General features: G+C 64.4%; 51 protein-coding genes (1 of these 51 running past the window's edge). 24 read left to right on the top strand and 27 right to left on the bottom strand.

The features are described 5' to 3' along the window. The 7 genes from B3361_RS08180 to B3361_RS08150 all read left to right on the top strand — a co-directional run. Positions 1 to 216 carry the final stretch of an NUDIX hydrolase gene (locus B3361_RS08180; RefSeq protein WP_054904219.1) on the top strand. The gene continues 225 nt to the left of window position 1, outside the view, so the window shows 216 of its 441 coding nt (coding positions 226-441); its start codon lies off the left edge, out of view; the stop codon is at positions 214 to 216. Positions 217 to 275: 59 nt separating this feature from the next. Further along, a complete protein-coding gene (gene mnmA / locus B3361_RS08175) occupies positions 276 to 1,400 on the top strand; it encodes a tRNA 2-thiouridine(34) synthase MnmA (RefSeq protein ID WP_029887826.1) in 1,125 nt (374 codons plus the stop codon). Continuing rightward, positions 1,397 to 2,017, top strand: a complete 621-nt coding sequence (gene hflD, locus B3361_RS08170; protein WP_029887825.1) for a high frequency lysogenization protein HflD — start codon at positions 1,397 to 1,399, stop codon at positions 2,015 to 2,017. The genes mnmA and hflD overlap by 4 nt, the downstream gene beginning before the upstream one ends. Positions 2,018 to 2,157: 140 nt before the next feature. Then, positions 2,158 to 3,528 carry an adenylosuccinate lyase gene (gene purB / locus B3361_RS08165; protein WP_154211427.1) on the top strand — a complete coding sequence of 457 codons (1,371 nt, stop codon included), beginning with the start codon at positions 2,158 to 2,160 and terminating at the stop codon, positions 3,526 to 3,528. 81 nt (positions 3,529 to 3,609) lie between these two features. After that, complete coding sequence (locus B3361_RS08160) at positions 3,610 to 4,776, top strand: cupin domain-containing protein (RefSeq protein ID WP_054904221.1); 1,167 nt, start codon at positions 3,610 to 3,612, stop codon at positions 4,774 to 4,776. After that, a complete protein-coding gene (locus B3361_RS08155) occupies positions 4,769 to 5,197 on the top strand; it encodes a GNAT family N-acetyltransferase (protein WP_009683126.1) in 429 nt (142 codons plus the stop codon). The genes B3361_RS08160 and B3361_RS08155 overlap by 8 nt, the downstream gene beginning before the upstream one ends. Before the next feature lie 167 nt (positions 5,198 to 5,364). Next, entirely contained in the window at positions 5,365 to 7,326 is a 1,962-nt protein-coding gene (locus B3361_RS08150; protein ID WP_054904222.1) for a DNA topoisomerase III, read from the top strand. 105 nt (positions 7,327 to 7,431) lie between these two features. Here the strand turns inward: B3361_RS08150 and B3361_RS08145 are convergent, their stop codons facing one another. From B3361_RS08145 to B3361_RS08135, 3 genes are all read right to left on the bottom strand, one after another. Continuing rightward, positions 7,432 to 8,529, bottom strand: a complete 1,098-nt coding sequence (locus tag B3361_RS08145) for an extracellular solute-binding protein (protein WP_054904223.1) — start codon at positions 8,527 to 8,529, stop codon at positions 7,432 to 7,434. Further along, the gene (aguA, locus tag B3361_RS08140) at positions 8,529 to 9,638 is read right to left on the bottom strand and encodes an agmatine deiminase (protein ID WP_054904224.1); all 1,110 of its coding nucleotides are present in this window, start codon (positions 9,636 to 9,638) and stop codon (positions 8,529 to 8,531) included. The genes B3361_RS08145 and aguA overlap by 1 nt, the downstream gene beginning before the upstream one ends. 93 nt (positions 9,639 to 9,731) lie before the next feature. Further along, positions 9,732 to 10,619 carry a LysR substrate-binding domain-containing protein gene (locus tag B3361_RS08135; RefSeq protein WP_054904225.1) on the bottom strand — a complete coding sequence of 296 codons (888 nt, stop codon included), beginning with the start codon at positions 10,617 to 10,619 and terminating at the stop codon, positions 9,732 to 9,734. A gap of 157 nt (positions 10,620 to 10,776) precedes the next feature. Between B3361_RS08135 and B3361_RS08130 the strand changes: the two genes are divergently transcribed. Together B3361_RS08130 and B3361_RS08125 are read left to right on the top strand one after the other, a co-directional pair. After that, a complete protein-coding gene (locus tag B3361_RS08130; protein WP_054904226.1) occupies positions 10,777 to 12,066 on the top strand; it encodes an NAD(P)/FAD-dependent oxidoreductase in 1,290 nt (429 codons plus the stop codon). Positions 12,067 to 12,171: 105 nt separating this feature from the next. Further along, positions 12,172 to 12,951, top strand: coding sequence for a TSUP family transporter (locus B3361_RS08125; protein WP_054904227.1), 780 nt, complete (start codon positions 12,172 to 12,174; stop codon positions 12,949 to 12,951). On the opposite strand, the gene nudC is transcribed toward B3361_RS08125, so the two are convergent. Together nudC and B3361_RS08115 are read right to left on the bottom strand one after the other, a co-directional pair. Continuing rightward, entirely contained in the window at positions 12,919 to 13,749 is an 831-nt protein-coding gene (gene nudC / locus B3361_RS08120; RefSeq protein WP_054904228.1) for an NAD(+) diphosphatase, read from the bottom strand. The genes B3361_RS08125 and nudC overlap by 33 nt on opposite strands. A 35-nt stretch (positions 13,750 to 13,784) precedes the next feature. Continuing rightward, positions 13,785 to 14,597 (bottom strand): crotonase/enoyl-CoA hydratase family protein, encoded by an 813-nt coding sequence (locus B3361_RS08115; RefSeq protein ID WP_047149924.1) that lies wholly within the window; start codon positions 14,595 to 14,597, stop codon positions 13,785 to 13,787. Between the two features lie 141 nt (positions 14,598 to 14,738). Between B3361_RS08115 and B3361_RS08110 the strand changes: the two genes are divergently transcribed. Then, on the top strand, positions 14,739 to 15,284 hold the full coding sequence (locus tag B3361_RS08110; protein ID WP_009683136.1) for a lipocalin family protein: 546 nt from the start codon (positions 14,739 to 14,741) through the stop codon (positions 15,282 to 15,284). 119 nt (positions 15,285 to 15,403) lie between these two features. After that, positions 15,404 to 16,363, top strand: coding sequence for a ribonuclease Z (locus tag B3361_RS08105; RefSeq protein WP_054904229.1), 960 nt, complete (start codon positions 15,404 to 15,406; stop codon positions 16,361 to 16,363). Positions 16,364 to 16,584: 221 nt separating this feature from the next. On the opposite strand, the gene B3361_RS08100 is transcribed toward B3361_RS08105, so the two are convergent. Beyond that, entirely contained in the window at positions 16,585 to 17,868 is a 1,284-nt protein-coding gene (locus B3361_RS08100; RefSeq protein WP_029887470.1) for a Zn-dependent hydrolase, read from the bottom strand. Positions 17,869 to 18,007: 139 nt separating this feature from the next. Further along, positions 18,008 to 19,498, bottom strand: a complete 1,491-nt coding sequence (locus B3361_RS08095) for an NCS1 family nucleobase:cation symporter-1 (RefSeq protein ID WP_009683140.1) — start codon at positions 19,496 to 19,498, stop codon at positions 18,008 to 18,010. Positions 19,499 to 19,836: 338 nt separating this feature from the next. Here B3361_RS08095 and hydA point away from each other — a divergent pair, with 338 nt between their 5' ends. From hydA to preA, 3 genes are all read left to right on the top strand, one after another. Continuing rightward, positions 19,837 to 21,276 (top strand): dihydropyrimidinase, encoded by a 1,440-nt coding sequence (gene hydA, locus B3361_RS08090; protein ID WP_009683141.1) that lies wholly within the window; start codon positions 19,837 to 19,839, stop codon positions 21,274 to 21,276. Positions 21,277 to 21,441: 165 nt separating this feature from the next. Further along, complete coding sequence (locus B3361_RS08085; protein ID WP_054904230.1) at positions 21,442 to 22,809, top strand: NAD(P)-dependent oxidoreductase; 1,368 nt, start codon at positions 21,442 to 21,444, stop codon at positions 22,807 to 22,809. Beyond that, positions 22,806 to 24,083, top strand: a complete 1,278-nt coding sequence (gene preA, locus B3361_RS08080; RefSeq protein WP_156357119.1) for an NAD-dependent dihydropyrimidine dehydrogenase subunit PreA — start codon at positions 22,806 to 22,808, stop codon at positions 24,081 to 24,083. The genes B3361_RS08085 and preA overlap by 4 nt, the downstream gene beginning before the upstream one ends. A 76-nt stretch (positions 24,084 to 24,159) precedes the next feature. Here the strand turns inward: preA and B3361_RS08075 are convergent, their stop codons facing one another. The 5 genes from B3361_RS08075 to gnd form a co-directional block, all read right to left on the bottom strand. Further along, positions 24,160 to 24,780 (bottom strand): TetR/AcrR family transcriptional regulator, encoded by a 621-nt coding sequence (locus tag B3361_RS08075; protein ID WP_009683144.1) that lies wholly within the window; start codon positions 24,778 to 24,780, stop codon positions 24,160 to 24,162. Beyond that, a complete protein-coding gene (locus B3361_RS08070; RefSeq protein ID WP_054904232.1) occupies positions 24,780 to 25,136 on the bottom strand; it encodes a VOC family protein in 357 nt (118 codons plus the stop codon). The genes B3361_RS08075 and B3361_RS08070 overlap by 1 nt, the downstream gene beginning before the upstream one ends. Before the next feature lie 80 nt (positions 25,137 to 25,216). Further along, positions 25,217 to 27,013 (bottom strand): glycoside hydrolase family 15 protein, encoded by a 1,797-nt coding sequence (locus B3361_RS08065; protein WP_054904233.1) that lies wholly within the window; start codon positions 27,011 to 27,013, stop codon positions 25,217 to 25,219. 142 nt (positions 27,014 to 27,155) lie between these two features. Next, entirely contained in the window at positions 27,156 to 28,661 is a 1,506-nt protein-coding gene (zwf, locus tag B3361_RS08060; protein ID WP_054904234.1) for a glucose-6-phosphate dehydrogenase, read from the bottom strand. Next, positions 28,658 to 29,641 carry a phosphogluconate dehydrogenase (NAD(+)-dependent, decarboxylating) gene (gene gnd / locus B3361_RS08055; protein WP_054904235.1) on the bottom strand — a complete coding sequence of 328 codons (984 nt, stop codon included), beginning with the start codon at positions 29,639 to 29,641 and terminating at the stop codon, positions 28,658 to 28,660. Before gnd ends, zwf begins: the two co-directional genes overlap by 4 nt. Before the next feature lie 201 nt (positions 29,642 to 29,842). On the opposite strand from gnd, the gene B3361_RS08050 reads away from it, so the two are divergent. From B3361_RS08050 to B3361_RS08030, 5 genes are all read left to right on the top strand, one after another. Beyond that, positions 29,843 to 30,010 (top strand): DUF6026 family protein, encoded by a 168-nt coding sequence (locus B3361_RS08050; protein WP_009683150.1) that lies wholly within the window; start codon positions 29,843 to 29,845, stop codon positions 30,008 to 30,010. 186 nt (positions 30,011 to 30,196) lie between these two features. Next, positions 30,197 to 31,102 (top strand): LysR family transcriptional regulator, encoded by a 906-nt coding sequence (locus B3361_RS08045; protein ID WP_054904236.1) that lies wholly within the window; start codon positions 30,197 to 30,199, stop codon positions 31,100 to 31,102. A gap of 164 nt (positions 31,103 to 31,266) precedes the next feature. After that, positions 31,267 to 32,226 carry a hypothetical protein gene (locus B3361_RS08040; RefSeq protein ID WP_054904237.1) on the top strand — a complete coding sequence of 320 codons (960 nt, stop codon included), beginning with the start codon at positions 31,267 to 31,269 and terminating at the stop codon, positions 32,224 to 32,226. Beyond that, on the top strand, positions 32,223 to 35,402 hold the full coding sequence (locus B3361_RS08035; RefSeq protein ID WP_286920160.1) for a T6SS effector BTH_I2691 family protein: 3,180 nt from the start codon (positions 32,223 to 32,225) through the stop codon (positions 35,400 to 35,402). The genes B3361_RS08040 and B3361_RS08035 overlap by 4 nt, the downstream gene beginning before the upstream one ends. A 164-nt stretch (positions 35,403 to 35,566) precedes the next feature. Further along, a complete protein-coding gene (locus B3361_RS08030; RefSeq protein ID WP_286920158.1) occupies positions 35,567 to 36,172 on the top strand; it encodes a DUF6708 domain-containing protein in 606 nt (201 codons plus the stop codon). Positions 36,173 to 36,274: 102 nt separating this feature from the next. On the opposite strand, the gene B3361_RS08025 is transcribed toward B3361_RS08030, so the two are convergent. The 14 genes from B3361_RS08025 to B3361_RS07960 form a co-directional block, all read right to left on the bottom strand. Then, complete coding sequence (locus tag B3361_RS08025) at positions 36,275 to 36,970, bottom strand: response regulator (RefSeq protein WP_009683157.1); 696 nt, start codon at positions 36,968 to 36,970, stop codon at positions 36,275 to 36,277. Continuing rightward, positions 36,967 to 39,621, bottom strand: coding sequence for a sensor histidine kinase (locus B3361_RS08020; RefSeq protein WP_054904239.1), 2,655 nt, complete (start codon positions 39,619 to 39,621; stop codon positions 36,967 to 36,969). The genes B3361_RS08025 and B3361_RS08020 overlap by 4 nt, the downstream gene beginning before the upstream one ends. 3 nt (positions 39,622 to 39,624) lie before the next feature. Then, the gene (kdpC, locus tag B3361_RS08015) at positions 39,625 to 40,188 is read right to left on the bottom strand and encodes a potassium-transporting ATPase subunit KdpC (RefSeq protein ID WP_047149930.1); all 564 of its coding nucleotides are present in this window, start codon (positions 40,186 to 40,188) and stop codon (positions 39,625 to 39,627) included. Positions 40,189 to 40,198: 10 nt separating this feature from the next. Then, positions 40,199 to 42,253, bottom strand: coding sequence for a potassium-transporting ATPase subunit KdpB (kdpB, locus tag B3361_RS08010; protein ID WP_054904240.1), 2,055 nt, complete (start codon positions 42,251 to 42,253; stop codon positions 40,199 to 40,201). A 9-nt stretch (positions 42,254 to 42,262) separates the two neighbouring features. Continuing rightward, positions 42,263 to 43,957 (bottom strand): potassium-transporting ATPase subunit KdpA, encoded by a 1,695-nt coding sequence (gene kdpA, locus B3361_RS08005; RefSeq protein ID WP_054904241.1) that lies wholly within the window; start codon positions 43,955 to 43,957, stop codon positions 42,263 to 42,265. A gap of 9 nt (positions 43,958 to 43,966) precedes the next feature. Then, entirely contained in the window at positions 43,967 to 44,056 is a 90-nt protein-coding gene (kdpF, locus tag B3361_RS08000) for a K(+)-transporting ATPase subunit F (protein WP_033690477.1), read from the bottom strand. A 175-nt stretch (positions 44,057 to 44,231) separates the two neighbouring features. After that, on the bottom strand, positions 44,232 to 45,284 hold the full coding sequence (locus tag B3361_RS07995) for an AI-2E family transporter (RefSeq protein WP_054904242.1): 1,053 nt from the start codon (positions 45,282 to 45,284) through the stop codon (positions 44,232 to 44,234). A gap of 12 nt (positions 45,285 to 45,296) precedes the next feature. After that, a complete protein-coding gene (locus B3361_RS07990) occupies positions 45,297 to 46,091 on the bottom strand; it encodes a DUF4892 domain-containing protein (RefSeq protein WP_047149932.1) in 795 nt (264 codons plus the stop codon). Between the two features lie 108 nt (positions 46,092 to 46,199). Then, positions 46,200 to 47,054, bottom strand: a complete 855-nt coding sequence (locus B3361_RS07985) for an alpha/beta hydrolase (RefSeq protein WP_009683168.1) — start codon at positions 47,052 to 47,054, stop codon at positions 46,200 to 46,202. Then, positions 47,051 to 47,839: an alpha/beta fold hydrolase gene (locus tag B3361_RS07980; RefSeq protein ID WP_054904243.1), complete on the bottom strand. Its 789-nt coding sequence runs from the start codon at positions 47,837 to 47,839 to the stop codon at positions 47,051 to 47,053. Before B3361_RS07980 ends, B3361_RS07985 begins: the two co-directional genes overlap by 4 nt. A 71-nt stretch (positions 47,840 to 47,910) precedes the next feature. Beyond that, positions 47,911 to 48,318, bottom strand: coding sequence for a hypothetical protein (locus B3361_RS07975; protein WP_371105749.1), 408 nt, complete (start codon positions 48,316 to 48,318; stop codon positions 47,911 to 47,913). 117 nt (positions 48,319 to 48,435) lie between these two features. Then, entirely contained in the window at positions 48,436 to 48,894 is a 459-nt protein-coding gene (sixA, locus tag B3361_RS07970) for a phosphohistidine phosphatase SixA (protein ID WP_054904245.1), read from the bottom strand. Next, the gene (locus B3361_RS07965) at positions 48,891 to 49,238 is read right to left on the bottom strand and encodes a DUF4389 domain-containing protein (RefSeq protein WP_029887739.1); all 348 of its coding nucleotides are present in this window, start codon (positions 49,236 to 49,238) and stop codon (positions 48,891 to 48,893) included. Before B3361_RS07965 ends, sixA begins: the two co-directional genes overlap by 4 nt. A 24-nt stretch (positions 49,239 to 49,262) precedes the next feature. Further along, the gene (locus tag B3361_RS07960; protein ID WP_009683173.1) at positions 49,263 to 50,288 is read right to left on the bottom strand and encodes an NAD(P)H-dependent glycerol-3-phosphate dehydrogenase; all 1,026 of its coding nucleotides are present in this window, start codon (positions 50,286 to 50,288) and stop codon (positions 49,263 to 49,265) included. A 157-nt stretch (positions 50,289 to 50,445) separates the two neighbouring features. Here B3361_RS07960 and B3361_RS07955 point away from each other — a divergent pair, with 157 nt between their 5' ends. The 5 genes from B3361_RS07955 to fabB all read left to right on the top strand — a co-directional run bounded on the left by B3361_RS07955 (position 50,446) and on the right by fabB (position 57,370). After that, a complete protein-coding gene (locus B3361_RS07955) occupies positions 50,446 to 52,593 on the top strand; it encodes a TonB-dependent receptor plug domain-containing protein (RefSeq protein WP_154211390.1) in 2,148 nt (715 codons plus the stop codon). After that, positions 52,593 to 53,483 (top strand): ABC transporter substrate-binding protein, encoded by an 891-nt coding sequence (locus B3361_RS07950; protein ID WP_009683175.1) that lies wholly within the window; start codon positions 52,593 to 52,595, stop codon positions 53,481 to 53,483. Before B3361_RS07955 ends, B3361_RS07950 begins: the two co-directional genes overlap by 1 nt. Further along, positions 53,480 to 55,414 (top strand): ATP-binding protein, encoded by a 1,935-nt coding sequence (locus B3361_RS07945; RefSeq protein WP_029887742.1) that lies wholly within the window; start codon positions 53,480 to 53,482, stop codon positions 55,412 to 55,414. The genes B3361_RS07950 and B3361_RS07945 overlap by 4 nt, the downstream gene beginning before the upstream one ends. Positions 55,415 to 55,622: 208 nt before the next feature. Beyond that, complete coding sequence (fabA, locus tag B3361_RS07940) at positions 55,623 to 56,138, top strand: 3-hydroxyacyl-[acyl-carrier-protein] dehydratase FabA (protein ID WP_008089108.1); 516 nt, start codon at positions 55,623 to 55,625, stop codon at positions 56,136 to 56,138. 11 nt (positions 56,139 to 56,149) lie between these two features. Then, entirely contained in the window at positions 56,150 to 57,370 is a 1,221-nt protein-coding gene (fabB, locus tag B3361_RS07935; RefSeq protein ID WP_029887743.1) for a beta-ketoacyl-ACP synthase I, read from the top strand. A gap of 94 nt (positions 57,371 to 57,464) precedes the next feature. Here fabB and B3361_RS07930 read toward each other — a convergent pair. Further along, the coding region (locus B3361_RS07930; RefSeq protein WP_286920157.1) for a hypothetical protein at positions 57,465 to 57,671 on the bottom strand (207 nt) is incomplete at its 5' end.

Genomic DNA, 57,671 nt, shown 5'->3' with positions numbered 1-57,671 from the left:
AGCAACGGCGTGACCTACCAGCGCATCTGCTTTGCCGCCCGCCCCGTGCGCCACCATGCCGACCTGGCCCTGGACAGCGACATCGTCCGCGCTGTCTGGCTGACCCGCGAAGAGCTGCTGGCCGACCCCACCCGCTGGCGCAGCGAGCTGGTGCCGCGCTGCCTGGACGACTACCTTGCAGGCCCGCTGCACAGCCTTGCGCTGCTGCGCGACTGACGTAGCGCCGCGGCTTTGATAGAATCGGCGTTTTTCCCCCTTGATACACACCGGTACCCATGACCAGCCCAGCACTCAAAGACCCCGCCAAGACCCGCGTCATCGTCGGCATGTCCGGCGGCGTGGACTCTTCCGTCTCCGCCCTTCTGCTCATCGAGCAGGGCTACCAGGTGGAAGGGCTGTTCATGAAGAACTGGGAAGAAGACGACGGCACCGAATACTGCACCGCCCGTGAAGACCTGGCCGACGCCCAGGCCGTGTGCGACCGCATCGGTATCAAGCTGCACACCGCCAACTTCGCCGCCGAGTACTGGGACAACGTGTTCGAGCACTTCCTCGAAGAGTACAAGGCCGGCCGTACGCCCAACCCGGACATCCTCTGCAACCGCGAAATCAAGTTCAAGGCGTTCCTCGACTATGCCCTGTCGCTGGGTGCAGACCTGATTGCCACCGGCCACTATGTACGCCGCCGCGACACCGGCGCCGTTACCGAACTGCTCAAAGGCCTGGACCCGAACAAGGACCAGAGCTATTTCCTGCACGCCGTTGGCGGCAAGGAAATCGCCCGCACGCTGTTCCCGGTGGGCGAACTGGAAAAACCCGAGGTCCGCGCCATTGCCGAAAAACACGGCCTGGCCACTGCCAAGAAAAAGGACTCCACCGGCATCTGCTTCATTGGTGAACGCCGCTTCAGCGACTTCCTCAAGCAGTACCTGCCCGCCCAGCCAGGTAATATCGAAACCACCGAAGGCGAGGTGATCGGCCGCCACCATGGCCTGATGTACCACACCATCGGCCAGCGCCAGGGCCTGGGTATCGGCGGCCTGAAGGACGCCGGTGACGAGCCCTGGTACGTGCTGCACAAAGACCTGACCCGCAACGTGCTGGTGGTCGGCCAGGGCAACGAACACCCATGGTTGTTCTCCCGCGCCCTGCTCGCGTCGGAAATCTTCTGGGTCAACCCGGTAGACCTGAGCAGCCCGCGCCAGCTCACCGCCAAGGTACGCTACCGGCAGAGCGACCAGCGCTGCACCCTGGCGCTGACCGACGGCGGCTACCGCGCCGTGTTCGACGAGCCCCAGCGCGCCGTGACGCCGGGCCAGTCGGTGGTGTTCTATGATGGCGAGGTGTGCCTGGGTGGCGGCGTGATCGAGGCGGCCGAGCCGTGGAGCCCGCGGGCATGAGCACACTGCGCGAGCAATTGATTGCCCTGGGCGGCGTCTTCCAGGCAGCCGTGCTGGTTGACCGCATCGCCCGCACCGGCCAGGCCAGCGAGGCCAACATCGGCTGCATGCTGGGCAGCTTGCTGGTACGCGACCCCAAAGACACCCTGGAAGTGTTCGGCGGCGACGACCTGAACCTGCGCGATGGCTATCGCGCGCTGGTCGGCGCCCTGGAGCGCGACCCCAGCAGCCTGCAGCGCGAGCCCCTGCGCTACGCCCTGTCGATGCTGGGCCTGGAGCGCCAGTTGAACAAGCGTGGCGACCTGCTCGACACCATCGGCAACCGCCTGCCACAAATCCAGTCGCAGGCCGATCATTTCGGCCTGGTTCACGAAAATGTCATCGCTTCCAGCGGAGCCTTGTACCAGGACACCTTGAGCACCCTGCGCCAGCGCATCCAGGTACACGGCGACATGCGCTTCCTGCAGCAGGCCAGCAACGCCTCGAAAATCCGCGCCCTGCTGCTCGCCGGCATTCGCGCCGCGCGCCTGTGGCGCCAGCTGGGCGGGCACCGCTGGCAACTGGTGTTCAGCCGGCGCAAACTGTTGAACGAGCTGTACGACATGATGCGAGGGTAAGCTGCAAGCTCTAAGCTACAAGCAGCAAGCAGAAGCAGCACGTCGGCTTTTACTTGCTACTTGCAGCTTGAAGCTCGCCGCCTGCCTTTTTCATGTATGATACGCGCCCTTCCAAAAGCCTGACTGTCCGAGAACACCCCATGCAGCTTTCTTCGCTCACTGCGGTTTCCCCTGTAGACGGCCGTTACGCCGGCAAAACCCAGGCCTTGCGCCCCATCTTCAGCGAATTCGGCCTGATCCGTTTCCGCGCCCTGGTCGAAGTGCGCTGGTTGCAGCGCCTGGCCGCCCACCCGCAAATTGGCGAAGTGCCGGCGTTCTCCGCCGAGGCCAACGCACTGCTGGACACCCTTGCCAGCGATTTCAAGCTTGAGCACGCCGAGCGCGTCAAGGAAATCGAGCGCACCACCAACCACGACGTCAAGGCGATCGAATACCTGCTCAAGGAGCAGGCCGCCCAGTTGCCTGAGTTGGCCAAGGTCAGCGAGTTCATCCACTTCGCCTGCACCAGCGAGGACATCAACAACCTGTCCCACGCCCTGATGCTGCGCGCTGGCCGTGACGACGTGCTGCTGCCGCTGATGCGCCAGATCGCCGAGGCCATTCGTACCCTCGCCCACGCCCACGCCGACGTGCCGATGCTGTCGCGCACCCACGGCCAGCCGGCTTCGCCGACCACCCTGGGCAAGGAACTGGCCAACGTCGTGTACCGCCTGGAGCGCCAGATCGCCCAGGTTGCCGCCGTACCGCTGCTGGGCAAGATCAACGGCGCCGTGGGCAACTACAACGCCCACCTGTCGGCCTACTCGCAGATCGACTGGGAGGCCAACGCCCGCGCCTTCATCGAAGACGAGCTGGGCCTGCAGTTCAACCCGTACACCACCCAGATCGAGCCGCACGACTACATCGCCGAACTGTTCGACGCCATCGCCCGCTTCAACACCATCCTGATCGACTTCGACCGTGACGTATGGGGTTACATTTCGCTGGGCTACTTCAAGCAGAAGACCGTCGCCGGCGAAATCGGCTCTTCGACCATGCCGCACAAGGTCAACCCGATCGACTTCGAAAACTCCGAAGGCAACCTGGGTATCGCCAACGCCCTGTTCCAGCACCTGGCCAGCAAACTGCCAATCTCGCGCTGGCAGCGTGACCTGACCGACTCCACCGTGCTGCGCAACCTGGGCGTGGGCTTCGCCCACAGCGTCATTGCCTACGAAGCCAGCCTCAAAGGCATCGGCAAGCTGGAAGTGAACGAAGCCCGCATCGCCGCCGACCTGGACGCCTGCTGGGAAGTGCTGGCCGAACCGATCCAGACCGTGATGCGCCGCTTCAACATCGAAAACCCCTACGAAAAGCTCAAAGAGCTGACCCGTGGCAAGGGCATCACCCCACAAGCGCTGCTGACCTTCATCGACGGCCTGGACATGCCAGCCGAAGCCAAGGCCGAGCTCAAGCTGCTGACCCCTGCTACCTACATCGGTAACGCGGCAGCCCAGGCCAAACGCGTCTAAGCAGACCGCCGCATACAACGCCCGGCCTGGCCGGGCGTTTTTATTCCCGTACGAAAATTACGTTTTTTCAATAGGTTGAACATGAATCCTGATACTCCACTGCAGCTGCTCGGCGGCATCTCGGCCCGCGAATTCATGCGCGACTACTGGCAGAAAAAGCCGCTGCTGGTGCGCCAGGCCTTCCCGGACTTCATCAGCCCAATCGACCCCGACGAGCTGGCTGGCCTGGCCCTGGAGGAAGAAGTCGAGTCGCGTATCGTGCTGGAGCATGGCGCCCACCCGTGGGAACTGCGCCGTGGCCCGTTCACCGAAGAGACCTTCGCCGAGCTGCCGGAAAAAGACTGGACCCTGCTGGTACAGGCCGTCGACCAGTTCGTTCCGGAAGTCGCCGAGCTGCTGGAGAACTTCCGCTTCCTGCCCAGCTGGCGCATCGATGATGTGATGATCAGCTTCGCTGCCCCTGGTGGCAGCGTTGGCCCGCACTTCGATAACTACGACGTGTTCCTGTTGCAGGGCCACGGCCAGCGCAACTGGAAGGTCGGCCAGGTGTGCAGCAGCGACAGTGCGCTGCTGGAGCATGCCGACCTGCGTATCCTGGCCGAGTTCGAGCAGGGCGAAGAATGGACCCTGGAGCCAGGTGACATGCTGTACCTGCCACCACGCCTGGCCCACTACGGCGTTGCCGTGGACGAGTGCCTGACCTACTCGGTTGGCTTCCGTGCCCCTAGCGCCGCCGAAGTACTCACCCACTTCACCGACTTCCTCGGCCAGTTCCTGCCCGACGAAGAACGCTACAGCGACGCCGACGCCCAGCCTGCCAGCGACCCGCACCAGATCCAGCATGACGCCCTCGACCGCCTCAAGGCGCTGCTCGACAAGCACATGAACGACAAAGACCTGCTGCTGACCTGGTTTGGCCAGTTCATGACCGAACCGCGCTACCCGGAACAGATCGTCGGTGAAGAGCTGAGCGAAGAGGAGCTGGTCGATGCGCTGGAGCAAGGCGCCATCCTGATCCGCAACCCGAGTGCCCGCCTGGCCTGGTCGGAATTCGAAGACGACCTGCTGCTGTTCGCCAGCGGCCGCAGCTGCCCATTGCCTGGCAAGCTGCGCGAGCTGCTGAAACTGGTGTGCGCGGCCGACGCACTGCACATCGACAACCTCGGCGAATGGCTGCAGGATGGAGATGGCCTTATGCTGGTACAGCAACTGGTGAAACAAGGAAGCCTGGGATTCGCCAATGAATAAGATTCGTGTGCGCCTCGCCGACTGGCACAAGGACAACGCCGACATCCGCCGTATCCGTGAAGCGGTGTTCATCGCCGAACAGCACGTGCCGCCGGAGCTGGAATGGGACTCGGAAGATCCGACCGCCGTGCACTTCCTGGCCCTGGAAGGGGACTATCCGATCGGCACCGCCCGCCTGCTGCCCGATGGCACCATCGGCCGGGTCTCGGTATTGAAGGACTGGCGTGGGCTGAAGGTGGGTGACGCACTGATGAATGCGGTGATCGTCGAAGCGCAGAACCGTGACCTGAAGCAGCAGATGCTCAGCGCCCAGGTCCACGCCACGCCGTTCTACGAGCGGCTGGGCTTCCGCGTAGTCAGCGAAGAGTTCCTCGAAGCCGGCATCCCGCACGTAGACATGGTGCGCGACTCGCGCCCCTGACCCATAGCTTTTACCGGCCTCTTCGCGGGAAACCCGCGAAGAGGCCGGTAAAGGCAGGTGACATGCTCACTCACAAAAAGCTGTACATCCATCCAGATAAAACTTGCCTCCGCGCCCCTGCTTGCGCATCCTAGTGCTCATCATTCCTCGATGAAGCGTTCCCGGCCATGCGCCTGTTCCTCTGCGAAAAACCCTCCCAGGCAAAAGACATCGCCAAAGTGCTCGGCGCCACCCGCAAGGGCGACGGCTGCTGGCAAGGCACCAACGTCTGCGTAACTTGGTGCATCGGCCACCTGCTGGAAACCGCCCCGCCCGACAGCTACGACGAACGCTACAAGCGCTGGAACCTGGCCGACCTGCCGATCATTCCAGACAAATGGAAGATGCTGGTCAAACCCAAGACCGCCAGCCAGTTCAAGGCGGTCAAGCGCCTGCTTGGCGAAGCGCGCGAGCTGGTAATTGCCACCGACGCCGACCGTGAAGGGGAAATGATCGCCCGCGAACTGGTCGAACATTGTCGCTACCGTGGCCCGGTGCAGCGCCTGTGGCTGTCGGCGCTGGACGACGCCTCCATCCGCAAGGCCCTGGCGCGCCTGCTGCCCGGCCACGAAACCTTCAACCTGTACCACTCGGCGCTGGGCCGTTCCCGCGCCGACTGGCTGATCGGCATGAACATGAGCCGGCTATTTACCCTGCTGGGCCGGCAATCCGGCTACCAGGGCGTGCTGCCCGTGGGCCGGGTGCAAACGCCCACCCTGCGCCTGGTGGTTGACCGCGACCGCAGCATCGCGAACTTCGTGCCGGTGCCGTTCTGGGCTATCGACGTGCAACTGGAACACGCCGGCCAGGGTTTCAACGCGCAATGGCGGGCGCCGGAAGACGCCTGTGACGACCAGGGGCGCTGCCTGAACCAGGCACTGGCGCAACGAGCGGCTGCCGATATCGGCCAGGCCGCCACCGCAACGGCCATGAAGGTGGCCACCGAGCGTGTGCGCGAAGCAGCACCATTGCCCTTCGATCTCGGTACCCTGCAAGAGCTGTGCTCGAAAAAATTCGGCCTCGGCGCCCAGGAAACCCTCGACATCGCCCAGGCGCTGTACGAAACCCACAAGCTGATCACCTACCCGCGCAGCGACTGTGGCTATCTGCCGCAAAGCCAGCACGCCGAGGCAGCAGCCATCCTCGCCGCGCTGCAACGGGCCGATGCCAGCCTGGCGCCCCTGCAGCCCTACCTCGAGCCGCAACGCCGCTCGCGGGCCTGGAACGACGCCAAGGTCAGTGCCCACCACGGCATCATCCCCACTGCCGCTGCCAGCGACCCGGCGCGCCTGCCAGCCAAGTACAAGGCGGTGTACACCCTGATCCGCGCCCGCTACCTGGCGCAGTTCCTGCCCAACCACGAGTTCGACCGCACCCAGGCCGACTTCGACTGCGCGGGCCATGCCCTGCGCGCGGTGGGCAAGCAGATCGTCGAGCCCGGCTGGCGCCGCGCCCTGCCCGAAGCCCTGACCCCGGGCAAAGGCCGCGAGGCGCCCCCCGCCCAGGTGCTGCCAGCATTACGCGAAGGCCAGGACTGCAGCGTGCAAGGCCTGCAACTCAAAGACCTGTGGACCCAGCCACCCAAGCCCTTCACCGAAGGCGACCTGATCAAGGCAATGAAGAACGTCGCCAAGCTGGTGGACGACCCGCGGCTGAAACAAAAGCTCAAGGAAACCACCGGCATCGGCACCGAGGCCACTCGGGCGAGCATCATCCAGGGGCTGCTAGACCGCGGCTACCTGGTGAAGAACGGCAAGGCATTGTCGGCCACGCCTGCCGCGTTCAGCCTGATCGACGCCGTGCCCCGTGCCATCGCGGACCCAGGCACGACGGCCATCTGGGAACAGGCCCTGGACATGGTGCAGAGTGGCGAGATGAGCCTGGAAGACTTCGTCGCCCGGCAGTCGGCATGGATGGGCAAGTTGGTGGAGCGTTGCCAGGGTATGCGCATGACCATCAGCGGGCCGGCAGCCGGGGCGGCGCCGCCGTGGAAGAAGAAGCGGCGTAGCGGTGCTGGAAAAAGCAAACCGACTGGGAGCAAGCCGGCGGCTGGCAAGCCGCGTCAGCCTCGGAGGAAGGCGGCAACCTGACACTTGTGCATTGCAAGTACCGGCCTCTTCGCGGCTTAAGCAGCTCTCACCTGTGGAAGCGGGTTCAATCGCGAAGAGGCGAGTACGGTCACTGCAAATCACCCATCAGGTACCGCTTTTCAACCGGCTGAACGCCCGGGTGAGCTCGCGGTTGAATGCCTTGCCATTGTCATTCTTGCTATACAACCGCGCCCTCACCTCAGCCGGTGGGTAGATTCCCGGGGCATTGCGAATATCTGCATCCACCAGGCCATCAGCCGCGGTGATCGCATTGGCGTAGTGAATGGTATCGGTAATCGGCGCGATCACTTCCGGGCGCATCAGGTAGTCCATCAGCTTCCAGGCCGCCTCGGGATGCGGCGCATCCTTGGGCACCACCAGCGCATCGAGCCAGATCAACGTGCCTTCCTGCGGAATGCTGTAATCCAGCACGAACGCCTTGCCCGCCTGCTGCGCCTGCCCTTGGGCGATAGCCACATTGCCGTTCCACGACATCGCCACGCAGGTTTCGCCATTGGCCAGGTCGTTGATGTTGCGATCGTTGTCGAAGTAACGAATGTACGGGCGGACCTTGCGCAACTGCGCTTCTGCCGCCTTCAGATCTTCAAGGCGCTGCTGGTTGATGTCCAGGCCCATGTAGCGCATCACCGCGGCGAACACTTCATTGGGGTCGTTGAGCAGGCTTACCCCGCAGTCGGCGAATTTCGCCACCACTTGCGGGTCGAACAGCATAGCCCAACTGCCCAGCGGTGCGTCGGCCATGCGCATGGTCACGGCCTGCTGCTGGTAACCCACGCCGGTGGTGCCCCAGGCATAGGTCCCGGCGTAGCGGTTGCCTGGGTCGAACACAGCCATGTGCTGGCGAAATTCCTCGCCGATACCCGCCAGGTGCGGCAACTTGGCTTTGTCCAGCGGCTCCAAGGCGCCGCTGGCGATCGCGCGGCTCAGGTGCTGGCCGGCACTGAGCACAACATCGTACCCGCTACCCCCGGTCAGCAGCTTGGTCTCAGCGGTTTCCAGCGAGTCGAAATGGTCGGCGACCACCCGGATGCCGGTTTCCTTCTCGAAATTGCGCAGGGTATCCGGGGCGAGGTATTCGCCCCAGATATACAGATTGACGCTGGGCTGTTGTGCGTCGGCCGCCAGGGCCACCGATGCCGTGCAGCCCAGGGCGACCGCAGCCGCCAGCGTGGTCAGTTTCATCAGCGGCGGCCTCCGGCGTATTGCGGCATGGTGATGCAGGCGACGTTGCCGCCACCGAGCAGGATTTCGCGGGAGTTGTCGATGCCGATGATGCGGTGCTCGGGGAACAGTTCGGCAAGGGTCGCCTGGGCGACGCTGTCGTTGCGGTCACCGAACAACGGCACGACGATAGCCGAGTTGCCGGCGTAGTAGTTGATGTACGACGCGCAGATGCGGGTCCCGGCCTCGCGCAGGTGAGTCCCTTCGACCTGGTCCAGGCCTGCCGCCTCCTCGGCAGTCCACTGCAATACATCGGGCTGGGGCAGCTTGTGCACCTTCAGCTCTCGACCGCGGGCATCGCGGGTGCTGCGCAGGATGTCGTAGGCCTCCTGATAGATCTCCCACTGCGGGTCATCGCGGTTATCGGTCCACTGCAGCACCACTTCGCCTGGGCGCACGAAGCACGCCAGGTCGTCGACATGGCCATCGGTCTCGTCGAACTTGCAGCCACGGGGCAACCAGATCACCTGGTCCGCGCCCAGGTAATCCTCCAGGCGGCGGGTGACCTCGGCTTTGCCCAGGTGCGCGTTGCGATTACGGTTGAGCAGGCACTGCTCGGTGGTCAACAGGCTGCCCTGGCCGTCACTCTGAATACCGCCAAGCTCGGCGATCAATGGGGCGCGGTAACGGTCCAGGCCTTCGATTTCGAGCATTTTCTGGGCGATCTGGTCGTCCTTGTCCCACGGGTAGTAGAGGCCACCGTCGAGCCCACCGTAGGCGTTGAACTCGAAGTCGACGCCGCGCACCTCACCGCTGCTGTCGTTGACCATGAAGCAAGCACCGCTGTCGCGAAACCAGGTGTCGTTGCAGGTCATTTCCACCACCCGCACCTGCGGCGGCAGCATGCGCCGGGCGTTGGCGTACTGGGCAGCAGAGGCGCAGACCGTGACGGGCTCACTGGACGCGATTGCGCTGACGATATCGACCCAGACTTTCTGCGCAGGCTTGGCACCATTGCGCCATACGTCCGGGCGCTCGGGCCAACCGAGCCAGCATCGCGCCTTGCGCTCGAATTCGCCAGGCAAGCGGAAACCATCGGCTTTGGGGGTGGTGGTGAGCGAACGTGCCATGGATCAACCTCGTGTCGGTGAGCGATGACTGCACGCTACGCCGCCCCGCGCTGGGCATCCAACGATGAAAACTCAGCGATAGCTGAATTCAATTCAACTGTCACCCAGCTGTTCAATGAACCAGTCGATGAATTCGGCCACCGGCGCCCGTTCCAGGCGCAGCCGCTCGCACACCAGCGCGTACTGCCCCTGTGCCGTCACACTGGCACTGAACGGACGTACCAGCCGGCCGCTCTGCAAATCAGCCTGACAGGTCAGGTTGTCCCCCATCGCAATGCCTTGCCCCAGCGATGCGGCCTCCAGGGCCAGGGCGGCATGGGGGAAATACAACTGGCGGATGGGCAAGGCGTCTTCGGCGTGGGTGGCCAACCAGGTGGTCCAGGTGCGGCCGTCCTGGTCATCATGCAGCAGGCAGTGGCGCACCAGATCGCGCGGGCGCTTGAGGCCGCCCTGGTTGAACAGCCCCGGGCTGCACACCGGGAAGAACTGCAGCAGCGGCAAGGGCCGGACGAAGTGCGTGCTGGCGTCCAGGGCGCTGGTACCGTAAGTGATGGCCAGGTCGACATCCAGTGCCGGAGCGCCGGCATCGATCGGCTGATCGTGCAGGTGCAAAGTGATGTGCGGGTAACGGCTGCTGAAGTCAGCCAGGCGCGTCACCAGCCATTTTTGTGCCAATTCAGCGGTCACCGCCACCCGCAACACCGCCTGGGAGCCAGGGTCACGCAGTTCGTCGCAGGCCTTGCCGATCAGTTCGAAGGCTTGTTGCAGGTGATGCAGCAGGCGCCCGGCTTCGGCACTGGGGCGTACCTGGCGGCCGACACGCCCGAACAGGACAACACCGAGTTGCTCCTCGAGTTGGCGAATCTGGTGACTGACAGCGCTGTCGGTGACACACAATTCGGCGGCGGCGCGGCCGAAGTGGCCGTGGCGGGCAGCACACTCGAAGGTGCGCAAGGCAGTCAATGAAGGCAGGCGGCGCATGGTGTTTTCATGATAGGGCCTTGTGTCGCGCAAGGGCCGCAAAGCGGCATCCGATCATATATCCAACCACGGTGGAAAAACGAACAGGTTGGCTTCATGAAAATACGATGCTAGATTTTCATGAAAATAATCATAATAAATTTCATAAGGCCCACGCATGTTCAAGCAATCCGCTCAGCACGTCGCCAGCTACTACGCCCAGACCTACCCCACCAGCATCCCTCTGCGCCCTACCCTGCAAGGTCGCCACGACACCGAGGTGCTGATCATCGGCGCCGGTTTCAGCGGCCTGCACACCGCCCTGCGCCTGACCCAGGCAGGCAAGCGCGTGACGCTGCTGGAAGCCAGCCGCGTGGCCTGGGCCGCGTCCGGTCGCAACGGTGGCCAGGCGCTACTGGGCTGGTCCTGCGATATGGCGCCGCTGGAAAAGGCCCTGGGCGTCGAACGCACCCGGCGGCTGTGGACCAGCATGTGCTGGGCCGCCGACGAAATGCGCGAACTGCCCGAACGCCATGGCTTCGACATCGATTACCGGCAGGGCAGCCTGTGGACCGCCGTGCTGCCGCGCCGTGTGAAGATACTCGCAGAAGCCCTGCACGACGCCGAGCACAAATGGGGCTACGACGCCCTGCGCCTGATCGGTCGCGACGAGCTGCCGCAATGGATCCACAGCTCACGCTACCAAGCCGCGCTGTACGACGCCAAAGGTGCTCACCTCAACCCGCTGAAGCTGGCCCAGGGCCTGGCCAGCACCATCGAGGCCGCTGGCGGGGGCATCTACGAGCAGAGCCAGGTGCTCGACTACCAGCAGGCCGGCAGCGGCTACGTCGCCCGTACCGAGCAAGGCGAAGTACGCTGCGACGTGCTGGTGCTGGCCTGCAACGCCTATATCGACCGCCTCGACCGCGGCCTGGCGCGCCGCCTGTTGCCGGTTGGTTCCTATCAGGTAGCCACGGCACCGCTGGACGCCGACCTCGCCCGCTCGCTGCTGCCGCGCAACAGCTGCGTGATCGACAACCAGTTCGTCCCCGACTACTTCCGCCTGACCCCGGACCGCCGCCTGCTGTTCGGCGGCGGCTGCACCTACCTGGGCGGTATTCCCAAGGATGTCGCCAGCGCCACCCGCCCACACCTGGAGCGTGTGTTCCCGCAACTGGCCGGGGTGGCCATCGATTATGCCTGGGGCGGCCACATCGACTGCAGCATCCAGCGCACCCCGGACGTCGGCCGCGCGGACCAACGCTACTGGCTGCAGGGTTTCTCCGGCCACGGCGTGCTGCCGACCCTGGCAGCGGCACGGGCAGTCAGCGACGCCATCCTTGGCGATGACGACCTGCTGACGCTGTACCAAGGCATCGACAATGGCCACTTCCCCGGCGGTAACCTGCTGGCGGCACCGCTGGAGGCCGCCGCCAAGGCCTGGTACCGGGTGCGGGACCGCGTCTGAAGGGCAAAACTGATGCTGGCAACCTTGGCCTGCGAGGATTACCATCCCGGACCTCGGAGCAGCCATTCCCGCTCCGGCCTTCTTTCCTGCACCTGCCAAAAACCCATGCCCTTCGAACTCACCGTAGAACCCCTCACCCTGCTGATCCTGGCCCTGGTCGCCTTCGTCGCCGGTTTCATCGATGCCATCGCCGGCGGCGGCGGCCTGCTCACCACCCCGGCGCTGCTCACCGCCGGCATGCCGCCGCACCTGGTACTGGGTACCAACAAGCTCAGTTCCACCTTCGGCTCGGCCACCGCCAGCTTCACCTACTACAAACGCAAGCTGTTCCACCCGGCGCAGTGGCGCCCGGCGCTGTTCGCCACGCTGGTGGGCGCGTTGATCGGGGCGATCGTGGCCCATTACATGCCAGCCGAATGGCTGAACAAGATGCTGCCGGTCATCGTCTTCGCCTGTGGCGTGTACCTGCTGTTCGGCGGCACGCCCAAGGCACCGCTGGACGCCGATGCCCCGATCAGAAAAAAATGGCAGGCCCCACAGGGCTTTACCCTGGGTTTCTATGACGGCGTGGCCGGTCCGGGCACCGGGGCGTTCTGGACGGTCAGCACCCTGCTGCTGTACCCCATCGACCTGGTTCGCGCCAGCGGCGTGGCGCGCAGCATGAACTTCGTCAGCAACATCGCGGCGCTGACGGTGTTCATCATTTCCGGGCAGGTCGACTATATCGTCGGCCTGTGCATGGGCTTGTCGGTGATGGTCGGTGCCTTCTTTGGCGCACGCACGGCGATCAGCGGCGGCAGCAAGTTCATCCGCCCGGTGTTCATCACCGTGGTGCTGGCATTGACCGTGCGCCTAGCGTGGCAGCACTGGTTCGGGCAGGCCTAAGCGGCGAGCGACATAGAGGTCGATCAGGTAGCGCGCAATAGAGCGCCCAGCCGGCAGCGGCGGCAAGTCGTGCACGCTGAACCACTGGGCGTCCTCGATCTCGTCCGGCTGCATGACGATCTCGCCACCCGCGTATTCGGCATGGAAGCCCAGCATCATCGAGTGCGGGAACGGCCAGCACTGGCTGCCGACGTACTGGATGTTCTGCACCTCCACCGCCACTTCTTCACGCACTTCGCGCACCAGGCAGTCCTCGGCCGACTCGCCCGGCTCGGCAAAGCCTGCCAGGGTGCTGTATACCCCCGTGACGAAGCGCGGCGAGCGTGCCAGCAGGATTTCGTCGCCACGGGTTACCAGCACGATCATGCTGGGGGAAATACGCGGGTAGCTGCGCAGGTCGCAAGGCTGGCAGTACATCGCCCGCTCCCAGCGGATTTGTGTCATCGCCTGCCCGCAGCTGCCGCAGAAACGGTGCTCGCGAGCCCAGGTGCCGATCTGCGCGGCATACCCCAGAACCTTGTAGGTGTCGAAGTCACCCTCCAGCATGAACGCGCGCAGGCCGCGCCAGTTGCAACCGGGCACGTCGCTGGCAGCGCGCAGTTCCAGCAGGAACACAGGCTGGCCGTCGAAGTGGCCAATGCCGTGTTCGCACAACACATCCAGGCCCTGGCGCTTGAGCCAGTCACGAGCGAACAACGCGCCGTTGGCGTCGTGCAGAAACCCTTCCGGGCTGCGCGCCACGGCCAGCCCGCCGGTGATCTGAGGGTCGAGTACTGCGGTAGTCCAGCGTGCTGACATCTCGGGTTTCCTTTACTGCGCGTGCGCCGGCCCGATCAGTCGGCGAACGTCGGTTTCTGTTTGCTCATGTGCGCGGCCACAGCCACGCGCAGGTCTTCGGACTGCAGCATCGCGGCGTTCCACGTGGCGATGTAGTCCAGGCCATCGTCGATGCGGTGGTCGCGCATGTAGCTGAGCATTTCCTTGGTGCCCGCCACCGCGATCGGCGATTTTGCAGCAATCTGGCGGGCGATGGCAAAAACCCCGTCCAGCAGCGCGGCGTGGTCATCATAGACCCGGTTCACCAGGCCGATGCGCAGCGCCTCGTCCGCCGCGACATTGCGCCCGGTGAACGCCAGCTCACGCATCATGCCGTCGCCGATGATACGTGGCAAACGTTGCAGCGTGCCGACATCGGCGGCCATGCCCATGTCGATTTCCTTGATCGAGAATTGCGCGTCACTGCTGCAGTAACGCATGTCACAGGCCGAGATCAGGTCGATGGCGCCACCGATGCAATAGCCCTGCACCGCCGCCAGCACCGGTTTACGGCAGCTGTCCACGGCGGTGAACGAGGCTTGCAGGCGCTGTATGGTCTTGCGCAGGAAGCGCGCATTGCGGCCCACGTCCTTGCCCATCTCCCCGGCCAGCGAGGCCAGCATCATCAAGTCGATTCCGGCCGAGAAGTGCTTGCCGGCACCGCTGATGACCACCGCACGCACGGCGTCGGTGTCGTCGATCCACTGGAAGATATCGACAATCTCTTCCCAGAAGGCCGCGTTCATCGCGTTGACCTTCTCCGGGCGGTTGATCTGAACGTGGGCGATGCTATCGGTCAGCTCGACCTTGAATGCGGTGTATTCGGTCACGAACGGAACTCCTAGGGTTGGATGGTTCACCATCGTGGATGGTAACCCAGCTGGAGCAGACAATGGTTTGCGCATACAACTTTTGCCCCGCCGCGGGATCGAATCCCAGGTAAGCCCTCATCCGTTTCAAGGAGATCAACCATGGCGCTACGCACCACGCTGCTGCTTTCCTGCATGACCCTTGCCTTGCTCGGCTGCGCCGGCAACGACCACCCCGCACCGCCGCGCACCCAGCAGGTGGACCTGCAACGCTACCAGGGCACTTGGTACGAACTGGCGCGGCTGCCGATGTTCTTCCAGCGTAATTGCGTACAGTCCGAGGCTCATTATGGGCTACGCGCCGATGGCCGTATCGACGTGACCAACCGCTGCAAGGAAAAGGACGGTGAGGTGAACGAAGCCAAAGGCATTGCTGAAGCCCAGCAGCCGGGCAGGACTGACAAATTGTGGGTACGCTTCGACAACTGGTTCAGCCGCCTGGCCCCTGGCCTGACCAAGGGTGAGTACTGGGTGCTGTACCACGACAAGGATTACCGCGTGGCACTGGTCGGCCACCCCAACCGTGAGTACCTGTGGCTGCTGTCGCGCACCCCTGCGGTCACCGACCAGCAGCGCGAACAGTTGCTGAGCATTGCCCGCGAGCAAGGCTACGACACCAGCAAGCTGGTCTGGCGGCAGGCTGACTAGCGGGCAATCGACGGCCTGCGGCAATCCGGCTAAGGTGTGCGGCGTTGTTCGTCTCGAAGGAACGAGGCCCTGCGTATTGCGCGATTTTGCGCGACTGGACTGGCACAAGGAGCCGCAACATGGACCTGCTGTTTCTCGGTACCTCCGCCGGGGTGCCGACCAAAGCCCGCAACGTCAGCGCCACCGCCGTAGTCGAAGCCAGTGGTAGCCACTGGTACCTGGTCGACTGCGGCGAGGGCACCCAGCACCAACTGTTGCACACGCCGCTGTCGGTTCGCGACCTGCAGGCGGTCTTCATTACCCACGTTCATGGTGACCATTGTTTTGGCCTGCCCGGGCTGCTCGCCAGTGCCGGCATGAGTGGCCGTAACCAACCGCTGGATATTGTCTTGCCTGCCGCGCTGCATGGCTGGCTACGACAAGGCCTGGCCGCCAGTGATACCTTCCTGCCGTTCGAGCTGCGCCTGCTGGCCGTGGAAGATTGGCAGGGCTGGCGCAACCAGACCCTGCAGGTGACAGCGGTGCGCTTGTCGCACCGGGTGCCGAGCGTAGGTTTCGTGTTTACCGAACTCAACCCCGAACCCCGCCTGGACACCCTGCGCCTGGAGGCTGAGGGCATACCGCGTGGCCCGATGTGGGGCGAGCTGGCCAAGGGGCGTACCGTGCAATTCGGCGAGCAGCTGCTGCATGGCAATGAATACCTGCGTGGCTCGCGCCCGCCCCGGCGGATTATCGTGTGTGGTGACAATGACAACCCGCAATTGCTCGCCGACGCCGCCCGTGGCGCCGATGTGCTGGTGCATGAGGCAACCTTCACGCAGGCGGTGGTGGAGCGCACCGGGGTCACCTTTGGCCACAGCACTGCGGCGGCAGTGGCGCGCTTTGCCGAGGCGGCAGGCGTGCGCAACCTGGTGCTGACGCACTTCAGTGCCCGCTATCAGAGCGACCCAAGGCGCAGCCCGAGCATCAACGACGTGCGTGATGAGGCACTGGCCCACTACCGCGGCCGGCTGGTGCTGGCGCAGGACCTGCAGCGCTATCACATCGGCCGTGACGGCTACCTGGAACCAGCCCTGTAGGAGATAACACAGCACTACGGGCTGCGCGGTCGCGCAGAGAACTGAATTCGTAAGCGCGACGCGGCCTGTGTGGGAGCGGGCGCGCCCGCGAAGAATCCAGCGCGGTGGCTGGCACCGGCTACGCCGGTGTTCGCGGGTGAACCCGCTCCTACAAACGGACGGTGCGGCTCCGCCGATCTATGGCCAAACACGACCAGTGAAGGAGCGGCCCTTACGCCTGATCAAGCTGCCAGGCGGCCGCTGGCAATCGCCTGCGAAGCAGCCAGCATCGCCCGCAACAACACCGCGCAACCCGCCGCCAGGTCATCGGGTGCGGCGTTTTCGATTTCGTTGTGGCTGATGCCGTTCTCGCACGGTACGAAAATCATCCCCGCCGGCCCCAGCTCCGCAAGGAAGATCGCGTCATGCCCTGCCCCGCTGACGATGTCCATGTGCGGCAACCCCAGGGCCTTGGCCGAATCGCGCACGGCATCGACACAGCCCTTGTCAAAGTACAATGCCGGGAAGTCCGCGGTGGGCACCAGTTCGTGGCTCAGGCCATGCTTGGCGCAGGTCGCCTCGATGACCCCTCGTACCTCGGCGATCATCGCATCCAGTTGCTCGCCCTCAAGGTGACGGAAGTCCAGGGTCATGCGCACTTCGCCAGGGATTACGTTGCGTGAGCCCGGGTAGGCCTGCAAGCAACCCACCGTGCCGCAGGCATGCGGCTGGTGGCCGAGGGCTGTGCGGTTGACCGCTTCGACCACCGCTGCGGCACCCACCAGGGCATCCTTGCGCAGGTGCATGGGGGTGGGGCCGGCATGGGCTTCGACGCCGCGCAGGGTCAGGTCGAACCACTTCTGGCCAAGGGCACCGAGGACCACCCCAATGGTCTTGGCCTGGTCCTCGAGTATCGGCCCTTGCTCGATATGCGCTTCGAAATATGCCCCCACCGGGTGCCCGAGCACCGCACGTGGGCCGGCGTAGCCAATGGCGTTCAACGCCTCGCCCACACTGGTGCCCTGGGCATCGCGCTTGGCCAGGGTTTCTTCCAGGGTAAACTTGCCGGCGAACACACCCGACCCCATCATGCAGGGGGCAAAGCGCGAACCTTCTTCGTTGGTCCACACCACCACCTCCAGCGGTGCTTCGGTTTCCACGCCCAGGTCGTTGAGGGTACGGAGCACTTCCAGCCCGGCCATCACGCCGAAACAGCCGTCGAACTTGCCGCCAGTGGGCTGGGTATCGATATGGCTGCCGGTCATCACCGGTGGCAGCTTGGGGTTACGCCCAGGGCGACGGGCGAAGATATTGCCCACGGCATCGACGCTGACCGTGCAACCGGCCGCCTCGCACCACTGCACGAACAAGTCGCGGGCCTGGCGGTCGAGGTCGGTCAGGGCCAGGCGGCAGACACCCCCCTTGGGCGTGGCGCCGAGGCGGGCCAGGTCCATCAGCGATTGCCAGAGGCGGGCACTGTCGATGTGGTGGGCGGTGGTCTTGAGGATGTCTTGGAAAGGGGTCACGGGTTTCTCCTTCAGGCTTTTTTGTTGTCTGTTCGGGCCTCTTCGCGGGCATGCCCGCTCCCACCAGATCGCCACAGGTTTTCCAGTACTGCGTAGTACCTGTAGGAGCGGGCATGCCCGCGAAGAAGCAGGCACGGTCTCAGGGCAAGGGCTTGACCAGCCGCGCCGGGCTGCGCGCCGCCAAGCCGGCGAACACGTAGTACAACGCCGCCCCCAGCAGCGAGCCGGTGAACCAGCCATAGTCGTAGAACCAGCTGAAGCTGCTGTTGCCGATCGCCAGCACCGTCAACCCCACGGGCAGCACGAAGGCGGCGAAGCCGGCCCAGTTCCACGCCGGGTACACGTCGTCGCGGTACAGCCCGGCGAGGTCCAGCTTTTGCCGGCGGATCAGGAAGTAATCCACCACCATGATCCCGGCTATCGGCCCGAGCAGGCTGGAGTAGCCCAGCAACCAATTGGAGTACACGCTTTCCAGGCTCAGGTCGGACACGATCCAGCCCAGTTTCTTCAGCAACTCGTGGCCCATCAGCGCCAGGCCGATGAAGCCGGTCAGCCACACCGCACGGCTGCGCCCGATCAGGCGCGGGGCGATGTTCTGGAAGTCGTTGGTCGGCGACACGATGTTCGCCGCAGTGTTGGTTGACAGCGTGGCGATCACGATCAGCGCCATGGCCAGGGCGACCCAGAACGGGCTGTGGATCTTGCCGATCAGGCTGACCGGGTCGGATACCGTTTCACCCACCAGCGACGCCGAGGCCGCAGTCAGCACCACACCCAAGGCCGCGAACAGGAACATGGTCAGCGGCAGGCCAAAGATTTGCCCGAGGATCTGGTCCTTCTGGCTGCGGGCATAGCGGCTGAAATCGGGAATGTTCAGCGACAGCGTGGCCCAGAAGCCGACCATGGCCGTGAGCCCAGCGCAGAAGTAGCTGACCACGCTGGCGCCTTCAGGGCGTTTGGGCGGTTGCGCCAGCAGTTCGGTCATCGACATGTGTGGCAAGGCCCACACCAGCAGGCCCAGCCCAACGGCCACCAGCAGCGGCGCCGAAAGCGTCTCCAGCCACTTGATCGACTCGGCGCCCCGCAGTACCACCCACAGGTTCAGGCACCAGAAGATCATGAACCCGATCACCTCGCCGACACCGCCCAGGGCCTTCCAGCCGTCGAACACCGAACCCAGGAACAGGTGGATGGCCAGCCCGCCGAACAGGGTCTGGATCCCGAACCAGCCACAGGCCACCACGGCGCGAATCAGGCACGGCACGTTGGAGCCCAGAATGCCGAACGACGAGCGCAGCAGCACCGGAAACGGGATGCCGTACTTGGTGCCGGGGAACGCGTTGAGGGTCAGCGGGATCAGCACGATGATGTTGGCCAGCAGGATCGCCAGCAGCGCCTCGCCAACGCTCAGGCCAAAGTAGGCTGTGAGCACGCCGCCGAGGGTGTAGGTTGGCACGCAGATGGACATGCCTACCCACAGGGCCGTGATGTGCCATTTGTTCCAGGTGCGCTGGTGCACCTTGGTCGGTGCGATGTCGTGGTTGTAGCGCGGGCTGTCCAGAACATCACTGCCCTCGGCCAGCTCGAACAGGCCATCCTGCTCGACCACTTGCGATCTGCTCTGTTGCATGGGCCTTTCTCCAGACTTTTTCGAGTTGTCTGCTCATCGGGCTAATTCGATGGCCGGAGTACACACGCGTATGAGTGCCTTAGAAATCTCGACCAATTTTCTATCTTGTCAAGTTAGTCAAAAACCCTGGAGGCCCCGAATTCAGCGGGCTCTAAATATTTAATTCATGTAAATCAATGATTTAAAAACCACAAAATAAATAGGAAATTTTCTTGCCGAATTCAGGATCAGCATCTAGCCTCGAATCTTGTCAGGTATGACAGGATTAACCCCTGCCCGCCCTGCTTCCGAAAATTCCAAGAACCGGCCAAGACCGGTCAGCCTGCGAGGAAAACGGCATGTCCCTGTTGATCCGTGGCGCCACCGTTGTTACCCACGAAGAGAGTTACCCCGCCGATGTGCTGTGTGCCGATGGCCTGATCCGTGCAGTCGGGCCTGGCCTGGAAGCGCCGACCGATTGCGAGATCCTCGACGGCAGCGGGCAATACCTGATGCCGGGCGGCATCGACCCGCACACCCATATGCAATTGCCGTTCATGGGCACCGTGGCCAGTGAAGACTTCTTCAGCGGTACCGCGGCCGGCCTGGCGGGCGGCACCACATCGATCATCGACTTCGTCATTCCCAACCCGCAGCAGTCACTGCTGGAGGCCTTTCACACCTGGCGCGGCTGGGCCCAGAAAAGTGCCAGCGACTATGGCTTCCACGTCGCCGTCACCTGGTGGAGCGAGCAGGTGGCCGAAGAGATGGGCGAACTGGTGGCCAAGCATGGGGTGAACAGCTTCAAGCACTTCATGGCCTACAAGAACGCCATCATGGCGGCCGATGACACCTTGGTGGCCAGCTTCGAGCGCTGCCTGCAGCTAGGTGCAGTGCCCACCGTGCATGCCGAAAATGGCGAGCTGGTGTTCCACCTGCAGAAAAAGCTGCTGGCACAGGGCCTGACCGGGCCGGAAGCGCACCCCCTGTCGCGCCCTTCGCAGGTTGAAGGCGAGGCAGCCAGCCGCGCCATCCGCATTGCCGAAACCCTCGGCACACCGCTGTACCTGGTGCACATTTCCAGCCGCGAGGCGCTGGATGAAATCGCCTATGCGCGGGCCAAGGGCCAACCGGTTTACGGCGAAGTGCTGCCTGGCCACTTGCTGCTGGATGACAGCGTCTACCGTGACCCGGACTGGGCCACAGCCGCCGGCTACGTCATGAGCCCGCCGTTCCGCCCGCGCGAGCACCAGGAGGCGCTGTGGCGCGGCCTGCAGGCGGGCAACCTGCACACCACAGCCACCGACCACTGCTGCTTCTGCGCCGAACAGAAAGCCATGGGCCGGGATGACTTCAGCCGCATCCCCAATGGCACCGCCGGCATCGAAGACCGCATGGCGGTGCTGTGGGATGCCGGGGTCAACAGCGGGCGCCTGTCGATGCACGAGTTCGTGGCACTGACCTCTACCAACACGGCGAAGATCTTCAACCTGTTCCCACGCAAGGGCGCCATCCGCGTAGGGGCCGATGCCGATCTGGTGCTATGGGACCCGCAAGGCACGCGCACCATCTCGGCCCAGACCCACCACCAACGGGTGGACTTCAACATCTTCGAAGGCCGCACTGTACGTGGCGTCCCCAGCCACACCATCAGCCAGGGCAAAGTGGTCTGGGCTGATGGTGACCTGCGCGCCGAGGCGGGCGCGGGGCGCTATGTGGAGCGGCCGGCGTATCCGTCGGTGTATGAGGTGCTGGAGCGTCGGGCCGACCAGCAGCGGCCGACGCCCGTTCAGCGCTGAAGCCATTGGGGCTGCTGCGCAGCCCATCGCGACACAAGGCCGCTCCAACAGGAATGCGCGGTCCCTTGTAGGAGCGGCCTTGCGTCGCGATGGGCCGCACAGCGGCCCCCGATCCCACCACAACAGCTGTCGCCTGAACCCTAAAAAAATAGAGAGGCTACAACCGTGATCGACGCCCTGAACCATTTGCCGCGCCCCCGGGCCGGCGCCGACCAATTGGCCGAGTGCTTCAGCGACCTGGCCCCACCCCTCACCGCACGCCAGGCCGCCGTGGAAAGCGCCCGCTGCCTGTATTGCTACGACGCGCCCTGCGTCAACGCGTGCCCCAGCGAAATCGACATCCCGTCATTCATCCACCGCATCAGCGACGAGAACGTGCAAGGCGCTGCCGAACGGATTCTGTCGGCCAACATTCTCGGCGGCAGCTGTGCCCGCGTGTGCCCGACCGAAATCCTGTGCCAGCAAGCGTGTGTGCGCAACAACGCGCAGGAATGCGCCCCGGTACTGATCGGCCAGTTGCAGCGCTACGCCCTGGACAATGCCCAGTTCAGCGACCACCCGTTCCAGCGTTCACCGGCCACGGGCAAGCGCATTGCGGTGGTCGGCGCTGGCCCTGCGGGGCTGGCCTGCGCACACCGGCTGGCCATGCATGGCCATGACGTGGTGGTGTTCGAAGCCTGTGACAAGCCGGGTGGCCTCAATGAATACGGCATCGCCCGCTACAAGCTGGTTGACGATTATGCCCAGCGGGAAGTGGCATTCCTGCTGGGTATCGGCGGTATCGAGCTGCGCCATGGCCAGCGCCTGGGGGGCAACCTCAGCCTGGGCGAACTGCGCGAACAATACGATGCGGTGTTCCTTGGCCTGGGCCTGAATGCCGTGCGCCAGCTGGGGCTGGCCGATGAAGAGGCCCCCGGCCTGCTCGCCGCCACCGCTTACATCCGCGAGTTGCGCCAGGCAGACGACCTCAGCCAACTGCCGCTGGCCGAGCGCTGCCTGGTGATCGGTGCTGGCAACACCGCCATCGACATGGCAGTGCAAATGAGCCGCCTGGGTGCCCGCGACGTCAACCTGGTGTACCGCCGCGGCCACGCCGACATGGGGGCCACCGGGCACGAGCAGGACATCGCCAAGGCCAACCAGGTGCGTTTGCACACCTGGGCCCGCCCCGACAGCGTGCTGCTGGATGACACCGGCAACGTGCGCGGCATGCGCTTTGCCCGTACCGAATTGGCCGACGGCCGCCTGTGCGACACCGGCGAAACCTTCGAACTGGCCGCCGACGCGATCTTCAAGGCCATCGGCCAGCGTTTCGACGACAGCAGCCTCGCCGACCCTGTGGCCGCACAACTGGCCCGCGACGGTGAGCGCATTCGCGTTGACGTGAACATGCAGACCAGCCTGCCAGGGGTATACGCCGGTGGCGACTGCACCGCGCTGGGCCAGGACCTCACCGTTCAGGCCGTACAACACGGCAAAGTGGCCGCCGAAGCCATCCATGCCCAACTCATGCTCAACGTGGAGGCAGCATAATGGCCGATTTGTCTATCGTGTTCGCCGGGATCAAGGCCCCCAACCCGTTCTGGCTGGCGTCCGCGCCGCCCACCGACAAAGCCTACAACGTGGTCCGCGCCTTTGAAGCCGGCTGGGGTGGCGTTGTGTGGAAGACCCTTGGCGAAGACCCGGCCGCGGTCAACGTCTCGTCGCGCTACTCGGCCCATTACGGCGCCAACCGCCAGGTGCAGGGCATCAACAACATCGAACTGATCACCGACCGTTCACTGGAAATCAACCTGCGCGAAATCACCCAGGTGAAGAAGGACTGGCCCGACCGCGCGTTGATCGTGTCGCTGATGGTGCCGTGCGAGGAAGCGTCGTGGAAGTTCATCCTGCCGCTGGTGGAAGCCACCGGCGCCGATGGCATCGAGCTGAACTTCGGCTGCCCGCACGGCATGCCGGAGCGCGGCATGGGCGCGGCGGTCGGCCAGGTGCCGGAGTACGTGGAAATGGTCACCCGCTGGTGCAAGCAGCACTGCTCGCTGCCGGTGATCGTCAAGCTGACGCCGAACATCACCGACATCCGCCAATCGGCACGGGCTGCGCATCGCGGCGGGGCCGATGCAGTGTCGCTGATCAACACCATCAACTCGATCACCAGCGTCGACCTTGACCGCATGGTCGCTCACCCCATCGTCGGTGACCAGAGCACCCATGGCGGTTACTGCGGCTCGGCGGTGAAGCCGATCGCGCTGAACATGGTGGCGGAGATTGCCCGTGACCCGGCCACCCATGGCCTGCCGATTTGCGGCATCGGCGGCATCGGCAACTGGCGCGACGCGGCCGAATTCTTGGCGCTGGGCAGCGGCGCGGTGCAGGTGTGCACGGCGGCCATGCTGCATGGCTTTCGCATCGTCGAAGACATGAAAGACGGCCTGGCCCGCTGGATGGACCAGCACGGCCACGGCAACATCGAGGCGTTCCGTGGCCAGGCGGTAGGGCATACTACCGACTGGAAGTACCTGGACATCAACTACAAGTCGGTGGCGCATATTGACCAGCAGGCGTGCATCGGTTGCGGTCGCTGCCACATCGCCTGCGAGGACACCTCGCACCAGGCCATCGCCAGTACGCTGAAGGCAGACGGTACGCATGCCTACAGCGTGATCGAGGAAGAATGTGTGGGCTGCAACCTGTGCCAGATCACCTGCCCGGTGGAGAACTGCATCGACATGCAGGCGCAGGACACTGGCAAGCCTTACCTGAACTGGACCCAGGACCCGCGCAACCCCTACCGCGAAGCGAGCTGATGTAGACCGGCGCCTGCCGCACTGGCACGGCCTTTTTGTGGGCAGCAAAAAGACCGTGCGCGGCAGGCATGGCCGGTCACGGCTCCAGGCCAATCCCCCGCAGGATCACACTGGTCACCGTTTGCACCGCACTTTCGAACGCCAGGTCCGACAGTTCATCGCCGCCGTTGAGCAACTGCACCTGGTAACCGAAGTCGGCGTAATGCTGGGTCGAGGCCCAGATCATGTACAGCAGCGCCGAGGGCTCGACCGGCAGAATCCGCCCCTCCTCCACCCAGCGGCGGATCTTCGCCTCCTTCAGCTTTGCCCACGGCACCAGGCTGTCATCCAGGTTGCCCCCCAGCACCGGTGCCCCATGCAGCATTTCCTCGGCCCAGATCTTCGAGCCTAGCGGCCGTGACCGCGAATGCCCCATTTTCGCGCGGATGTAGCTGGTCAGCACCACCCGTGGGTCGTCGAAATTCTCGAAACACAGCGCGTCCTGCTTCCACACATCCAGCAGGTCCTGCAGCACCGCACGGAACAGATCGTCCTTGGTGCTGAAGTAGTAATGCAGGTTGGAACGCGGCAGTTCGGCCTGCTCGGCGATATCGCCCATGGAGGTCGCGCCGTAGCCTTTTTCGGCGAACACCTTTTCCGCCGCGTGCAGGATCTTGCCAACGTTGCGCCGGCGAATTTCGATCTTGTGATTGGCCATCAGGCTTGAGCCGTCCACACCGCCAGTTCATGACCGTCCGGGTCAATGAAATGGAAACGCCGCCCACCGGGGAAGGCAAAGGTCGCGCGGCTGATACTGCCCCCCGCCGCGGTCACGCGCTGCTGCGTGGCTTGCAGGTCATCGGCGTAAAGGATGATCAGCGGCCCCCCCGGGCGCACCGGCTCCCCCGTGGTAAAGCCGCCCGTCAGGCGGCCGTCGCTGAATTCGCTGTAGGTTGGCCCGTAGTCGGTAAAGCGCCAGCCGAAAACATGCCCATAGAACGCCTTGCTGCGTGCGATATCGCTGACATTGAACTCGATGTTGTCGATCTGCCGATCCGAACCGCGGATACCCATGGACGCTCCTTGCCGAATGAGATTTGACCTAGTCTACCCCGCTCGCTTGCCGGAGCGTGCACAAATTCGGTGCAGCCGGCTCAACCGCAACTGGCCCGGTCGCGGGCCGGGCAGCGGGCCTGCTGGAGGTTCAGGGCGGTGTTGATGATGCCGATATGGCTGAACGCCTGCGGGTAGTTGCCAAGCATGCGCTGGCAGGCCGGGTCGTATTGCTCGGCCAGCAGGCCCACGTCGTTGCACAGGCCGGTCAAACGCTCGTACAACGCCTGCGCTTGCGCTATCCGGCCCAGCAGGATGTAGACGTCGGCCAGCCAGAACGAGCACACCAGGAACGTACCTTCGCCCGGGGCCAGGCCATCCCCGGCACTGTCACTGTCGTAGCGCATCAGCAACCCGTTTTTCAGCAAGCGTTGCTCGATCTGTTCCAGCGTGCGCAGAAAGCGCGGGTCATCGGCAGGCAGGAAGCCGGTCAGGGCGATCTGCAGCAGGCTGGCGTCCACCTCGTGCGAACCATAGGCCTGAACGAAGAAACTGCCGCTGCTGTCGAGCCCTTGCTCACACACTTCACGGCGGATCTGGTCGGCCACCTGGCGGTAATGCTGGCCATGCTCACGGCCTTCTTCGGTGGTGTCTGCCAAGCCGGCAGCGCGGTCGAACGCCACCCAGGCCATCACCTTGGAGTGCACGAACTGCTGGCGGCCGCCGCGCACCTCCCAGATACCTTCGTCCGGCTCGCGCCAGATACGCTCCACATAGGGCAGGATCAGCCGAGAGATGGCGGCGCTACGCGGATGGCGCGGCAAGCCGCCCTTGATTGCCTGGCTCATGGCATCGGCCAGTTCGCCATAGATATCCAGCTGCGCCTGGGCCGAAGCGGCATTGCCCACCCGCACCGGTTGCGAGTGCTCGTACCCCGGCAACCAGGGCAAGGTGTATTCCTGCAGGTCGCGCTCGCCACCCAGGCCGTACATGATCTGCATCTGTTCGGGGTTGCCGGCCACCGAGCGCAGCAGCCATTCGCGCCAGGCCTGGGCCTCGTCGAAATAGCCCAGGTTCATGAATGCCAGCAAGGTCATGGTGGCGTCGCGCAGCCAGCAGAAACGGTAATCCCAGTTGCGCTCGCCGCCGAGTTGTTCCGGCAACGACGTGGTGACGGCCGCAACGATGCCGCCAGTAGGCGCATATGTCATGGCTTTCAGGGTGAGCAACGAGCGACGGACCAGCGCGCTGTAGGGGCCTACCTGAGGGCAGCGGTCGGCGAACGCCTGCCAGTGCTCGCAGGTATGGGCCAGGGCCGCGTCGGCATCGCAGCCGGGCTGCACCGGCAGGTGCGAGGGCTGGTGGCGCAGGCTGAACACCTGGCGCTGGCCGGCCGCCACGCGAAAGCGCGCGCCGGTGTGGTGGTCGCGGGCATGGGGCGGTACGGTGCTGCACAGGATCAGGCGGTCGGGGCCGGCCACCGCGCTGAGGGTAAGCGGGTCCAGGCGTTCGACCCATGGCACGCTGCGCCCGTAGTCGAAGCGCATGACCAGGTCCATTTCGAAATTGGTTTCGCCCGAGAGGCCTTCGACGATGCGCACCACGGCGTTGACGTCACCCAGCGGCATGAAATCGAGAACGCGGGCACGGCCAGTGGCGGTGACCCACGTGGTTTCCAGCACCAGGGTATCGTTCAGGTACTGTCGGTTGCAGTGCTCGACCGGGTCGCAAGGGGCCAGGCGCCAGCGGCCGTTTTCTTCGTTGCCCAGCAAGGCGGCGAACACCGCCGGGGCGTCGAAGCGTGGCAGGCATAGCCAGTCGAGCGAGCCATCCCGGCTGACCAGGGCGGCGCTGCGGCAATTGCCCAACAGGGCGTAATCTTCTATGTGGGCGGGCATCGCGTTTCCTTAAAGTGGTTGCCTGTGCTGGCCCTTTCGCTTGTCAACCCGCCCCACAGGGCTGCACCGCCCAAGGGGTTGTGCAGCCCCTGTCAGAGGGGGGGTTCACTCGCGAAGCGGCCGGCACACGCCGAAAAACCTGTTACCCCAATCGGTGCCATTCCCGCTTGTCCCGGCTCAGCAGGTCATTGCCCGCCTCGGGGCCATCTTCACCCGCCGGGTACTCGTGCACCTCGCCCCCCTGGGCCCAGGCATCGAGGAACGGCTGCACGGCACGCCAGCCGTTCTCGATGTTGTCGGCCCGCTGGAACAGGGTCTGGTCACCGGTCAGGCAGTCATAGATCAAGGTCTCGTAGCCGGTCGCCGGGGTCATCTTGAAGAAGTCCTTGTAGGCAAAGCCCAGCTCGACGTTCTCCATTATCAACTCCGGCCCGGGGCGCTTGGCCTGCAGGTCGAACCACATGCCTTCGTTGGGCTGAATCTGGATTTTCAGGTAGTTGGGTTTGGGCCGCTCCAGCTCCGACTCGCGGAACTGCGCGTACGGTGCCGGCTTGAAGCAGATGGCAATCTCGGTGTCACGCACGCTCATGCGCTTGCCGGTACGCAAGTAGAACGGAACCCCCGCCCAGCGCCAGTTATCGATCATCACCTTCAGCGCCACGTAGGTTTCGGTCTGGCTGTCGGGCGCGACGTTGGCCTCCTCGCGGTAGCCGGGCAGGTGCTTGCGCCCCTGCTTGCCGGCGCTGTACTGGCCCCGCACGGAATGCTTCAGCGCCATCTTCGCCGACCACGGGCGGATGGCGCCGATCACCTTGGCCTTTTCGCCGCGCACGGCGTCGGCGCCGAACGCTGCCGGCGGTTCCATGGCAACCATGGCCAGCAGCTGGAACAGGTGGTTGGGCACCATGTCGCGCAAGGCGCCGGTGGCGTCGTAGAAGCCACCCCGCGTCTCGACACCGACGGTTTCCGCGGCGGTGATCTGCACATGGTCGATGTAGTGGTTGTTCCAGAACGACTCGAACAACCCATTGGAGAACCGGCTGACCAGAATGTTCTGCACCGTTTCTTTGCCCAAGTAGTGGTCAATACGGTAGATCTGCCGCTCGCCCATCACCTTCAGCAGGCAGGCGTTCAACGCCTCGGCACTGGCCAGGTCGGTGCCGAACGGCTTCTCCACCACGACCCGGCGAAAGCCGCCGGCAGACTCGTCGAGCAAGCCGGCCTCGCCAAGGCGCTGGGCCACTTCAGGGAAGAAACGCGGCGAGGTGGCCAGGTAAAAGATGGCGTTGCCGTGGCTGGTCTTGTCGATGCGCTTGCCCAGGGCCTGGTAAGTGGCCGGGTCGAGGAAATCGCCCGTCTGGTAGTCCAGGCGCTTGGCCAGCCGCGCCCAGAGTTTTTCGTCCAGGCACTGGGCGGCGCCTTCGCCGCCCTTGTCCCGCTCGGCCATGAACGCATGCAGGCGTGCGGCAAACTCCTCGGCCGTGGCAGGGTTGTGGTCAACGCCAACGATGCGCAGGTTGCGGTCGAGCAAACCGTCGCGGCTGAGGTTGTACAGCGCAGGCATGAGCAAGCGCTTGACCAGGTCGCCATTGGCGCCGAACAGAAACAGCGTGCAGGGGGGTGCGGCCGGAGTGCTCTTTTTAGTCATTCGTCTTTTTTCTCGACATGGCCACCGAAGCCCAGGCGCATGGCCGAGAGCACTTTGTCACCGTAGGTGCCCTGCTGCTGACGCGAGCGGAAACGGGCAAACAATGCGCTGGACAGGACCGGTACCGGCACTGCCTGCTCCACGGCGGCATCGATGGTCCAGCGGCCCTCGCCACTGTCGGATACCGAGCCACTGAACTGCGACAGCTGCGGGTCGGCCACCAGCGCATCGGCGGTGAGGTCGAGCAGCCACGAGGTAACCACACTGCCCCGGCGCCATACCTCGGCGATTTGGGCCACATCGAGGTCGAAGCGCTGGTCTTCCGGCAGTTCGTTGCCGCCTTTGCTGCGCAGCAGGTCGAAGCCTTCGGCATAGGCCTGCATCAGGCCGTATTCGATGCCGTTGTGCACCATTTTCACGTAGTGGCCGGCGCCCGGCGGGCCAGCGTGGATATAACCATGCTCGGCGCGCTGGTGTTCGCCGCTGCGGCCATGGGTGCGGGGAATGTCGCCTACACCCGGTGCCAACGCCTTGAACAGCGGTTCCAGGCGCTCGAACACGTCCTTCTCGCCACCGATCATCATGCAGTAGCCGCGGTCCAGGCCCCATACCCCGCCAGAGGTACCTACGTCCAGGTAATGCAGGCCACGCTTGGCCAGCTCGGCGGCGCGGCGCATGTCGTCCTTGTAGAAGGTGTTGCCGCCGTCGATGATGGCATCGCCCGGCTCCAGCAGCTCGGCCAGTTGCGCGATGGTCTGCTCGGTCGGCTCGCCAGCCGGCAGCATCACCCATACCGCGCGTGGCGCTTTCAGTTTTTGCACCAGCGCGCCAAGGTCGTGTGCGCCCTGGGCGCCCTCGCCTTCAAGGCCGGTAACCGCCTCGCGGTTGCGGTCGTGCACCACGGTGCGGTGGCCAGCGCGCATCAGGCGCCTTGCGATATTGCCGCCCATGCGGCCCAGCCCGACGATTCCCAGTTGCATGAGCCGATACTCCCCTTTCGAAATAGATGACAACAGTCCAGCTGTTCAGGTTAGTCCAGCATGCCGCCCGAGGGTTCAGCGACGAACGGCAAGACCACGATAAACAAAAAAGTTCCCAAGGCTTGTGAAAGAATTCAAAATGCGGCCGCCAGAAGCGTCTACGCTTTGAATTGTCACCAGCCAAAACCGCGAGGTGTGCTCATGGGTACCTTGATGCCTGCAACCCCAACCCAGACCCTCTATGTCTCCGTGCGCCGTGATGAGCTGCGTAAACTCAAAGACGAACGTGACCAACTGCGCCAACAGGTCGCCGAGCTGAACGTGTTGCTGGACCAGGCACGCATCGCCGCTAAAGCCATCGACCTCTGATTCCCCCCCGCCCTCGGTGGGAGTCCTGCGCTCCCACGCTGCAGCCCTGCCCCGCGGTAAGTGTTGAATTGTGAAGGGTTCGCCTTCAAGGCGCGCGATTTCAGGCCTCGAAAAACTCGAACCCTCCACCGGCTACCCCATCCAGTACCATCGGCTATCAACGCCTCCACATCAGGTTCAGCGAACATGGCCTTCTCCAGCGACTCCCTGGCAATCTTCCTCGCAGTGCTGGATGCCGGCTCGTTCTCCGCCGCCGCCCGCAAGCTGGGGCGCGTGCCGTCCGCGGTGAGCATGGCAATCGCTCAACTCGAGGCCGAACTGGACCTGCCGCTGTTCGACCGGGCAACGCGCAAGGCCCTGCCCACCAGCGCCGCCCTGGCCCTGGAGCCTCAAGCCAGGCAAGTGATCTGCCAGCTCAATCTGCTCGACGCCCAGGCCTTGCAATTACACCAGGGCCTGGAGAAACGCCTGACCATCGCCATGGCGCCCGAACTGCAGACCGGGCGCTGGAGCCAGCCACTGGAAACCCTCGCCCAGACGTTTCCCAGCCTGGAAGTGGAAGTGCGCTCGGCCACCCAGACCGAGGCCATTCGCCTGCTGCACGAAGGCAGCGTGCAACTGGCACTGGTGTTCGAGCGGCCAGGCATCGATGAGCGCGAGTCATTCCTCGAAGCCGGTAGTCAGCTGCTGGTCGCGGTGGCCTCGCCGCGCCATCCGGCCGGGCAGAACAGCGGCACGCCGCTGCCCGAAGAAGCCTTCGCCGAGCAACGGCAAATCATCGTGGCTTCGGGCAAGCCCACCGGCTCAGACCCGCGCATGGTGCTGTCGCGGCGCATCTGGCTGACCGACAGCTACCTGGCCACCCTGGATCTGGTGCAGTCCGGGCTGGGTTGGGCATACCTGCCACAACCCCTGGTGGAACCGCTGATTGCATCCGGCGCGCTGGCCGAAGTGCGCTTCGACAACATGGCCAGCCGCCTGCGCTTGTGGGTGGACATCATCTGGCTCAAGGCACGCCCCTTGGGCCTGGGCGCCCGCCGTTATCTGGACGTCATGCGCCAGTGCTTCGAGGCAGAGCCGCCCAGGGCCTGAACGGCGGTCGCCCAGCGCCGGGCAGGCCAAGGGGTGCCGGCGGCACGCTGCGGCCTGATTCAAAAAAAGAAAATTCTTACAGCCCGCTAAGACTCCAGTAACTGCCCACTGAAGCGATTCCTCGCTAGATTCGCGCTCGCCATCCAGAAGAAAAGGAACTTCTCATGTCGAGCCAAGCCGCACGCGGCTACCAGCAGTCGGTGGATGACTTCGCGCAGCGGCACCGCCACCCCGATGAAGCTTTTTACCTGCTGCTGGCCCCCTTCGCTGGCTGCCCGGGCGGGCACCCGCTGGACATCGCCATGCTGGCCGAGGCGCTGGGCAGTGACGCCGTAACGCGCATCGACAGCAGCGGCCTGGTGCAGGCCCCTGAACGCTGGCCTGCGCTGGTGCGGCTGGCCCGCCCCGGCCAGGCGTGCGGCGCGCTGGCCGCATTGAGCGCAACCTACGCCGCCCGAGAGGCTACGGCCACCTGGCACTACGTGTGTGCCTGGCTGCTCAGCGATCAACCCGCCGAAGCCATTGCCCGGCATATCAGCCAGCAGTGCCATGTGCTGCATCAGCCCGCCCCGCATGGCATCACGGCCTGGTACGAACCCGTGAGGCTGGCGTTGCTGCGCGTCACCCTGAACAATGCTGGCGCAGTACTCGGGCCGATTCGCAGCTGGCTGCATCCCGATGGTTGCGGCAGTTGCACGGTGCTCGAACGGCCATCGCCGGCTGGCGAGCTGCGCATCACCCGGGAAGTCCGCGCAACCCAGAGCGTCGCGCCACAGATCATTCAGTTGCTCAGTGCCTGGCATCGCCTCGCGACCGCGCAAACTGGCGCCACCCGTGGCCAATGCCCAGGCTCATCCGGCTTGCCGGCCAACGCGCCCGTCCATGTCATGAACCTGATGATCAGGGCCTTCAAGCAGGGCCTGCGCGACCGTGGCGATATCCAGTGCATGTGCCTGCACCTGCTCATGGTCCACCCCTTGCTGCTGCAGCACCCGACCATCCAGCGCGACGTGGCACAGGCGGTGGCTGGCCAGCAACGCCTGGCCGCCTGCTTCGCCCGCTACGGCGACAGTGCCTGGGCACGCATCGTCGCCGACCTGCCGCAGGCAGGAGGCTACTCATGAGCATCAGTGCAACCATCCATGCCGCCATGCAGGAAGAGATCCCCAACAGCCACGGCGGCTGCAACGCCTGCGGGCGTATTGGCCTGCCCATCCTGCTGCTGCGCGAGGCCTATGCCCCGCGCCCCGATGCCGGGCACCTGTTTCGCTGGGCCAGTGACAGCGAAATCACCTACCACCCGATGCATACCGACCAGCTCCGCCTGTTACGCCAGGGCTACGTTTACGTTCTGCTCGACCAGGCCACCTGGCAGGCCTACGCAGTGGCGGCCGATGCCAGCTTGCAGCGGTTTCCGGTATCGCAGATGCCGCTGGGGCCACCCAGGCCATTGCCCAAAGGGTGTGCCACCGCAGGCCATGACGTCATCGCCTCGTTCATCAACATCGACACGTCGCTGTACCGCACCGCCTGGGTTGCCTTCGCCAACGATCCGTGGCCGCGCACCGTGCTCGACCGCTACCGCAAAGGCATCGCCCAGTCAGACCCGGCCACCCTCGCCCGCTTCGTCGAAGTCGACCTGCACCGTGCATGCAACGACCCCGCCAGCCTCGGCATCGCCATGACCGACAGTTTCCGCTTCGGCATGGAGGGCGTGCTCGAGTTCTCCACCTTTTCATCGGCCCGGTTCACGAGTGCTCACGGCTTCTACAGCCGTTTGGGTCGGTGGTCCGAAACCCACAACTATCTGCGTACCGTCATTGCCCGGGAACAATTGCCAAACGGTGTGCTGGCGCTGACCTTGCCCGACCCCGTCGGCATGGTGGTGGAACTGAACGCCCAGCGCACAGGTTGGGTCCAGGCCATGCAGGCATGGCGCGCGCAGCCGCAGCGGCACTTCGAGTACTTCACCTCCCAGGCGTTGCTGGGCATCCAGCAACTGCATGCTGCCACGGCCGCCGCGCAGGGCGCCGAGGCAGCTGAGCGTGAGGCACGCCAGGTCGAACAGTGGAACGACAGCCCCGTCGGCATCAAGGCGCACCTGCCGCCAGTGGATATCGCAAGGCAGACCCGCCGCTACACCGCCCGCAACCAGGAGCATGCCCGGGACCGCTTGCAAGCGCGCTACGACGAAAGCGCCCGCGCGGCGTTCCAGGCTGGCTACGACCGTGAACTGAACCACTGGCAGTCGATGATCGACCAGGTTGGCCAGCTGTACGCGCTGCACTACGCCCAGCCGGCGTTTCACCAGATCGGTCGCTTCGACTACGACGCTGCCGACCCGGTCTCGGTCGAGTACTTCATCCAGATGATGGCCGACTGCCTGGCCGGGGGCCCTAGCGAACTGATGCCCGAGGAAGGTCAGCCGCTGGGTATGACGCAGCTCGTCTGGCAGCAACTGCTGGAAGACGAGCACAGCTTGTTGTACCAGGCGCTGATGGCCAGGAACCAGACGCTGCTGCAGCACGTGATCGGCGGCTTGGCAGGCGACGACTTCGGCAAGGTCTACGACATCATCAAAGCCATCGCAGGCACCCCCGAGGGCCAGTTGCTGATGGTCAAGCCGCTGCAGGATGCCGTCGGTCAACTGCTGGCCGCGACCACCAGCGCAGGGAATACGCTCGCCCAGCACCTCAGCGAACGCAGCCGCACCCTGGTCGGCCATGTGCACCGTGCGGCTTTCGCGCTGTATGCCGGGCAGCACGTAACCCCGCTGCGCGTTTCATTGACTGTCGGCGAGTACCTGAGCGTGCTCGACGAGGCCCTGCAAATCCGTACCGATGCATTTCTGCAGCAGGTCGACCAGCAGTTCCGCGACCCCGTGGGGCGCAAGGTCCGCGCCATGGTGCTGAGCGGCGCAATCAATATCGCCGCGGTCGGTAACCGCAACCAGATGATCGACGTGGTGCTGTGGACATTCGAGAGCGCCGAGCAATTACAGGCACGGTTGGTCCAGCTGAGAACGTCGACGGCCGAAGGTTTCGGCGCGCTGGTGCGCAATGTGGCGATCGGTGCAGCCTCGGTAAAGGCACAGGTGTCTGCCGGGCTGCAGATCAGTTCGATGGCGGCGCAAAGCGTGGCCAGCGATGCAATGCGTAGCCTGCGGGATGCGGCGACCGGTACGGGCAGCGTCGGCCTGCTGCTTGCGCTGGGCGGGCTGTGGTTCCAGCAGGACAGCCTGCGCAGAAATTACCGGGCGTTACAGCAGACCCATCAGCACAACCCCGAGGCGCAGGCGGCGGTCTGGTCTTCATCGCTGGGGGTGCTGGGTGCCAGTGTTGAGGCCGCAGGACTGGTTGTTGCGCAGGTATTCGCACGTACACAGCGCCCTGGGCAGATACTAACGGCGGGTTTGGGCATCAGTATTGCGCGGTACGGCGGCGGCATCGCGGCGATGGCTGGTGTTATGGATGCCGTGCAGTACTGGAATGCCGGCCTTCGAACTGGCCGTGAAGGTGATGAGTCAGCGAACTTCTTCTACAATCGCGCAGCCGCAGCAGCAGGATTCTCTGCTAGCGCCGGTATTTTTAGCGCCTTATCGGCAAGCTCACCTCTCATCGTAATAGGCATTAGTGTTTTACTTGGACTGGCTGCCTACACACTAGCGACAAAGGCAAAAAACCTTGAGTCTTCATTGTTAGAGCTATGGGCACGACACAGTAGATGGGGAATGCCAGAAGGCCATCGACGCTGGATCGACGAACGAGACATCGACAACGCAGTTAGCGCATTCAATGCAGCAGTCATTGGTCTATACGCTCACGTTTCTATCGAAACGAGATTTCAATCCTCTCACACCGCAAAAACGCCATATTTAGCAGAAACGATGCTCAATGACGGAAATGCTGTGGCGGCAGGTTTCTATCTAGACGTAGATCTCAGTCTGCCGAAGCCGACCTCCGAATTGACGGAGTACGAATGGTATCTTGTAATAATCCCAGCACGCGTTGGCGGACCATGCCGCATCGCTGCTTATAGCTCAGGCAATGGGATAATCGAATACAATCCAAGAGCTTTAGAAGGTGTCCTCGCTGAGCCTGTAAGGCTCGATCAGCACTTTACATTCAGACCCCTCGACAGAACCATTAGCATCACTGGTTCACTCCCACTGTTGGACAACCACAACATAGAGGGGGTAGAGCTGACGCTGATCTATTGGCCCAACAGACACGACAAATCAAACTATGCAAAAGTGATAACAATGGAGAATAAAATTAATTCTACCTGGAGTATCTTCTAATGCCCCGTCCGCTACTAAACCCTCCCTGCGCTGGTTGGACGGAAGACCTTCCCCTGCCCGATGCCCCCTGCACAAGTGAGCCAGGCTTAGGTTATCAATCCCCAAATCACCAAGATCCTATCTATCTCGAAATAGCTAGAGCTACAATTGGAGCCAGGGAACTAATGGTAATAATCTCACTACCCCCGATTATTTTCACCGCATACCTACCCATCGACATATTAGAAGTCCTCGATCATTTTAATTTTGAACTCATGATTGTTAGCATTTTTTCATTAGTCAGCGGAATATGGGGATCCGTTTTTTTCATTCGAATCAGTCTTTCCCCTCCCCGTGACGAACCCATTCGTTTCAATCGGAAACGAAAAAAAATCTACGCCTACAACTTTAAATACTGTTGGTGGAACCCCTTTGGAACCTGGAAAGTCGAGCCAGTCTGCTACGACTGGTCGCAAGTGCGCGCCGAGCGCTGGTTTCAGCGTGGCCTGCCGGGAAGCGGTGCGCCCAGTTTCAAATGTGGGGTCATGCTGTCCATCGTCGCACCCGGAACGAACAATGTCATCGACCGGTTTCCCCTGAGTACCATGGGGGCGGATCAACATGCCTGGGCTTACATCTGCACTTACATGCAGCATGGCACCAGCGCCTTACCCCCCCCTGGGGAGCCGAAGGATCACAACGACGTACTCTGGTGTGAGTTCGCCTTGCGCCTGGCCCCTAAAGTGAAATGGCCAGCCGAAATGGACCTGGAGTCAAGAACAGCCCCTTGAAGTCACCCGATGCTCAATTCACCGGGCGAAGAACCTGTTCCCCCCCCAGGCAGCCGCGTGGTTGGCGCTGCGTGGTCCAGCCGCAACCAGCGCGACTTTCCGCTAGGCAACAGGCGCCACCAACCTGTACCCCACTCCCGCCTCGGTGATGATGAAGCGTGGCGCCGTAGGGTCATCGCCTAGTTTCTGGCGCAGGTGCCCGACCACGATGCGCAGGTAATGGGTATCCTCCACATGGCTGGGCCCCCATATATCCTTGAGCAACTGCTGCTGGGTCATCACTCGCCCCGGGTGCCCGGCCAATAACGCCAGCAGCGCGTACTCCTTGCGTGTCAGCGCCACCTCCACGCCCTCCAGGGTTACCCGGCGAAAGGCGAAGTCCACCGTCAACGGCCCGAAGCTGGCTTTCACTTCCGAGCCCCCGGCTTGCGGCACCTGGCGCAATAACGCACGGACCCGGGCGAGAAATTCCTGGATACCGAACGGCTTGGTCACATAGTCGTTGGCCCCACCATCCAGCGCATCGACCTTCTGCAGCTCACTGGCACGCACTGACAGCACCAACACCGGGACCGAGCTCCATTCCCGCAGCTCCCGCAACACCTGCTGGCCGTCCATGTCAGGCAGGCCCAGGTCCAGCACGACCAGGTCCGGCTTGCCCAAGGCCGCCTGGGCCAAGCCTTCGGCACCGGTAGCCGCCTCGAGCACCTTGTAGCCTTGCGAGGCCAGGCTGATACGCAGGAATTTGCGGATCTGCGGTTCATCGTCGATAACCAACAGGGTGGCGGGCTGGCTCATGGGCTTTCACTTTCGGCTGCAGGTTGCGGGGGCAGCGGCAAGCATAAAGTGATGCCGGTGCCCTGGCCATCAATGCCTTCGCCCACCAGGATCTGCCCGCCATGGGCACCGATCATGCCCTGGCAGATGGCCAGGCCCAGGCCAGTCCCCTGCCCGCCGCGATCGCCACGGGCGGCGGTGTAGAACATGTCGAAGATCTTTTCGCGCTCGCCCACGGGAATGCCCGGCCCCTGGTCGCTCACGGTCAGGCACAGCCGCTCGTCCTGCACCGCCACCCGCAGTTCCAGCCGACCATTGGCCGGCGAGAAGCGCGCAGCGTTCTCCAGCACATTGACCAATGCCTGCTCGATCAATGCCGCATGCACGAACAGCAGCGGCAGATCGCCAGGCACGTCGGTGTGCACGCGAAGCGGCGCCAACACCACGCGCAGGCGGTTGAGCGCACTGCCAACGATATCGGCTGGCGCCACCCAGTCGCGGGCCAGCTTGAGGCCACCGTGCCCCAGGCGTGTCATGTCCAACAGGTTCTGGATGTAGCGGTCCAGGCGCTCGGCCTCGTCGCGGGTGCCCTCCAACAGCTCGCGGCGGTCGTCGAGCGGAATCGCTTCGCCCAGCGCCAGCAAGCTGTCGATGCTGCCGCGCATGGCCGTCAATGGGGTGCGCAGGTCGTGGGATACCGAAGCCAGCAAGGCACTGCGCAGCTGCTCGGTCTCGCCATGCAAGCGCGCGGCTTCCAGTTGTTCGGCAAGGCGGGCACGGGCCAGGGCCTGGGCCAGCGGCTGGCCAAGGGCGATCAGCAGGCGCCGACGCGGGTCGCTCAGCGGCTGGCCTGAGCGTGGGCGCACGCCCAACAGCGCCAGCGGTTGCTCATCCACCGCCAGTGGCCACCACCACCAGCGCCCCTCCGGCAGGGTGTCGCTGCCGTGCCCGGCGGCCTGCCCGTGTTGCCAGGCCCAATCGGCGGCGGCCCGCTCGGTGGCGCTGAAGCCCTGGTGCTCGCCGCTGGCCACCTGCAGCTGGCCATCGGCAGTGCGCTGCAGCAGGCACACTTGCAGGTCGCGCCAGCCGCCCAGGTGCTGCCCGGCGGCGTTGAACACGGCCTGGCGGTCAGTGGCCACCGTCAGCCTGCGCGACAGGTCGAGCAATTGGCTGGTCTGCGCCTGGGTTTCGCGCAGCGCCTGCAACTGGCGGCGCTGGCGGGCGGCCAGGTTGCCGGTAAGGGCGGCCATCAGCAGGAAGAACACCAGCGTCAGCACATCTTCTTCGCGCTGGATGCTGAACGAGAAATTGGGCGGAATGAACAGAAAGTCATACGCCAGGAACGACAGTGCCGCGCAGGCCAGGGCCGGCCCCAGGCTGCTGCGTACCGCCACCAGCAGCACCGCGGCCAGAAACACCAGCGAGATGTTCGGCAGTGCCAGCACGCTCGACACGGCCCAAGCCAGGCCTGCGGCCATCCCGGTGGCCAGCAACGCCAGCAGGTAGTGCCGCCAGACCCACACCCGGCGCACCGCCGAACGCGGCGCCGAGGGCTGTACATCGCGGTCCAGCACGTTGATTTCCAGCCCATGGCTTTCACGCAACAGCCGGGCAGCCACCCCTGCACCGAACCAGCGCCGGTGCACACGGTCGCGCGACTGGCCGACCAGTACCAGGCTGGCGCGCCGCTCGGCCGCATGCTGGATCAGCGTGCGCGCCACTTCACCGGCACGCAGCAACACCACTTCGCCTCCCAGGCGCTCGGCCAGTTGCTGGGCCGCCTGCAGGCGCTGGCGGGCTGCCTCGTCACGCAAACGGCCGTTGTCCACATGCACCAGGCTCCACGGCAAGTGGCGGCGCTGGGCCACGCGGCTGGCGTGACGCACCAGGCGCTCGGCCTGGTCATCGCCATCCACACCGACCAGCAGCCGGCCGCGCAACGCGGGGGCTGCCTGCCCGCGCTGGCGGTAGCCATGGGCCAGGTCGGCATCGACCTGGGCGGCTGCCGTCTGCATGGCCAGTTCGCGCAGAGCGGTGAGGTTGGTTTGCGAGAAAAACGCATCGATGGCGGCCCGCGCCTGCTCGGGCACGTACACCTTGCCTTCACGCAAGCGCTCCAGCAACTCACGCGGTGGCAGGTCGATCAGCACCAGCTCGAAGGCTTCCTGCAGCACCCAGTCAGGCAAGGTTTCGCGCACGTGCACGCCGGTGATGTCGCGCACCTTGTCGTTGAGGCTTTCCAGGTGCTGCACATTGACCGTGGTGTACACGTCGATGCCCGCGGCCAGCAGCTCCTGCACGTCCTGCCAGCGCTTGGCGTGGCGGCTGCCGGGGGCGTTGGTGTGCGCCAGCTCATCGACCAGTGCCAAGGCTGGCGCACACGCGAGCAGGCCGTCGAGGTCCATTTCCTCAAGGGTGACCCCCCGATACTGGCTGCGCAGCATGGGCTGCTGCAACAAGCCGGCAAGCAGCGCCTCGGTTTCGCCACGGCCGTGGGTTTCGACCACCCCGGCCACTACCTGCACGCCCTGGCGTTGCTGGGCATGCGCGGCTTGCAGCATGGCGAAGGTCTTGCCCACCCCCGGCGCAGCACCGAGGAACACCTTCAGCCGGCCACGGCCGGTGCGCGGCAGGGTAGCCAACAACGCGTCTGCACGCGCGGAATCACTCATGTTTCATCCTTTGCTCTTGCTGGCGAGTTTCTCCAGGGCCCGGTTCAACGCCAGCACATTGACCACCGGCGGGCCGATCAATGGCCTGAGGGTGGCCTCTTCCTGCAAGGCTTGCAAGCGCGCCACGGGCAACTGCCGCGCCGCTGCGACCCGGGGAATCTGGTAGGCCACCGCCGCCGGTGGCAGGTGCGGGTCCAGGCCGCTGCCCGAGGTGGTCAGCAGCGCCTGCGGTACCGGCCCTTGCTGGGCCTGGTACAGCAGCGCCGCATCGCCCTGGACCCGCGCCACCAGCGCCGGGTTGCTCGGCGCAAGGTTGCTGGCGCTGCTGGCCACGGTGGCGTAGGCGCCTGCCGAAGGCCGTGAATGGAACCAGCCATCGCCCTGGAAGTTCTGGGCAATCAGGGCCGAACCCCGCACCTGGCCCTGGTCATCACGCACCAGGCTGCCGTTGGCCTGTACCGGGAAAGCCACCTGGGCGACCCCGGTCACCACCAGGGGGTATAGCGCGCCAGTGATCAAGGTCATCGTCAAGGCCAGGCTCAAGGCAGGGCGTAGATAAGCGTTCATGGTGGCCTCCTCAGACCAGGTGCAGGGCGTTGAGCAACAGATCGATCAGCTTGATGCCGGCAAACGGCACCACGATGCCGCCCAGCCCGTAGATCAACAGGTTGCGCCGCAACAGGTGGGCAGCGCTGGCCGCCTGGACCCGCACACCCCGTAGCGCCAAAGGAATCAGCACGACGATGATCAGGGCATTGAACACGATGGCCGAGAGGATCGCGCTTTGCGGGCTGGCCAGGTGCATCAGGTTGAGCACCCCCAACTGCGGGTAGATGGCAGCGAACAGCGCCGGCAGGATGGCGAAGTACTTGGCCACGTCATTGGCGATGGAAAAGGTGGTCAGCGCCCCCCGGGTCACCAGCAACTGCTTGCCGACCTGCACCACGTCCAGCAGCTTGGTCGGGTCGCTGTCCAGATCGACCATGTTGGCCGCCTCGCGCGCCGCCTGGGTGCCGTCATTCATGGCCATGCCCACGTCGGCCTGGGCCAGCGCCGGGGCGTCGTTGGCACCGTCGCCGCACATGGCCACCAGGCGGCCGTCGTTCTGCTCCTGGCGAATGCGCGCCAGCTTTTTCTCCGGCGTGGCCTCGGCCAGCACATCATCCACCCCGGCCTCCGCTGCGATGGCAGCAGCCGTCAACGGGTTGTCACCGGTCACCATCACGGTGCGGATACCCAGCTTGCGCAATTCGGCGAAGCGTTCGCGGATGCCAGGCTTGACCACGTCCTTGAGGTGGATCACCCCAAGCAGGCGCTTGTCCAGGCACACCAGCAAGGGCGTGCCACCGCTCTGGGCGATGCGTTCAACCTCACGGGCCAGCGCTGGCGGCATGTCCAGGCGCTGCATGCCGACGAATGCCAGCACCGCATCGACGGCCCCCTTGCGGTAGCGGCGCTGCTGGAAGTCGATGCCCGACAGGCGCGTTTCGGCACTGAACGCCACGGCTTCGTAGTGCCCGGCAGGGGGTTCGACAACGGCATGCAACTGACGCAGGTACTCGACGATCGACTTGCCTTCTGCGGTATCGTCGGCCAGCGAGGCCAGCAGGGCACCCTCCCCCAGTTCCCGCGCGGTTACGCCCGGCGCGGCGTGCAGTGCGCTGCAACGGCGGTTGCCGAAGGTAATGGTGCCGGTCTTGTCGAGCATCAGGGTATGCACGTCCCCGGCCGCTTCCACGGCACGGCCCGAGCGGGCGATCACGTTCAACCGTACCAGCCGGTCCATACCGGCAATGCCGATGGCCGACAACAGGCCACCGATGGTGGTGGGGATCAACGTCACCAGCAAGGCAGCGAGAAAGATCAGCGGCAGGCTGCCGCCGACGAAGTGGGCGAATGGCTGCAAGGTCACCACCACGATCAGGAAGATCAGCGTCAGCCCGATCAGCAGGATGTCGAGGGCGACTTCATTGGGGGTTTTCTGCCGCTTGGCACCTTCGACCAGGGCAATCATGCGGTCCAGGGTGGACTCGCCCGGGTTGCTGGTGATGCGGATCAGCAGCCAGTCGGAAACCAGCCGGGTGTTACCGGTGACGGCCGAGCGGTCGCCACCGGATTCACGAATGACCGGCGCCGACTCACCCGTGATCGCTGCCTCGTTGACCGCTGCGATCCCTTCGAGCACCTCACCATCGGCGGGGATCATTTCACCGGCCACTACACGCACCACATCGTCTTTGCGCAAGGCGCCGGCAGCTACCGTTTCATAGTGGCCGTCACGCTGACGGCGCTGGGCGGTCAAGCCTTGGCTGCCGGCCTTGAGGCTGTCGGCGCGGGCTTTACCGCGCCCTTCGGCAAGGGCTTCGGCAAAGTTGGCGAACAACACGGTGAACCACAGCCACAGGGCAATCTGCACGGCCACGCCGCGGCTGACGCCACTGCCAGGGGCAAAACACAGTACCGTGGTCAGCAGCGCCGTCACCGCCACCACCAGCATGACCGGCGAGCGCTGCAACTGGCGTGGGTCGAGCTTGACCAAGGCCTGTACCAGCGCTGGGCGCCACAGCGCCGCAAACCGGGTCTGGTCTTTGGCACTGTGCCGGGCTTTCATTTCAGGAATGGGCATATTCATGGTCGATCCTCAAAAACCCAGGCTCAAATGTTCGGCGATCGGCCCAAGGGCCAAGGTCGGCAAAAATGTCAGGCCACCGACCAGCAGGATGGTCACCAGCAGCAGGCCGGTGAACAGCGGGCCGTGGGTGGGGAAGCTGTTGACTCCAAGGGGCGCGGTCCTCTTGGCCGCCAGGCTGCCGGCCAAGGCCAGTACCGGCAGGATGTAGCCGAAGCGGCCGATCAGCATGGCCAAGCCGATCATCAGGTTGTGGTACACCGTGTTGGCACCGAACCCGGCGAACGCCGAGCCGTTGTTGGCGGCACCCGAGGTGTAGGCGTACAGCAGTTGGCTGAAACCATGCGCCCCCGGGTTGCTGACCGCCCCCGCCGGGCCGGGCAGGCTGGCAGCGATGGCGCCAAGCACCAGCACACCCAGCGGCATCACCAGCAGCGTGGCCACCAGCAACTGCACCTCACGGGCCTGCAGCTTCTTGCCCAGGTACTCCGGCGTACGACCAATCATCAGCCCGGCCAGGAACACGGCGATCAACACGAACAGCAACATGCCGTACAGCCCTGCGCCGACACCGCCAAAAATCACCTCACCGACCATCATGTTGACCATCGCCACCATGCCAGTCAGCGGGTTGAGGCTGTCGTGCATGGCATTGACCGAGCCATTGGATGCGGCAGTGGTGGTCACGGTCCACAGCACCGAAGCGGTAGTCCCGAAGCGGCTTTCCTTGCCTTCCATGGGGCCGCTCTGCTGGACCTGTTCGCCTGCAAGCGCCGGGTTGGGCTGGTGCTCGGCCCACAGCGCCGTGCTGCCGCCAATCAGGAACAATGCGAGCATGCAGGCAAGGATGGCGCGGCTCTGGCGCAGGTCCTTGACGTAGTGGCCGAAGGTGAACACCAGGGCCGCCGGAATGAGGATGATCGATGCCACCTCGAACAGGTTGCTCCAGGCCGTGGGGTTCTCGAACGGGTGCGCCGAGTTCACGCCGAAAAAACCGCCGCCGTTGGTCCCCAACTGCTTGATGGCGATCTGGCTGGCGGCCGGGCCCAACGGGATGCTCTGGTCGGCACCTTGCAGGGTCAACGCGTGGGCATAGTCGGCAAAGGTCTGCGGCACGCCCTGCCATACCAGCAACAGCGCCAGCAACAGGCACAACGGCAGCAAACCGTAAAGGGTGGCGCGGGTCATGTCGGCCCAGAAGTTGCCCAGCGTTGCGCTGCTACGCCGGGCAATACCGCGGCACAGCGCGACCAGCACGGCCAGGCCCGTGGCGGCGCTGACGAAGTTCTGCACCGTCAGGCCAAGCATCTGGCTCAGGTAGCTGACCGACGCCTCGCCGCTGTAAGCCTGCCAGTTGGTATTGGTGACGAAGCTGACGGCGGTATTGAATGCCAGCGACCATTCCTGGCCAGGCAGGTGCTGCGGGTTGAGGGGCAGGTAGCCCTGCAACAGCAATACCGTGAACAGAAGCAGGAAGCCGGCCAGGTTGAAGCTCAGCAACGCCAGGGTGTACTGGCGCCAGTTCTGCTCTTGGCGCGCGTCTACCCCTGCCAGCCGGTAGCAAGCCTGCTCGACCGGGGCGAGTACGGGTGACAGCCAGGTGCGCTGGCCTTCCATGACCTTGAAATAGAAACGCCCTAGCCAGGGTGCCGGCAGTAGCACCAGGGCGAAGAATGCCAGGAGCAAGGCGTAGTCGTAACTGTGCATGGCCGCTCCTTAGCCGCGATCGGCGCGCAAAAGCGCCACCAGCAGATAAAACGCCAAGGCCACTGCCAGTAGCAGTGACAGCCCGTCGAGCATGTTCATGTGTGGTTCTCCCCGAGATGCGGCTTGGGCCGCTTTGGGGAATTGTCCGAGGAAGGGGTGTAAAGGAACGAGATGGAGGGGCAGCGAGGGGTATAAAGAATGCGTAAAGATCAGGGTGTCGAGGCGGCGGCGCGGCCCGCTTCGCGCACGCCTGCGCGAAGCGGGCCCGTACAGGCTAGTGCTGGGGCGGTTGCTCTACGGCGTTACGGCTCCAGTCCAGCAACAGGCTGTAGCCGACCGCCAGCAAGGTAGGCCCGATGAACAGGCCAATGAAGCCGAACGCCAGCAGGCCGCCGAACACGCCCAGCAATACGATCACCAGCGGCAGGTTGCCGCCCCGGCTGATCAGGTAGGGCTTGAGCACGTTGTCCACGCCACTGATGACGAACGTGCCCCAGATACCGAGGAACACCGCCATGCCGTACTCGCCCTTCCACACCAGCCAGGCGGTGGCCGGGATCCAGGCCAGTGGCGGCCCCATGGGAATCAGGCTGAGCATGAAGGTCACCAGGCCGAGCACAATGGCCCCCGGCACGCCGGCGATCAGAAAACCGATCAACGCCAACAGCGCTTGCGCCGCGGCGGTACCAATCACCCCGTTGACGACCCGCTGCACGGTGGCGGCCACCAGCTCCAGGTAGTACGCGGCACGCTCGCCCATCAAGCGGTGCAGCAGGCGCAGCACGAACGCCGACAAACGCGGCCCGTCACGGTAGAAAAAAAACACGAACACCAGGCTGAGTGTGAGTTCCAGCACGCCGCTGCCGATTTGCGCGCTGCGCGCCAGCAACCAGTTGCCAACCTGCCCCAGGTGCGGTTTGACCGAGGCCAGCAAGGCTGCCCCCTGCTGGTCCAGCGACTGCCACCAGCTGACCAGGCGCTCGCCCACGAACGGCAGCCCCCCCAGCCAGGCCGGGGCATCTGGCAGGCCGTCGACCTGCACGTCACGGACGAACGCGGTGGCATCACGGATGTGGTCGGCCAGGTTGAAACCCAGCCACACCAGCGGTAGCGCCACGATCAGGATCCAGGCCATGGTCAGCAGGCTGGCCGCCAGGGTCTCGCGCCCCCCCAGTACCCGTGTGAGCAGGCGCATCAACGGCCAGCTGGCAAAGGCCAGGATAGCGCCCCACAGCAATGCCGATATGAACGGTGCCATCACCCAAAGGCCGGCCCCCAGCAACGCCAGCAACAGAATCTGGACCAGCAGGCGATCATTGTTGACCATCGCAGCACCCGCTCAACGAATCAGTTCAAGGTGCAAGCCAGTGGTAGGCGCAGTGCCCACTTCAAGGCGACCGTTGCGCACCCCGGCCTTGATCAGCGCCTCGCGCCAGGCTTCGGCCTGAACGCCGCTGAGGCTGGCACGCAGGGTACTGTCGAGGTTCAGGCTGCGTGCCAGCAGGTTGGCCCAGGCAGGCTGGGGTGCCGCTAGGTCCGGGTAGTCGAGCTTGCCGGTATCGCGCATTTCACGCAGCACCGTGGCCGCCGTGGGCAGCAAGTCGCCCAACGGGCTGTCGGCGACGAACTCTTCCACATGCAAATACGCACGGCGGTTGCCGCGGGTAACGCTGTACAACGCAACCAGGGTGTCGGCCTGTTCTGCCGAACGGCGCAGCAGGATGAACGCCTGTTGTTCGTCCCCCCCGTTGAGGCGGGCATTGGCAAACACCTCGTTGGCCCACAGGCTGGCCTCGCCGCAATCGCGGCCCTGGCACCAGAACAGCGGGTAACCACCGTCGCGCTGCAGCGCCTCGCGGGCGCTGGTGAAGGCTTCGCGGGCGGTGCGTTCGACCGGCAGCTCGTAGGTGACCGAGCTGACCTGGCCACGGCTTTCGACCTTGTCGTCAACCCGCAGGCGGCCGCTGATCTTGCGCAATGGGCCCAGCGGGTAGACGCGCTCCTGCTCCACGGCCGGGCGCTGGTCGACCACGTTGGCGTCTGCAGGCACCGGCAGGCTGCCAGCCCACAGCAGCGGGCTGGCCAATGCCAGGCAGGCAGCTGCAACGGTGCGGATGGACAGGGGCGCGCTCATCGGCGACCCAGGCGGCGCCGTGCGCCGAGGTGAAGCTCCAGGTTGTCTGGCAATTGCATGGTTGTCTCCCTTTCAACCCGCCAAGCCTCGACACTTGTCCGGTGCAAGTCAAGCAAAGCCAAAGAAGCGATTGAAACAGTCTGCGACAAGGGCCGCGCCCTGCTCATCGTTCAAGTGCAGGTGGTGGCCACCCGGCAGTGTCATTTGCTCAAAGGGTAGCTGCTCCAGCAATGCGGTATGGCGCACCAGCATCCCGTCGGCGGCAATCACCAGTTGCGCCGGGCAATTCACCCGGCGCACGTAGGCCATGGCCTGGGCGTCGCTCAGGCGCAACGGCGAAGGCAGGGTCAGGCGGCTGTCGCTGCGCCAGCTGTAGCCCCCGGGCACCGGCATCAGCCCGCGCTGCGCCAGCAGTTCGGCCGCTTCCCGGCTTACCGCGACCATGCCCTTCATGCGCGCCTGCACACCTTGCTCGAGGGTGGTGTACACCGATTTGCGCTTGCCATCCAGGCGCAGCTGCGCCAGCAACGCCATGCCCAGGCGCTCACCGGCATCCTGCTCGGCGCCGGTGGGTGGGATAACGCCGTCGATCAAGGCCAGGTGGCTGACCCGCTCCGGCAACGCACCGGCCACTTGCACCGCAATGATGGCGCCGAGCGAATGGCCCAGCAGGGCGAAACGCTGCCAGCCCAGTTGCTCGGCCACCCGCAGTACATCGTGGGCGTAGTCGGCCAGGGCATAGCTGGCCCCTGGCGGGCGGTGCTCCGAATAGCCATGCCCGGCCAGGTCCAGGGCAACGATGCGCAAGCCGCGCAACAGCGGCGCCAGGCGGGCGAAGCTGTTGGCGTTGTCCAGCCAGCCATGCAGGGCGATCACCGGCAGACCGTCCACAGGCCCGAACAGATGCGCGGCCAGTTCGATGTGGCCCAAACTCAGGCGAACTTCCTCGACCTGCGCGCTCATGCCTGGCCCCAGCGGTCGAACAGGCCCTTGAGCAGGCTGGCGGTATCGGCAGGCCGCTCCAACGGGAACATATGCCCCCCTGGCACACTGTGATACTCCCCTTGCGGCATGCCACGCACCGCCAGGGCATGGTGGCGCCGGATGACCTTGCTGCGGTCACCGCGCACCATGGCCAGCGGCACCTGCAACTGTCGCGCCGGGGCGGGGCTGGTATGCGGGATACTGCGGTAGATGCTGATCTCGGTGGCCGGGTCGAAGCGCAGTTGCAGGCCCTGCTGCATCGCCTGTAGGCCATGCTCTATGTAAGCGTCCAGGCAGTCGGGGTCGAACTGGCGAAACAGGGACTTGCCGGCGAAGTACTCACGGGCACTGTCGCGGTCCGTGAAAAGCTGACGGCGCCCCAAGGTGCGCCCGGCCGGGGTGATGCGGTCGATGAAGCCGAAGCGCTTGGCGGTGCGCAGCAACCATTGGTCTGCACGGGTCAGCACAGGCGAGTCGAGCATGACCACCCCACGGTAGTACTCGGGGCAGCGCAACGCCGCGTGCAGGTGCAAAACCCCACCCAGCGAATGGCCTACGCCCCACACCGGCTGCTCCTGCTGCGCCAGGTGGTGCAGCAATTCATCGACCAGGCTCTGCCAATTGTCATCCACCGGAAAGCGCGGGTCATGGCCGTGCTGAGTCAGGTGTTGGACCTGATAGTCCGGCGCCAACGCGGCGAACAGCTTGCCGTAGGTGGCCGAGGGAAAACCGTTGGCATGGGCGAAAAAGATCTGCTGCGACATGGCGCCTGATCCGGACGGGAATGATGGCCCATTGTCGGCATGGCGAGCCGGTTCGGCAATGCCCGGAAAGGTCATCGGCGGCGGCTATCAGGCCATGAAGCGTGGTCGAAACTCTCCAGTGAACGGCGAAGGCAGGCCTGCATGTAGGCCAGTTGGCTCTGCAGCGCCTCACGGGCCAGGCGCTGGTCCTGGTAATCCAGCTGCAGCCGGCGCAGGGCCAGGCAGCTGGACTGCAGCAGATGGGATACCCGCAGGCAGGCATCCTGCAGGGTCTGCAGGTCGTGCTCGCTCTGTGGCCGGGCGATCGGCCCCGGCACCGTATAACCCTCGACCTTGCGCATCAGCTGGTAGAACTTGGCGTCGGCAGCCTCGCGCAGCAGGCTGTACTGGGCGAAGTCCAACGAAACGCCTTGGTCAACCTGGTCTATGGTGGGTTGCAGGTCCAGGGAGCACAGCAGCTCCCACATCGCACCGCTCATGCATCGCTCCCTGACTGCTGGTTTTCGGGCAACGCTATCAAGCAGTCGACGCGAGGGACAACTGGCAAAAATGTCAGTTGCCATCTCGGTGTATTGGGGCCCCAGGTCCCCGCAAGCTCAGGCAGGGGCGTTGAGCGCCTTCAGGGTCATCAGCCCGGCCAGGGGCCATTCCCCTTCCAGCTCGGCCAGGCTGGCCGTGCTCATGGCCGCTGGCTGTTGCAGGTGGCCATGTTGCAACAGCCCGACCAGGTTGCCCACCAGCGGCTGATGGCTGACCAGCAGCACATGCTCCAGCCCCAGCCGCTCGATTGCGCCGATGACCTGCTGCACATCGGCCTCTGGTGTGAGCCAAGGCACGGTGCGCAGTGGCTCGGCAAACCCCAGGGTCTCGTGCACCAGCGCCGCAGTCTGCTGGGCCCGCACATAAGGGCTGGCGATGATCGCCTGCAATGGCTGCCCCAGCAGATGGGCAGCGCTGCGCACCACCTGCTCGCGACCATGCGCAGTCAGGCGCCGTTCGGCATCGCTGTTGGCCCGCAGTTCGGCCTCACCGTGGCGCAGTACCCACAGTTTCACAGCTTGGGCTCCTCGTCCCGCACGGGGTGCGGGGCCGGGGCTACGGCGTGCGGCGCCTCGCCTTCCGGCGCACGCGCTGCTGGCCAATCGGCGAACGGCCAGGGTTTCTGGTCGGTATGGAAGGTGCCGAAACGGCCGATCTGCGCCAGGTACTGGCTCAGGCTGTCGCCGAAATTCATCAGGCTGGCGCTGGGTGCGCCATACACCAGGCGGTAGACCAGTTGCACCAGCACCAGGCCGCCCAACAGCAATTCAGCCAGTTGCCAAACCACCAGGAACACCAGCATCCACAGCACCCGCAGGATGATCGACTCGCGTTGGGCGCGCTCCGGGGTATCGTTCATGTACCGCTCCTTGCTCTGTTCGGCTCAGTTGAAGCCGCTGATGGAAATGAAATCGACGTCGGTCTTGGGCTCGGCACGCATCAGGTGCTCGATGACCTGGTTCAGCGTGCGGCCCTCGAACAGAATGGCATGCAGGCCCGCCACCAGCGGCATGTACACCTGCACCTCCTGGGCCTTGGCCTTGAGCACCTTGAGCGTGTTGACGCCTTCGGCCACTTCGCCCAGGCGGGTAACGGCCTCCTCCAGGCTCTGGCCCTGCCCCAGTGCGAAACCCACCTGGTAGTTGCGGCTTTTGGGGGACGAACAGGTGACGATCAGGTCACCGACCCCGGCCAGGCCCAGGAAGGTCATGGGGTTGGCGCCCAGGCTGACGGCAAAGCGGGTCATTTCGGCCAGGGCACGGGTAATCAGCATGCTCTTGGTGTTTTCGCCCATGCCCAAGGCCACGGCCATGCCGGCGATGATCGCATAAACGTTCTTCAGCGCCCCGCCCAGCTCCACGCCAAATCGGTCAGCACTGGCATAAACGCGGAAGGTACGCCCGTGCAACACCGTTTGCACCTGCTGGCACAGCGCTTCGTGTTCGCTGGCCACTACCGTGGCAGTCAACGCGTGCTCGGCAATTTCGCGGGCCAGGTTGGGCCCGGACAACACGCCGATGCGTGCCTGGGGGGCGATCTCTTCGAGGATCTGGCTCATCAGCTTGAAGCTCTGCGCCTCGATGCCCTTGGTCAGGCTGACCAGGCCCTTGCCGCGCAACAGCTCGGCATGCGGCGCCAGCACGCTGCGCAATGCGCTGGATGGCAGGGCCACGAACACCAGCTCGCTGGCTTGCAAGGTGGCCAGCAGGTCATTGACCGGTTCCACCCCGTCGTGCAGGCGAATGCCCTTGAGGTAGCGCGGGTTTTCACGATTGACACGCATGGCCTCGGCCTGGGCCGGGTCGCGCATCCATTGGCGCACCGGCACACCGTTTTCCGCCAGCAGGTTCGCCACGGCGGTGCCGAAGCTGCCGCCGCCCAGAACTGCAACAGGTTGCTGTTCAGTCATATTCAATCCGTTAAAGCCATAAAGTAAGTGGCGACCGGCGCATTATAAAGCCAAGCTGCAAGCTTCGAGCTACCGGCAGCGAGAAAAGCCTGGCGCGGCATGCCTGCAGCCAGAAGCTTGAGGCGGGTCACTGGCAATTGCGCCAAGGTCGGTTACCATGCCTGTTTCCATCCTGAGACAAGGCTGCTCTGTGTTCCCTGGCACGCCCCCTTTCCCGCGTCTGCTCATATTGACCGCCCTGCTCGGTAGCCCGGCCGTGGCCGAGGATCTGTTCATCGACAACACCGACCTGCCCCAGGTTCTGACCGCCACGCGCCTGAAACAGTCGCCGGCAGCGGTACCGGGCAGCATGACCGTCATCGACAGCGAACTGATCCGCGCCAGCGGTGCCCGTGACATCCCCGAGCTGCTGCGCCTGGTACCGGGCATGATGATCGGCTACGGCGCCGGCAACCAGCCCACGGTCAACTACCATGGCAGCAACGCCAGCGACGCGCGGCGCATGCAGGTGCTGATCGATGGCCGCTCGGTGTACCGCGCCGGCCTGGCCACGGTGGACTGGAGCGACATTCCCCTGGCCATGGAGGATATCGAGCGTATCGAGGTGTTCCGTGGCCCGAACACGGTCAGCTATGGCGCCAACGCGCTGATGGCCGTGGTCAACATCCTGACCCGCAACCCGGCCGACAGCCATGGCACGCGGATGAAACTGACCCGCGGCCAGGATGGCATCAACGACTATTACCTCAGCCACGGCTTCGGCTGGGAGGGCGGCGACATGCGCCTGTCGGTATCGGGCCAGCGCGACGACGGCTTCGACGAGAACCAGTTCGGCCAGGACTACCGCGACAGCCGCCGTTTGAACCGCTTCAACCTCAGCGCCAGTCACACCCTGGCCAACGACCAGACCCTGGAATGGCAACTTGCGGCCAAAGAAGGCAGCAATCAACGGCCCTACACCTACCAGCCGGTTTTCCAGCAGTACGAAGCCGGCAACAACGCCGACGTCAACGCCAAGGACTACGCCGGCTCGCTGCGCTGGACCAAGGAATTCAGCGCTGAACACAGCCTTTATGTTCAGGGCTCGGCGCAACATTTTGACCGCCAGCAAGTGTGGCGCGCCTGTGATGCGGTGCAGTCGTTCAGCCCCGAGCTGACCCAGCTCTGGCAACTGAACCCGAACTTTGCCGAAAGCGTGGCGCGCGGCATTGCCACAGGTGCCCCCCTGGCCACGAACGACCCGGCCCTGCAAGGGCTTTTGCAGAAAGTGCAGGAGCAATGGCAGAACGGCGGCAAGCAACAGGTATGCGGCGATGTTGACCAGAGTACCCGCGAAACCCGCTACGACCTGGAAATCCAGGACACCCTGAGCCTGACCGACAGCCTGCGCCTGCTCAGCGGCATGAACTACCGCTATGACCGGGCCGATTCGCAGACCTACTTCAACGGCAGCGTCGACGACCAGACCTGGCGCCTGTTCGGGCAACTGGAATGGCGCGCCGACGAGCACTGGATCCTGCAGGGCGGCGCCATGTTCGAGGACTCGCAGCTGTCCGGCAGCTCGCTGACCCCGCGTGTGGCGGTCAACTACCTGATCACCCCGCGCCATGGCCTGCGTGCGGTGTATTCCGAGGCCGTGCGCTCGCCCGACATGTTCGAGAACAACGTCAACTGGAGCTACACGGTCAAGAACCTCACGCCCAATGCATTCGGCCTGCAAAACGGCGAATACTTCGTCAAGACCCGCGGCCCCGGCGACCTCGAGCAAGAGCGCATGCGCTCGCGCGAACTGGGCTACAACGGCTATTTCAGCGACATCGACCTGAGCATGGACGTGAAGCTGTTCTACGACGAGATCACCGGCATGATCAGCGAGCCGCTGCGCAACAACCAGTACATCGCCAGCAACGCCAACAAGGCCCGCTTCAGCGGCAGCGAGGCACAACTGGACTGGCGCCCTACCCTGCGCGACCGCCTGCGCCTGACCTACGCCTATGTCGATGCCTGGGCCAGCAACCCCGACGATCGCCGCCTCAGCGCCCGCAACAGCGGTTCGGCCGGGTGGATGCGCGACTGGGGTGCAGGTTGGTCGAGCGCGCTGTTCTACTACGGCGACGATGCTCTCAACGCGTACCGCTACGAGCGCCTGGACCTGCGCCTGGCCAAGCGTTTCCGGGTATATGGCAGCAACCTGGAGCTGGCGGCGTTGTGGCAACAGCGCCTGGACGATGAGCCGACCACGGCAGTCCAGAACCGCTACGACAGCCGCCACCGCCTGAGCGTCAGCGCGGAGCTGGAGTTCTGATGAGCCTGCTGTTGCGCCTGCTGGTACTGTGCCTGTGGCCGCTGGGCCCATTGTCGGCCAGCGAGATCCTGCTGATCGGCGCCGAGGACCAGCCCGGCATCCGCAGCTTCGTGGCGGCGCTGGAAAACCGCAGGCCGCACGACCATGTGCACTTCCAGACCACCGCCGACTTGCCATCACCAGGCAAACTCAAGGCCGACCAGCGCCTGATCCTGCTCGACAACCCTGCCCTCGATTGGCGCCTGAGCGAAACCGCCGGGCCACCGGCCTTGGTCATGCGCGTCAGCCGCGTTCAGGCTGAGCAGCGCCTGGGAAAGTCGCGCCCGGCGTTTCTCACCTTCCTGTGGAATGACGCGCCACCGGCCCGTCAGTTGCGCCTGGCGCGTTACTTGCTGCCCCAGGCACGGCGTATCGGCGTGCTGTACGGCCAGCACAGTGGGTTTCTGCTCGAGGAACTACGCCATGCGGCACGGCCGCTGGGCCTGGAAATCGTAGCCCAGGACTGGTCCGACCCACGCGACAACCGGCCATTGCAGCACCTGCTGGGCAACAGCGATGTCCTGCTGGGGCTGGACGACCCTGACCTGTACAACTCCAAGACGGCAAAGAACCTGCTGCTGAGCAGCTATGGCCGGCAGATGGCGCTGATCGGCCCCAACGCCGGTTTTGTCCGCGCCGGCGCACTGGCCAGCACCTACAGCGACCAGGATGACTGGCTGGCGGAACTCGACCAATTGCTCGACCAGCCCCCGGCGCGCTGGCCGCGCAGCCTCTACCCCAAGCGCTACAGCGTCAGCGGCAACCAGCAAGTGGCCCGGGCCCTGGGCCTTGAACCGATCGATCCGAACGCCGCCGCCCAGGTACTGGCCGAAGGAGAACCCACCCCATGAGCAGCAAACGCCTGAGTTGGGACATTCACACCCGCACCCAGATCATCAGCCTTGGCCCCGCGCTGCTGCTGACCTTGCTGCTGATCAGCTTCTTTACCTTCGTTCGTATCCAGGACCTGCGCCAGGAACTCAACCACACCGGGCAATTGATCGCCAACCAGCTGGCACCCGCGTCGGAGTACGGGGTGATTTCCGGTAACAACGAAGTGCTCGAGGGGCTCATGCGGGCCACCCTCAGCATCCCGCACGTCCGCTTCCTGGAGGTACAGGACAGCCGCAACCACATCCTGGTCTACGTGGAGCAGTCCGACGAAAGCGCCAACCGCGCGCAGCAGGTCGAAGTGTTCCAGGCGCCCATCCGCCTGCAGCAGATACGCCTGGACAACGATTTTCTGCAACAGGGCAAAGCCAACACCCCGGCCATCGGGGACGACTACCTGGGCCGGGTGATCGTCGGCATGTCCGATGACGCGTTCAGCCAGCGCCAGCAGGAAATCGTGATCAAGGCGGGCATCCTCGCGCTGTTCGCCCTGCTGTTCACCTTCCTGCTGGCTCGCCGCCTGGCCCTGAGCCTGGCCAAGCCGATCAGCGACATGGGCCACGCGGTCAAGGCCATCCAGCAAGGCAAGTACAACACCCCCTTGCCGGTGGTAGACGACAGCGAGCTGGGCCACCTGGCGCGCCACATCAACAACCTGGCCAGCGCCCTGGAGCAGGCCAGCGCTGAACAGCAACAAACCATCGCCGAGCTGATCCAGGCCCGCGAAGAGGCTGAACAGGCCAACCGTGCCAAGTCCGATTTCCTGGCGATGATGAGCCACGAGCTGCGCACCCCGATGAACGGCGTGATGGGCATGCTGCAATTGCTGGAAACCACCCCGCTCAGCAACGAACAGGCCGATTACACCGCCGTGGCCAGCGAGTCCACCGGGCACCTGCTGAAAGTCATCAACGATATTCTGGACTTCTCGCGCATCGAACGCGCCGCGCTGCAACTTGAACACATCGACTTCAACCTCGGCGAGCTGATCACCAGCAGCGTCCAGTCCTTCCAGCACAGCGCCCAGCAACGCGGCCTTGGGCTGCACCTGCAACTGCCGGCCGACATCGGCCAGTTGCAGGTGAACGGCGACCCTACGCGCATCCGCCAGATCCTGCTGAACCTGGTGGGCAACGCGCTGAAGTTCACCGAACGCGGCCAGGTGCAGGTCGAGGCCCGCTGGCAAGTGGTTGATCGGCAGTTGATCTGGCTGACCTGCAGCGTGCGTGATACCGGCATCGGTATCGACAGCGACCGCCTGGAAATGATGTTCGTCGCGTTCCAGCAAGCGGACAGCTCGATTTCCCGCCGCTATGGCGGCACCGGGCTGGGGTTGTCGATCGCCCGCACCCTGGCCGAGCGCATGGGTGGCAAGCTGCGCGGTGAGAGCCATGTGGGCCAGGGTTCAACGTTCACCCTGGAGATGCCGTTGGCCCTGGCCAGCCAGGCGCCAGCGCCACTGCCGCACCCACTCGACCCGCCAGCGGCCGCTGCAGAGCAGAAAAAGGTGCTGTTGGTCGAGGATAATCCGGTCAACCAGAGTGTCATAGAAGCCATGCTGCGCAGCCTTGGGCTGGCGGTGTGCACCGCTGCAGACGGCCTCGAGGCGGTCGACCTGGTGGGCCGCCAGCGCTTTGCCGCGGTGCTGATGGACTGCCGGTTGCCGCACATGGACGGCTATGAAGCCACCCGCCGCATTCGCCAACTGGACAACGGCACAGGCCTGCCGATCATCGCCCTGACCGCCAACGCGCTCGACGGCGACCGCGAGCGATGCATGGCCGCCGGCATGGATGACTACCTGAGCAAACCCTTGCGCCGCAGCGAACTGCAGCGCGTGCTGCAACGCTGGTTACCCGGCCAGACAACCGCGACTGGCGATAAATGCTAAAGTGCGGCAGTCTTAAACACTGGACAGGACCTTCATCGGCCCTGAAAATAGACGTTTCAGTGCACACCTGTACTTCTTTCACCAGGTGCGCTGTGACTTTCACCACAACGCAATAGTCTACCTGTAGGCTACCGCCCCGAAGCCGTTGGTTATTCGGGTCGGTCGGGAAGATTCATCCCCTGCCACAGGGGGTTATTGAGGAGCTCGCATGACCAAACAACACGCCTTTACTCGGGAAGACCTGCTGCGCTGCAGTCGCGGTGAGCTGTTCGGCCCAGGTAATGCGCAACTGCCCGCGCCGAACATGCTGATGGTCGATCGCATCACCCACATCAGCGAAGAAGGCGGCAAGTACGGCAAAGGTGAGTTGGTCGCCGAGCTGGATATCACCCCGGACCTGTGGTTCTTCGCCTGCCATTTCGAAGGCGACCCGGTCATGCCGGGCTGCCTGGGCCTCGACGCCATGTGGCAGCTGGTCGGTTTCTTCCTCGGCTGGCAGGGCCTGCCAGGCCGCGGCCGCGCCCTGGGTTCGGGCGAAGTGAAGTTCTTCGGCCAGGTTTTGCCTACCGCCAAGAAAGTCACCTACAACATCCACATCAAACGCGTCCTGAAGGGCAAGCTGAACATGGCCATCGCCGATGGCTCGGTCAGCGTTGACGGCCGCGAGATCTACACCGCCGAAGGCCTGCGGGTCGGCGTGTTCACCTCCACTGACAATTTCTAAGGGTTATTCGCATGCGCCGCGTCGTTATCACTGGTCTGGGCATCGTTTCGTGCCTGGGCAATGACAAAGCTACCGTCACCGAAAACCTGCGCAACAGCCGTCCGGGTATCCGTTACAACCCGGAATACAAGGAAATGGGGCTGCGTAGCCAGGTTTCCGGGTCCATCGACCTCAACCTCGAAGAATTGATCGACCGCAAGGTCTACCGCTTCGTGGGCCACGCGGCTGCCTACGCCTACCTGGCCATGCAGGACGCGATCAAGGATTCCGGCCTGACCGAAGAGCAGGTGTCCAACCCGCGTACCGGCCTGGTGGCTGGCTCCGGCGGCGCCTCGACCCTGAACCAGATGGAAGCGCTGGACACCCTGCGCGAGAAAGGCGTCAAGCGTGTCGGCCCTTACCGCGTTACGCGCACCATGGGCAGCACCGTTTCGGCGTGCCTGGCTACGCCGTTCAAGATCAAGGGCATCAACTACTCGATCTCGTCGGCCTGCGCCACTTCGGCTCACTGCATCGGTACCGCCCTGGAGCAGATCCAGTGGGGCAAGCAGGACATCGTCTTTGCCGGCGGCGGTGAAGAAGAGCACTGGAGCCAGTCGTTCCTGTTCGATGCCATGGGCGCCCTGTCGACCAAGCGCAACGAAACCCCGGAACTGGCCTCCCGCGCCTACGACGCAGACCGTGATGGCTTCGTCATCGCTGGCGGCGGCGGCATGGTGGTGGTCGAGGAGCTGGAACATGCCCTGGCCCGTGGCGCCAAGATCTACGCCGAAATCGTCGGCTACGGTGCGACCTCCGACGGTTACGACATGGTTGCCCCGAGTGGCGAAGGCGCTATCCGCTGCATGCAGCAGGCGCTGTCTACCGTCGACACCCCGATCGATTACCTGAACACCCACGGCACCTCGACCCCGGTCGGTGACGTTGCCGAGATGAAAGGCGTTCGCGAGGTATTCAAGGACAAGGCGCCGAAGATCAGCTCGACCAAGAGCCTGTCGGGCCACTCGCTGGGCGCCGCGGGCGTGCACGAGGCGATCTACTGCCTGCTGATGATGGAAAACAACTTCATCGCCGGCTCTGCCAACATCGACGAGCTGGACCCGGAAGTGGCCGACCTGCCGATCCTGCGCAAAACCGAAGAAAACGCCAAGATCGACACGGTCATGAGCAACAGCTTCGGCTTCGGCGGCACCAACGCCACCCTGGTGCTCAAGCGCTGGGAAGGCAAGTAAGGCGCCCTGGCAGTAATCAGAAACGCCCCGACTGGTTCGGGGCGTTTTCTTTTGTGTGGCCTGTACTGGCCCTGTCGCAGGCAAGCCCACAGGATCAGCACAGGGCCTGAGTGCTGCGCTGTACCTGTGGGAGAATGGTTTCTGGCACGGGTAGCCGCAGCATCTTCAGCGCCTGTGAGATTGAGCGCCGCCCGCGCGGCGCATCGCGAGCTGCGGTCGCTGCTTGTATGTTGTGACTGGCCTGGCGGGAGAAGATATTCTCGTCAGGCTGAAGAAGCACTTCCGGGGAGGCCGATCGCTC

Source organism: Pseudomonas sp. UBA6699, from assembly GCF_002454615.1.
Lineage (GTDB): Bacteria > Pseudomonadota > Gammaproteobacteria > Pseudomonadales > Pseudomonadaceae > Aquipseudomonas > Aquipseudomonas juntendi.
This window is presented reverse-complemented; position numbering and strand designations above follow the sequence as displayed.

Coding starts and splice junctions, on each gene's coding strand:
- B3361_RS08110 (WP_009683136.1), top strand. CDS start 14,739: ATGGCGCTACGCACCACGCTGCTGCTTTCCTGCATGACCCTTGCCTTG.
- B3361_RS08070 (WP_054904232.1), bottom strand. CDS start 25,136: ATGGGTATCCGCGGTTCGGATCGGCAGATCGACAACATCGAGTTCAAT.
- fabB (WP_029887743.1), top strand. CDS start 56,150: ATGCGCCGCGTCGTTATCACTGGTCTGGGCATCGTTTCGTGCCTGGGC.
- B3361_RS08130 (WP_054904226.1), top strand. CDS start 10,777: ATGTTCAAGCAATCCGCTCAGCACGTCGCCAGCTACTACGCCCAGACC.
- B3361_RS07975 (WP_371105749.1), bottom strand. CDS start 48,318: ATGAGCGGTGCGATGTGGGAGCTGCTGTGCTCCCTGGACCTGCAACCC.
- B3361_RS08065 (WP_054904233.1), bottom strand. CDS start 27,013: ATGCCCGCCCACATAGAAGATTACGCCCTGTTGGGCAATTGCCGCAGC.
- B3361_RS08095 (WP_009683140.1), bottom strand. CDS start 19,498: ATGCAACAGAGCAGATCGCAAGTGGTCGAGCAGGATGGCCTGTTCGAG.
- B3361_RS08035 (WP_286920160.1), top strand. CDS start 32,223: ATGAGCATCAGTGCAACCATCCATGCCGCCATGCAGGAAGAGATCCCC.
- B3361_RS08030 (WP_286920158.1), top strand. CDS start 35,567: ATGGTAATAATCTCACTACCCCCGATTATTTTCACCGCATACCTACCC.
- aguA (WP_054904224.1), bottom strand. CDS start 9,638: ATGGCACGTTCGCTCACCACCACCCCCAAAGCCGATGGTTTCCGCTTG.
- kdpC (WP_047149930.1), bottom strand. CDS start 40,188: ATGAACGCTTATCTACGCCCTGCCTTGAGCCTGGCCTTGACGATGACC.
- B3361_RS07950 (WP_009683175.1), top strand. CDS start 52,593: ATGAGCCTGCTGTTGCGCCTGCTGGTACTGTGCCTGTGGCCGCTGGGC.
- B3361_RS07965 (WP_029887739.1), bottom strand. CDS start 49,238: ATGAACGATACCCCGGAGCGCGCCCAACGCGAGTCGATCATCCTGCGG.
- B3361_RS08160 (WP_054904221.1), top strand. CDS start 3,610: ATGAATCCTGATACTCCACTGCAGCTGCTCGGCGGCATCTCGGCCCGC.
- kdpA (WP_054904241.1), bottom strand. CDS start 43,957: ATGCACAGTTACGACTACGCCTTGCTCCTGGCATTCTTCGCCCTGGTG.
- B3361_RS08050 (WP_009683150.1), top strand. CDS start 29,843: ATGGGTACCTTGATGCCTGCAACCCCAACCCAGACCCTCTATGTCTCC.
- B3361_RS08145 (WP_054904223.1), bottom strand. CDS start 8,529: ATGAAACTGACCACGCTGGCGGCTGCGGTCGCCCTGGGCTGCACGGCA.
- B3361_RS08020 (WP_054904239.1), bottom strand. CDS start 39,621: ATGAGTGATTCCGCGCGTGCAGACGCGTTGTTGGCTACCCTGCCGCGC.
- B3361_RS07960 (WP_009683173.1), bottom strand. CDS start 50,288: ATGACTGAACAGCAACCTGTTGCAGTTCTGGGCGGCGGCAGCTTCGGC.
- B3361_RS08040 (WP_054904237.1), top strand. CDS start 31,267: ATGTCGAGCCAAGCCGCACGCGGCTACCAGCAGTCGGTGGATGACTTC.
- B3361_RS07990 (WP_047149932.1), bottom strand. CDS start 46,091: ATGAGCGCGCCCCTGTCCATCCGCACCGTTGCAGCTGCCTGCCTGGCA.
- gnd (WP_054904235.1), bottom strand. CDS start 29,641: ATGCAACTGGGAATCGTCGGGCTGGGCCGCATGGGCGGCAATATCGCA.
- B3361_RS08025 (WP_009683157.1), bottom strand. CDS start 36,970: ATGAGCCAGCCCGCCACCCTGTTGGTTATCGACGATGAACCGCAGATC.
- nudC (WP_054904228.1), bottom strand. CDS start 13,749: ATGTCAGCACGCTGGACTACCGCAGTACTCGACCCTCAGATCACCGGC.
- mnmA (WP_029887826.1), top strand. CDS start 276: ATGACCAGCCCAGCACTCAAAGACCCCGCCAAGACCCGCGTCATCGTC.
- B3361_RS08155 (WP_009683126.1), top strand. CDS start 4,769: ATGAATAAGATTCGTGTGCGCCTCGCCGACTGGCACAAGGACAACGCC.
- kdpB (WP_054904240.1), bottom strand. CDS start 42,253: ATGAATATGCCCATTCCTGAAATGAAAGCCCGGCACAGTGCCAAAGAC.
- hflD (WP_029887825.1), top strand. CDS start 1,397: ATGAGCACACTGCGCGAGCAATTGATTGCCCTGGGCGGCGTCTTCCAG.
- B3361_RS08135 (WP_054904225.1), bottom strand. CDS start 10,619: ATGCGCCGCCTGCCTTCATTGACTGCCTTGCGCACCTTCGAGTGTGCT.
- B3361_RS08045 (WP_054904236.1), top strand. CDS start 30,197: ATGGCCTTCTCCAGCGACTCCCTGGCAATCTTCCTCGCAGTGCTGGAT.
- B3361_RS07980 (WP_054904243.1), bottom strand. CDS start 47,839: ATGTCGCAGCAGATCTTTTTCGCCCATGCCAACGGTTTTCCCTCGGCC.
- B3361_RS08105 (WP_054904229.1), top strand. CDS start 15,404: ATGGACCTGCTGTTTCTCGGTACCTCCGCCGGGGTGCCGACCAAAGCC.
- B3361_RS07955 (WP_154211390.1), top strand. CDS start 50,446: ATGCCTGTTTCCATCCTGAGACAAGGCTGCTCTGTGTTCCCTGGCACG.
- B3361_RS07985 (WP_009683168.1), bottom strand. CDS start 47,054: ATGAGCGCGCAGGTCGAGGAAGTTCGCCTGAGTTTGGGCCACATCGAA.
- fabA (WP_008089108.1), top strand. CDS start 55,623: ATGACCAAACAACACGCCTTTACTCGGGAAGACCTGCTGCGCTGCAGT.
- kdpF (WP_033690477.1), bottom strand. CDS start 44,056: ATGAACATGCTCGACGGGCTGTCACTGCTACTGGCAGTGGCCTTGGCG.
- B3361_RS08075 (WP_009683144.1), bottom strand. CDS start 24,780: ATGGCCAATCACAAGATCGAAATTCGCCGGCGCAACGTTGGCAAGATC.
- B3361_RS07945 (WP_029887742.1), top strand. CDS start 53,480: ATGAGCAGCAAACGCCTGAGTTGGGACATTCACACCCGCACCCAGATC.
- B3361_RS08125 (WP_054904227.1), top strand. CDS start 12,172: ATGCCCTTCGAACTCACCGTAGAACCCCTCACCCTGCTGATCCTGGCC.
- B3361_RS08150 (WP_054904222.1), top strand. CDS start 5,365: ATGCGCCTGTTCCTCTGCGAAAAACCCTCCCAGGCAAAAGACATCGCC.
- hydA (WP_009683141.1), top strand. CDS start 19,837: ATGTCCCTGTTGATCCGTGGCGCCACCGTTGTTACCCACGAAGAGAGT.
- B3361_RS07995 (WP_054904242.1), bottom strand. CDS start 45,284: ATGGTCAACAATGATCGCCTGCTGGTCCAGATTCTGTTGCTGGCGTTG.
- zwf (WP_054904234.1), bottom strand. CDS start 28,661: ATGACTAAAAAGAGCACTCCGGCCGCACCCCCCTGCACGCTGTTTCTG.
- purB (WP_154211427.1), top strand. CDS start 2,158: ATGCAGCTTTCTTCGCTCACTGCGGTTTCCCCTGTAGACGGCCGTTAC.